Below are 55,558 nucleotides of genomic sequence, written 5' to 3'. Positions count from 1 at the left end.
TTTCGTCCTCATTGATACCGATGAAGGTACGCAGACACAGGTCCTTGACCCGGATGCGCGCCATGCCTGGTTGAAGTTGTGGCATTGCTACTTGCTCCGTCCAATCAGTTGCAGGAACTCCATGCGCGTGGTGTTCGACTCGCGGAACGCGCCGAGCATCACCGAGGTGTTCATGGTTGAATTCTGTTTTTCCACGCCGCGCATCATCATGCACATGTGCTTGGCCTCGATTACCACGGCCACGCCGGCGGCCTGGGTCACGTCCTGGATGGCGTCGGCGATCTGCCGCGTGAGGTTTTCCTGGATCTGCAGGCGCCGGGCGAACATGTCGACAATACGCGCCAGTTTCGACAGGCCGAGCACCTTGCCGGTCGGAATATAGGCCACGTGGGCCTTGCCGATAAAGGGCAGCAGGTGATGTTCGCACAGCGAGTACAGCTCGATGTCCTTGAGGATCACCATCTCGTCGTTGTCGGAGGCGAACAGTGCACCGTTGACGATTTCTTCGAGGTTCTGCTCATAGCCATGACACAGGTACTGCATGGCCTTGGCGGCGCGCTTGGGGGTGTCGAGCAAGCCCTCGCGTTCCGGGTCTTCGCCCAGGTTCTTGAGGATCTCGCGGTAATGGTGGGGCAGGGATAAGGTCATACAACATCCTCAAAACGGCTTACTTGATATGCCGCCCGCCGTTGACGGTCAGGGTGGTACCGGTGACATAGGGGTTGTCCAGCAGGTAGCGCACGCTCTGGTAAATCACCTCGGGTCCGGGCTCGATGCCCAGGGCTGATTTGGCCAACACCCGAGTGCGATAGGCCGCGTCGTCGTCTTCGTTGAACATCACCATCGCCGGGGCGATGCCATTGACTTTGATCAGCGGCGCGAACTGTGCGGCAAACGACAGCGTAAGGCTGTCGAGCCCGGCCTTGGTGGCGCAGTAGGCGATGTGCTGGCGGCTGCCCTTGCGCACCACGTCATCGCTGATATGCACGATATCGGCAGGTGAAGAGCGTTGCAGCAAGGTCGAACAATGCAGGTTGATCAGGTACGGCGCAAGCATGTGTACGCTGAACATATCGGTAAACGCGCGGCTTTCGTCGCCCGGCGTTTCCGCGACCCAGGCCGAGGCGTTGTGGATGATCGCGCGCAGGCTTTGGGTGTGGGTACTCAGTTCAGCGATAAACGCCAGGATCCCAGCTTCGTTGGAGAAGTCGGCAAACACACCGATCGCGCCACGCTCGCGCAGGGCCTGTACGCCGGGGCGTTCGCTGCGGTAGCTGAAAATCACCGGTTGGCCCTCGTCCAGCAGGCGCTGGGCGCAATGCAGGCCGACACGTTGGCCGGCGCCGGTGATCAGGATCGGGGCGTTCTTTGCAGTCATGGGAGGCTCGCGTCGCTGGCAGGCGCAAATCATACCAGCGACGGGTCGCCCCTGTACTCACGCCGCCGCTTCGGCGGCCTTGCGCGGTGCAGGCGTGGGATGCAGCCAGTTCGCCAGCAGGTGTGTGGACAGCGGAATGAACCAGTAAACCATCAGAGGCGTGAGTGCCATCGTGCTGACCAGTACGCGAGGCACCAGGTCGAGCCCATTGAGCAATGGCCCCAAGACAAAGTTGAACAGCAGCGACACCGGGAAAAACGCCAGCCAGATTGCCACGGCCTGCTTCCAGCGCGGCGGACGGGCACCCGCGGCGCCAAACCAGCCATCGATGCCGCGCACACGGTGCTCGGAGGGGTCGGCAAACAAATCGCTGCCGCGGCTAAGCCAGGCACAACGGGAGGCGGAGAATTCCCAGGCATGCAGTGTTTTTTCGTCGGCGAAGCGGAAAATGATCTGGAATTCGTCATCGTTGGGCGGCGGTGCAAGTACGCCGGAGCCCAGATAACCGGGGAAGTCGGTAGCCAATTGCTCGCCTTCGCGCAGCCAGGCCATCAGTTCTTCGTAGCGCCCTTTGGCGACGCGGCGCGCAACCATCAAGGTGACGGGAGAGGTAGACATTGTGTATCTCCAAATGTACGGGTGCGCTGATCCGGGTAGGTGGCGCACAAACGAAGCTGCGGGGTGTTGCAGCGACGTAGAAAAAACAGGCAAGGATTATTCCGGTTTTGCCGAAATACGCCAGCGACATTGGTCCGAAAAGTACACACCTTGAAAAAGAGGGGTCTATAGGCGTTAAATGACCACCCAATTACCGCTGGTTTGTTGGTCTTGAATGCCCGTGATTACTGCTCCTGCTGACAGCATTTCGCATCTGGATTCGCCTGATTGCGCTGAGCTTTTTCCAATTCGTGATGTATCAAGATTGACAGGCGTCAACCCGGTCACCTTGCGTGCATGGGAGCGTCGTTACGGCCTGATCCAGCCCATCCGCACTGAAAGTGGGCACCGCCTCTACTCCAAGGCCGATATTGAGACGGTCAATCGCATTCTTGGTTGGATTGAACGTGGCGTGGCGGTGAGCAAGGTCGGCAAGATTCTCGCCCGCGACGATCAGCAGGCCGAAGCGATTCGCGCTGAGCGCGACTCAGTCGAGGAAAGCGAATTGCCGCAATGGCGGGCGAGGCTGTTGCTGGCGGTCAAGGCCTTTGACGACCGTCAGTTGGAAAGCCTGTATGGCCAGATTCTCGCTACCTATCCCCTCAACGTGGCGTTCCAAGAGATCCTGATGCCTCTCTGGAACGAGCTGTTGCGCCACCAGGGGCGTTTTGGTCAAGCCAGCGAATGGCTGTTTTTCGACGCCTTCTTGCGTATCCATGCCTTTCAGCGCCTGCAAGCGGCGACACTGTCGCCTGCGCCTCGGGTATTGCTGTCAGCCATACCCGGCGAATGCCGCAAACTGGAGTTGCTGGTGGCGGCGCTGTTGATGAGCAGCGATGACCTGGTCGTGAAGGTGCTGGGGATGGGGCAGCCGTTTGATGAGCTGACCCTCATATGTGAAAAGACTCATCCCCAGGCGCTGATCATCTTCTCCAACCACTCCCATAACGTTGATCTGGCTGGCCGCCTCAACCGTTTGGCGTTGACCCTTGATTGCCCGTTATTTCTTGCTGGCGCAGTGTCGGACCTGGCGCAGAGCGCGCTGGCAGGTTCTTCCATCGGTTGTCTGGGCAGCGAAGGGCGCCAGATGCAACGCCGCTTGCAGCAGTTCCTCAGCGGTAACCTGGATACCTGAACTCAGGCGTGCATCTGCGGGTGCACCAGGCGGTGCTGATGCAGGATGAACTGGCGCAGGCGTTCGATTTCATCCGCATCGCTTTGACTGAGGCGATAGGCAAACAAACCCCGCGCGGTTTCCCTCTCAAAGGCGCCGCGCAGGGCAATGCGCTCATAGCCGGAAGGGCTGAACCAAAGGGAAAAGGTTTTGGGTGGTTTGATCCGGCCACGAATCTCCACCAGCACGCCCTTGAATGACACCTCATGCACCCACAGCGCACTTGCGGTGCCCTTGATGTTCTCCAGGGCCACCGGAGCTTCAAGTGCAAGGCGCCAGGCGCGGATCACCGGGCCGTCTTCAAAAATACTCGGCACACCCAGGCGCAGATGCACTGCATTGAACTCATCCTCCACCAATTGGAGGGGAAAGGTCAGTTGCTGGTTGTCGAACTGCGCTTGGATGGTGACATGGTCGTGGGCGGCCAGGCGGGTGAGCAAGTCGCGAATCTGCGCACCGCCGTTGACGGTCAGGCTCGACGACGCATCCCGCAGATTAAGTTGCGGGTTGTGTTGCATGTTCTGAATGAAATCCAGCTCATCCTTGGTCAGAAGCGCATCGCGTTGCATTGTGCTTGCTCAATAGAGGGGCATTAAAGTGCCATTATCCGCTCATATGGCCGTATTTTCTAAATTTTGTTCAATCCATTTGTCGACTTGAACGCGGCCAGTTCGGCTTTGACTTGGGCCAGTTCGCTTTCTAATTGCTCGACACGCTGCTGGGCCTTGACCTGGAGCGTGACGTCTTTTTGTACGCCGATAAAATAGGTTTGCTTATCAGCCGTGTTGAACACCGTTGAAAGCGACAGTTCGTTCCAGAAATGGCTGCCGTCCTTACGGTAATTGCGCAGGGTTTCTCGGCACGAACCACCCTTCGCCAAAGCATCCCGAATCACCGTCAGCGCTGGCTGATCACGGTCGCCCGACTGCAGGAAGCGGCAGTCCTGATAGAGGATTTCGTCCAGTGTGTAGCCGGTCATCCGTTCGAAGGCCGGGTTCACATAAATCAGGGGCTTTTCATCGCCTTCGCGTTCGGCGACCACGATGCCTTCGTTGGAAGCGTCGATCACCATCTGCATCAGCTTGGCGTTAATCATTGAGCGGTCCGTGGCGTGTTGTTTGAATGGGCAGTTTATGGCAAGTCGTGAATCTTGCACGGTGCGCCCCGAAATATTTGCGTCGCTGTTAATATCCCAGGCTTTCGCTCAACTACAGGATCAGATTGATGAAAGTCGCCATCCTTTCCGGCTCGGTCTACGGCACGGCTGAAGAAGTCGCCCGGCACGCCGCCGGCATCCTCAAAGACGCTGGTTTTGAAGCCTGGCACAACCCGCGCGCGACCCTGGCGGATGTGCAGGCGTTTGCCCCTGAGGCGTTTCTGGCGGTGACTTCGACCACCGGCATGGGTGAATTGCCCGATAACCTGCAACCGTTGTATTCGACGATTCGCGACCAACTGCCTTCGGCCTGGCGCGGTTTGCCCGGTGCGGTGATCGGTTTGGGCGACGCCAGCTATGGCGACACCTTTTGTGGTGGCGGTGAGCAAATGCGCGAGCTGTTTGGCGAATTGGGCGTGCGCGAAGTACTGCCCATGTTGCGCCTGGACGCCAGCGAGAGCGTGACGCCGGAAGCTGATGCCGAGCCGTGGTTGGCAGAATTGGTCACTGCACTGCGCGCTTGATTGAGCGGTTCCAGCGGTTTTCAGTCCCTTTATTGACGGCGTCTCTTTGACGCCGTTTGTATAGATCTAAACTATTCTCATAGCTGACTCGTACGGTCATCAAGCTGGCTGCGAAGGCAACTCCGTCCGCCAGGGCGTCTGACTAGACTGGCCCATCACTCGAAAAATAATAAGAAGTGCGCCAAGGAGGTCGTTACCGTGAGCCTAGCCCCTGTTGTGCCGCCACAGAATGTCAAAGATCAGGTCAGTGCTGCCGAGTGGCAAGCCCGTGTCGACCTGGCGGCCTGCTATCGCCTGGTGGCGTTGCATGGCTGGGACGACCTGATCTTCACCCACATCTCGGCCAAGGTGCCGGGCACCGATGATTTCCTGATCAATCCCTACGGACTGATGTTCCACGAGATCACTGCGTCGAGCCTGGTCAAGGTCGACCAGGCCGGCAACAAGCTGATGGACAGCCCCTACGAGATCAACCCGGCGGGCTACACGATCCACAGCGCCATTCATGAAGTTCGCCACGATGTCACCTGCGTGTTGCATACCCACACTGCCGCCGGTGTGGCGGTGGCGGCACAGAAACAGGGCGTGCTGCCGATCAGCCAGCAATCGATCTTCGTGCTGTCGAGCCTGGCCTATCACGCCTATGAAGGCGTCGCGCTGAACCACGAGGAAAAGGCCCGCCTGCAAGCCGACCTTGGCGACAATAATTTCTTGATGCTGCACAACCATGGCCTGCTCACCTGTGGCAGCACCATCGCCGACACGTTCCTGATGATGTTCACCTTTCAGCGCGCCTGCGATATCCAGGTGCTGGCGCAAAACGGCGGCGCTGAATTGATCGCCATTGGTCCGCAGATTCTTGCGGGCGCCAAAGCCATGGTCGCTGCTGTCACCAAGAGCGCTCAAGGTATGGGGGGCGCGCTGGCCTGGCCGGCGTTGCTGCGCAAATTGGATGCTCAAGATCCTGGGTATAGAAGCTGATGCCACTTGCCGAGATCCCGCTCAGAGCCTGGCGCAAACGCAGCCAGAGTTTCGAATTTCACGGACGCACCATCCGTTACTGGGTGTCGGGGCAGGGCGAACCGTTGCTGCTGATCCATGGCTTTCCCACCGCCAGTTGGGACTGGCATTACCTGTGGCAACCCCTGGCCCAGCACAACTTGGTCATCGCCTGCGACATGCTCGGTTTCGGCGATTCAGCCAAGCCTCTAGACCATGGCTACTGCCTGCTGGAACAGGCGGATTTGCAACAGGCTTTGCTGGAGCATCTGCGGGTGGATCAGCCGGTGCACGTGCTGGCCCACGACTACGGTGACAGCGTCGCTCAGGAACTGTTGGCCCGGCACTATGAAGGCCGATTCAAGATGGCCAGTTGTGTGTTTCTCAACGGCGGACTGTTCCCGGAAACCCATCGCCCGGCGCTGGTGCAAAAACTCCTGCTCAGCCCGCTGGGCTGGATGATCGGCCGCGCATTCGGGCGCAATGCCCTGGCCGACAGCTTCGGCCAGATCTTCGGCCCCAACACCCGCCCCAGCGAAAGCGCACTGGACGATTTCTGGAGCCTGATCGACTGCAACGATGGCACGCGCATCCTGCACAAGCTGATCGCCTACATTCCCCAGCGTCGGCGCCTGCGTGATCGCTGGGTGGCGGCGATGCAGCAGGGTGACGTGCCATTGCGAGTGATCGACGGCGAGATCGACCCGATCTCCGGTGTCCATATGGTGGAGCGTTACCACCAATTGGTGCCCCATGCCGACACGGTGTTACTGGCCAACATCGGCCACTACCCGCAGATTGAAGCGCCGGTGCAGGTGCTCAAGCATTACCAGGCGTTTCGTGATCGGATTGGGCAGGTTGAAACCCGCATGGCTTATTCCTGAGCCTTAGGATCATCCCCCTGCCTTATCGAGCACCATTCAGCCTTGGCTGTCTTTATTGTGACCGGCAGCCCTGTGCCTGACACTCGACCCATTCCCATTGTCGCCATTGGAGTTCGGTATGAGTGAGTCAGTGCAGTTCCAGGATAAGGTCGTGATCGTCACCGGTGCCGGCGGCGGATTGGGCCGGGCCCATGCGCTGTTGTTCGCTAAACATGGGGCCAAGGTGCTGGTCAACGATCTCGGCGGTTCCACTCAAGGCGAAGGCGCCAGTGCTTCGGCGGCCGACCGTGTAGTGGCCGAGATCCGCGAGGCGGGTGGTATTGCCGAAGCCAACCACGACTCTGTCACCGATGGTGACAGGATTGTGCAAAACGCCCTCGACGCTTTTGGCCGCATCGACGTAGTGGTCAATAACGCCGGCATCCTGCGCGACAAAACGTTCCACAAAATGGAAGACGCCGACTGGGACCTGGTTTACCGGGTGCATGTCGAAGGCGCCTACAAAGTCACCCGCGCCGCCTGGCCCCATCTGCGTGAGCAAGGCTATGGCCGAGTGATCTTTACCGCGTCCACTTCGGGCATCTACGGCAACTTCGGCCAGTCCAACTACGGCATGGCCAAGCTCGGCCTGTACGGCTTGACCCGTACCCTGGCGCTGGAGGGGCGCAAGAACAACATCCTGGTCAACGCCATCGCCCCCACTGGCGCCACGCGCATGACCGAAGGCCTGATCCCGCCGCAAGTGTTCGAGCGCCTCAAGCCGGAATTGGTCAGCCCGCTGGTGGTGTACCTGGGCAGCGAAGCGTGCCAGGAAACTTCGGGGTTGTTTGAAGTGGGCGGTGGCTGGATTGGCAAGACCCGCTGGGAGCGCAGCCTGGGTGTGGGCTTTGATCCCGAAGCCGGTTTTTCACCGGACGATGTGGCGGCGCACTGGCAGCAGATCTGCGACTTCGAAGGGGCGGCTCATCCCAAGGACAACATCGAGGCCTTGAAGGAGATGATGGCCAACTTGCAGAAGTACAGCCTGTGATCATTGCTTGAAAAAGTTTGAATCCTACGGGGCGCTGATGGCGCCCCGTTTTATTTCAGGCAAAAAAAAGCCGCTGCAAACGCAGCGGCTGAAGTAAGACGTTGGATCAAGGAGCGACAAATCAACGTCAGTGAACACCGGTAACAGATTGAATAAAGACATCAATCCATTTGAGTCTGGCTTTTCTCCCGTTTGGGGAAGCGGGCCGTTTGCCCTGAAAGCCCGGCAAGAATAGTCGTTTGCGACAAGATGAGTAATAGCGCTTCGGGACAAGGACTGTTGTAAAAACTGCAACAGTCTTGACGCTCGCCATCCATGGCCCTGATAACCCGCCATCCACACGGTTCATGCCCCCGCCCAGACCCAGGCCAGAGCGCCCGGTAATCCTTTCGAGCGACAACACGAATCCCTCCTTGGTGCGCTTATCGCTCCTGATGTGCGGCAGTAGGGTGGGGCCTTCTGTCACTCACCGGGGAAGACGCATGACAAAAACAACAATGCGCGCCATCTTCACGCCACAGGCGCTGGCCGCTGCGGTTGCCTTGGGTTGCTGTGCCCAGGCTCAGGCTGTTTCGTTCAATATTGGCGAGATCGAAGGGCAATTCGATTCGTCGTTGTCGGTGGGTTCGAGTTGGGGCATGCGTGATGCCGATAAAAAACTCGTGGGTACCGTCAATGGCGGCACGGGCCAGGCTTCCACGGGGGATGACGGACGGCTCAATTTCAAGAAGGGCGAGACCTTCTCGAAAATCTTCAAGGGCCTGCACGACCTTGAACTCAAGTACGGCGACACCGGTGTGTTCGTGCGCGGCAAGTACTGGTACGACTTTGAGCTCAAGGACGAAGACCGCGAGTTCAAGCAGATCAGCGACCACAACCGCAAGGAAGGCGCCAAGTCCAGCGGTGCGCAGATCCTCGATGCGTTCGTCTATCACAACTACTCCCTGGGCGACCTGCCGGGCACCGTACGCGCCGGTAAGCAGGTGGTCAGTTGGGGTGAAAGTACCTTCATCGGCAACTCCATCAACAGCATCAACCCGATTGACGTGTCGGCGTTCCGCCGTCCGGGTGCCGAGATCAAGGAAGGCCTGATCCCGGTGAACATGCTGTTTGCGTCCCAGAGCCTGACCAACCAACTGACCGTGGAAGGGTTTTATCAGTTGGAGTGGGACCAGACCGTGCTGGATAACTGCGGCACCTTCTTTGGCGGTGACGTGGCGGCGGATGGTTGCACCGGTAACTACACAGTAGGCAGCCCTGGTATCGCGCCGCTGCAATCGATTGCGGCAAACCGCGGCCAGGGTTTTGTGGTGACGCGCGAGGGTGTGGTGGTACAGCGTGCGGGCGACCGTGATGCGCGGGACTTCGGTCAGTTTGGGGCGGCTTTGCGTTGGCTGGGTGACGACACCGAGTACGGTTTGTATTTCATGAATTACCACAGCCGCACACCCACTGTAGGCACCATCACCAACAACACCACACTGCAAACCATCGGTGGCATCGCCGCCGCCGCTGGAGGTTTCGGTCAGGCCTTGGCCCAGAGCACCATGCTTGGTCGTGGCCAGTACTACCTCGACTACCCGGAAGACATCCGCCTGTTCGGCGCGAGTTTCTCCACTACCTTGCCCACCGGCACGGCGTGGACCGGGGAAATCAGCTACCGGCCCAATGCCCCGGTGCAGTTGAATACCACCGACCTGACATTGGCCTTGCTTAACCCAATCGCCGGCCAATTGGCCTCACCCATCCGCAGCAATTTCGGCAGCGACAACAAAGGCTACCGCCGCAAGGAAATCACCCAGATCCAAAGCACCATGACCCAGTTCTTTGACCAAGTCCTCGGCGCCGAACGCCTGACTTTGGTGGGCGAAGCGGCCGTGGTGCACGTGGCTGGCCTGGAGGACAAATCCAAACTGCGTTACGGCCGCGATTCGGTCTACGGCGCTTACGGTTTCGAGGGTGACACCGACGGTTTCGTCACCTCCACCTCTTGGGGCTACCGCGCGCGGGCGATCCTTGACTACAACAACGCCATTTTCGGGGTGAACCTCAAGCCCAACCTGTCCTGGTCCCATGACGTGGCCGGCTATGGGCCCAACGGGATCTTCAACAAGGGCGCCAAGGCGATCAGCGTCGGTGTGGATGCGGACTACCGCAGCACCTACACCGCCAGCCTCAGCTACACCGATTTCTTTGGTGGCGACTACAACACCCTGACCGACCGCGACTTCCTCGCCCTCAGCTTCGGCGTGAACTTCTGATTTGGCTTAAAGAAGGACAAGAACTTATGCGTAAGACAATTGCAGTGTTGGCCCTGAGTCTGTTGGCTGCTCACGTAATGGCGGCGGTGTCGCCGGAAGAAGCGGCCAAGCTGGGCACCACCCTCACGCCGGTCGGTGCCGAAAAAGCCGGCAACGCTGACGGCTCGATCCCGGCCTGGACTGGCGGTATCCCGAAAAACGCTGGCGCGGTGGACAGCAAAGGCTTCCTGGCCGACCCGTTCGCCAATGAAAAACCGCTGTTTGTCATCACCGCCGCCACCGTCGACAAGTACAAAGACAAACTCTCCGACGGCCAGGTGGCGATGTTCAAACGCTACCCCGAGACCTACAAGATTCCGGTATACCCGAGCCACCGTACGGTCAACTTACCGGCGGACATCTACGAATCGATCAAGCGCAGCGCACTGAACGTCAAGGCGATCAACGACGGCAACGGCCTGGAAAACTTCACCGGCAACCGCTACTACGCGTTCCCGATTCCCAAGAATGGCGTGGAGGTGCTGTGGAACCACATCACCCGTTACCACGGCGGTAACCTGCGCCGCATCATCACCCAGGCCACCCCGCAGACCAATGGCAGCTACACGCCGATCCGCTTCGAAGAAGAAGTGGCGGTGCCTCAAGCGATCCCGGATATCGACGCGGCCAAGGCGGCCAACGTATTGAGCTTCTTCAAGCAATCGGTCACCGCCCCAGCGCGCCTGGCGGGCAACGTGCTGCTGGTGCATGAAACCCTCGACCAGGTGAAAGAACCGCGCCTGGCCTGGATCTACAACGCCGGCCAGCGCCGTGTGCGCCGTGCTCCGCAAGTGTCCTATGACGGGCCGGGCACCGCGTCCGACGGCCTGCGTACCACCGACAACTTCGACATGTTCTCCGGGGCCCCCGACCGCTACGACTGGAAGCTGGTGGGCAAAAAAGAGATGTACATCCCCTATAACAGCTACAAGCTCGATTCGCCGAGCCTCAAGTACGACGACATCATCAAGGCTGGTCACATCAACCAGGACCTGACCCGCTACGAACTGCACCGCGTGTGGGAAGTGGTCGGCACGGTCAAACCGAGCGAGCGGCACATCTACGCCAAGCGCCACATGTACATCGACGAAGACAGCTGGCAAGTCGCGCTGGTGGATCACTACGACGGTCGTGGCCAACTGTGGCGCGTCGCCGAAGGTCATGCGCAGTTCTACTACGACCACCAGGTGCCGGCCTACACGGTCGAAACCCTGTACGACATCATTGCCGGGCGTTACATCGCACTGGGCATGAAGAACGAGGAGAAGAGCAGCTTCGTGTTCGGCTTCGCGGCCAAGGCAGCGGACTACACTCCGGCAGCCTTGAGGGCTGAAGGCGTGCGCTGATCCCGGATCGAAGCGGGGTCAAAATGTGGGAGGGGGCTTGCCCCCGATGAGGGAGTATCAGTCACTGGATTGGTTGACTGATACACCGCCATCGGGGGCAATCCCCCTCCCACATTGGGTTCTGTGCATGGCCTTCAATCACCCTGCTGAATACTTCTTCAACAACCCCCCGCCACAGGACTAGGGTACGCATCACGTTGCATAACAATAAAAAAGCAGGATGCAGCAATGACCGCCATGACACGCTGCCTGGACCGTCCTGGATTCATGCCCCGGCTGTCCGCCCATCATTTGCTGCGCCCCCGCCTGGCCGAGCCTTTGCTGGCAGCACCGGTCAGGGTCAAGTTGTTATGCGCCCCCGGCGGCAGCGGCAAGAGCGCGTTGCTCGCCGAATGTGCGTTGCAGGCACCCATCGGTTGCCAGGTGTACTGGTTGCCGCTCAATGGCGCGTCGCTCAGCCCCCTCGACCTGTGCCAACGGCTGGCGCAAAACCTTGGCCTGATGTTTACCGACGAAGCCACATTGCTGCTGGACCTCAGCCGCTGGCAGGCCCAGGCATGGGTGTTCCTCGATGATTTCTGCCGCTTACCCACTCAAGACACCGACGCCTTGCTCGATCGCCTGCTCACCGCCAGCAGCCCGGCCCTGACCTGGTGGCTGGGCGCTCGACGGCGTCCGGCCTGCAATTGGCCTCGGCTGCTGCTCGACGATGAGTTACTTGAGTGCGGCGCCGAACTGGCATTTACCCCTGTGGAAATCCAGGCACTGCTCAGCCATGCGCCGGCCCAGTCCGTCGACAGCGTGCTGCAGTTCAGCGCGGGTTGGTGCGCGGGTGTGCGCATCGCCTTGCTGGGTGATGGTCATCCCGATAAGACGTTGCTCGACTACCTGCAACACGAACTGTTCAGCACGCTGCCGCCGGAGTTGGCCGAGGCTTGGCGGGTGCTGGCCCATCTGCCGCGCTTCAATACTGGCCTGTGCGAACACTTGTTCGGCGCTGGCGACGGTGGCCAATACCTGAGGGATTTACACGCGCTGGGCGCATTTATCGAGCCGTGGGAAGACACCGACTGGTTGCAGGTTTTCCCGCCCCTGGCGCAACTGATGCACAACGAACCCTGGCCTGCCAGGCGCTCTTGGCATCGACGCGCTTGCCAGTGGTTTTGCACCGAGCAGGATTGGCAGGCCGCTTTTGAACAGGCTCTGCTGGCCGAAGAATATGAAATGGCGGTGAGCCTCTTGCAGCACTTCAGTTTTGAGGACCTGTTCCGCCAGCAGAACGCCGTCTTGCTGTTGCGCCTGCATGAGCAGCATGGCGATGAGCTGATGCTCGGCTCGGCGCAACTAGTGGGGTTGGTGACTGCTGCGCTCCTGTTCGCCGGGCGCTTCGAACAGGCGGCTGCGTGCATCGATCAGCTCGCTCGATTTGCCCCGCAACCCTCGGCGGCGCAACAGCGTTATTTACTGGCGCGCTGGCAGGCGCAGTGGGGCTGGTTGCTGCACCTGGGCGGCGATGCCGAGAGTTCCCGTCTGCATTTTCTCGAGGCCCTGCAAGCCTTGCCCGAGAGCGCCTGGACTTCGCGCCTGATGTGCCTGTCGGGGCTGACCCAGCAAGCCTTGCTGCGCGGTGAACTGGACGCCGCCCAAGGCCTGAACCGCGAAGCGCTGTGCCTGGCGCGCGCCCATGGTTCGTTGGTGCTGGAGGCGTTGCTGGAGTTGGATCACGCGCAATTGCTGGAACAGCGTGGCGCGCCGTATCGGGCGCAAAGCCTGCTGGAAACGGTGCAGGCGATGTTGCTCAAGCAGCGGCTCAAGGCCGGGCCACTGGTTGGGCGCATCGCCTTGCGGCGCGGGCACTTGGCGTTGCGCCAGGGCCAGGACAGCTTGGCCGCCGACTGTTTCGAGACTGGCCTGAAGATGTGCCTGCACAGCCAGGACAAACGCGTGCTCTACGGTTTTCTCGGTCTGGCCTTGCTGGCCGCCAACCGGGGTGATTACGCCCAGGCCTTTGTGCAACTGCGCGAGGCCGAACGGCTGATGCAGCAGCGCCAGGTGCCGGACACGGTATACCGGGCGGTGCTGTTGTTGGTCAGTGGGCATTTCTGGTTGCAGCAAGGCCGCGCCGAATTGACCGTGGAAGCGGTGCGTCGTGTGCTGCGCCACTTCCGTGGCCCCCAGGCCAAACAGGCGCCACCGGCCACCCTGGAACTGATTCCGCGCCTGGAATACCTGCTGGTGCTGGCGGAGGTGAAACTGGGCTGCGCCGATCAACCAGTGGCACGGCTCAACGCGTTGCTGGAAACCACCCATCAGCGCGGCATGCTCTGCCTGGAAACCGAGCTGCACCTGGTGCTGGGCGAAGTCGCTTGGCAACTGGGCGATGCTGCCTTGGCGCGCCGTTCGCTGCAAACCGGCCTGGAACTGGCCGGGCGTTGTCAGGTGCAACAAGCGATTCGCGAACTGCGTTTGCGCTCGCCGGGACTGTTGAGCGAGCTGGGCATGGAACCCCAGGCGTCAACCCCCGGCACGGTAGAAAACCCCTTGAGCCAGCGTGAATTGGAAGTGCTGCAACTGATCGCCCTGGGCAGCTCCAACCTGGAAATTGCCGACCGGCTGTTTATCTCCCTGCACACCGTCAAGACTCACGCGCGGCGCATCCACAGCAAGTTGGGCGTCGAGCGGCGAACTCAGGCGGTGGCCAAGGCCAAGACGTTGGGCTTGATGGTTTAAATGAACGCCTGACGGTAGTCGCCGGGCGTGGCGCCCATGGCCTGGCGGAAGCGATGAGTGAAGTGACTGGCACTGGAAAAACCGCACAGCAAGGCAATCTCGCCCAAGGGCAGGGCACCGCTGCGCAGCAGGTGTTGCGCGCGGGTCAGCCGACGCGCCAGTAAGTACTGATGGGGCGGCAGGCCGAAGCTTTGGCGGAACATCCGCGCAAAATGGTATTCCGACAGCGCGCACAGGCCAGCCAGTTGCCCAAGGCTGATGGGGTCTTCCAGGTGCTGGTCGATGTAGTCCACCAACAGCCGTCGCTGGTACGCCGCTAAACCACCTTTCAAACGCAGGCCTTCGCGGGCGCCTACCTGGCTGAGCAGGGTGTGGCTGAGCATTTCATGGGCCAGGCTGCTGGTCAGCAGGCGTTCGGCGGGCTCCTGCCAGTTGAGCGCGATCAACTGGTGGAAGCGTCTGGCCTGGCTGTCGTCTTGCAGAAAGGTGCTTTCGCGCAGTTCCAGGGTGCGCGGTTCGCGGTCGAGCAGGGTGACGCAGCCGAGGGCAAATTGCTCTGGGCTGAAATACACGTGGGCCAGGCGGATTTCACCGTTGATCACCCACGCCGACTGATGCTCGGCGGGCAGGATACACAGCTTGTCGGGGCCGCCCTTGGTGCCCGGCTGGTCACGCCGAAAGGTGCCAGTGCCACCGCCGATGTAGCAGGATAAGGTGTGATGGCTTGGCGCCTGGTAGTCCTGGGAATCGTGATGGTTGCTCCACAAAGCTGCCGACAAGCCGTCACCGAGCTCGGCGCAGGCTTCAAGGCGTGCGTTGGGCGAGCGGTTAAGGGCTTGAAAGACTTGTAGGGATTCCAGATCTGACATGGTGTGTTCTCCGACGCCTTGCATCCTACTCCGCGAGGTGGGCGCTGTGAGCCCACCGCCCGACAAAAGCGCAAGAATCTGCAAGAGCGCGGCGCCGGTTGAGGGCGACACTGTGGCTCAACCGATGGAGCCCGCTATGAACCTTTCCCTGTATTTACTCACCGTGCTGATCTGGGGCACCACCTGGATCGCCCTCAAATGGCAATTGGGCGTAGTGGCGATTCCTGTGTCCATCGTCTATCGCTTTGGCTTGGCGGCGCTGGTGTTGTTTGCGTTGTTGCTGCTCAGCCGCAAGTTGCAGGTGATGAACCGGCGCGGGCATCTGATCTGCCTGGCGCAGGGGCTGTGCCTGTTTTGCGTCAACTTCATGTGCTTCCTGACCGCCAGCCAGTGGATTCCCAGCGGCCTGGTGGCAGTGGTGTTTTCCACCGCCACGTTGTGGAACGCGCTGAATGCCCGGGTGTTTTTCGGCCAGCGCGTGGCACGTAACGTGTTGATGGGCGGTGGCCTCGGGTTGGCGGGCTTGGGCTTGCTGTTCTGGCCGGAACTGGTGGGGCACACCGCCAGTCCGCAGACCTTGTTCGGCTTGGGTCTGGCGTTACTGGGGACGATGTGTTTCTCGGCCGGCAATATGCTGTCGAGCCTGCAACAGAAGGCCGGCTTGCGGCCGCTGACCACCAATGCCTGGGGCATGTTGTACGGCTCCTTGATGCTGGCGACCTACTGTGTGGTGCGGGGTATTCCGTTTGAGATGGACTGGAGCGCACGGTACATCGGCGCGCTGTGGTACCTGGTGATTCCGGGTTCGGTGATCGGCTTTACGGCCTACCTGACCCTGGTTGGGCGCATGGGGCCGGAGCGGGCAGCGTATTGCACGGTGCTGTTCCCGGTGGTGGCGCTGAATGTGTCAGCGTTTGCCGAGGGCTACCAATGGACCGCGCCCGCGTTGGCGGGGTTGGTGCTGGTGATGTTGGGCAATGTGTTGGTGTTTCGTAAGCCTAAGTCTGCCAGTCCGGTCTTCCAGGCGAAGACAGTCTAATGGGGGAGGGGGCGTGCCCCCGAGGGCAGTGTGTCAGCCAGCCCCTCTATAGCTGGCCCACCGCAATCGGGGGCACGCCCCCTCCCACATTTCCTGCATTGCATGCATTTGGCCGAGCTGTCCTTGCTATTTCAGTCCGAGGCGCTTGGCCATGCGGCCCAGGTTGGCGCGGTCCAGGCCCAGTTCGCGGGCCGCGCTGGCCCAGTTGTGTTGGTGGCGTTCCAGGCAGGCGCTGATGATCTGGCGTTGATAGTCTTCGGTGGCCTGGCGCAGGTCGCCGGTGACCACGGGTGCGGCTTGAGCCTGTGCTTCGATGACCGGCGCATTCACCGTCGGCAAGTCCAGATCCAGGGCACTCAAGCTCAGAATCCTCGGCCGTTCGCGACAGTTGCCCAATGCCTTCAACGCGCTGCGTCCGATCAAGTGTTCCAGCTCCCGCACATTCCCCGGCCAGTTATAGGCCAAAAGCGCGGCCTGGGCATCGCTGGTCAGCCGCAGACTGCCCAGGCCCATGCGTGAGCGGTTCTGTTCGAGGAAGAAGCCCGCCAGCAGCAACACATCGCGCCCGCGCTCGCGCAGTGACGGCACCTGCAGCGGGTATACGCTCAGACGGTGGTAGAAGTCCGCGCGGTAGTGGCCGTTGCGGACTTCGTCGGCGAGGTCGCGGTTGGTGGCGGCGATCAGGCGTACGTCAACCTGATGCTCCTTGTCCGAACCGAGGCGCTGCAACTGACCGCTTTGCAGCACCCGCAGCAGCTTGGCTTGCACGGTCAGCGACAGTTCGCCTACTTCATCCAGGAACAAGGTGCCGCCGTTGGCCAGTTCGAACTTGCCGCGACGCTCATTGAGCGCGCCGGTAAAGGCTCCGCGTACGTGGCCGAACAACTCGCTCTCCACCAGTGTCTCCGGCAGGGCGGCGCAGTTGAGGCTGATGAGCGGTTTATCCGCACGATTGGATGCCGAGTGGATAGCCTGGGCCACCAATTCCTTGCCCACTCCGGTTTCGCCGGTGATCAGCACGGTGAGGTCGCTGCCGCCCACCAGTTTGATTTCCTCGACCAAGCGTTTGTGGCTTTTGCTCTGGCCGATCATTTCCTTGTGCTGCTGGCCGCTGGCTTGACGGTAGATCTCGGCACGTTGGTGTTCGTCTTCAGCGCGCAGCGCCAGGCGCTCGATGCGTTCGGCGACGTTGACGGTGGCGGCAGCGAGGCTGGCGAAGGCTTGCAGGGCGTCCAGTTCAACCCGTTCGAAACGTTCGGTGTCGAGGGCATCCAGGGTCAGCAGGCCCCAGGGCTGGTCGTCGACAAACAACGGGCAGCCCATGCAGTCGTGCACTTCCAAGTGTCCGTGCAGGCCATCGACCAGGCCGTCGTAGGGGTCGGGCAATTCACTGTCGCTGTCAAAGCGCGTCGGGCCGGGGCTGCCGAGCAGGACGGCGAAGCGCGGGTGCTCGCTCACCTTGAAGCGTCGGCCCAAGGTGTCGGCGCTCAACCCGTCTACTGCCAGCGGCACCAGCCATTCACCGTCCAGGCGCAGCAACGCTGCGGCGTCGCACGGCAGCAGGGCACGCATGGCTTGCAACAGGCGGCGATAGCGCTCGCCTTCGGGCAGGTCGCGGGACAGGTCGGCGACCAAGGGCAGGAGGGTGGTGAGCAATGATTGCGCAGTCATAATGACTCCTTGTAGTCCTTATGACTATAGAGTGTAGGAGGTCATACTGACTACACAATGTTTAAGGTATTGAAAATTAACGATTTATTAGTTGGCATGAATACTGAGTAGCTAAGGGTAATCAGTAAAGAAGCCCAGGAGGCTCCCATGCTTAGTGCCCAAGACCGTGCCATCGTCAAATCCACCGTGCCCCTGCTGGAAAGTGGCGGTGAGGCGCTGATCACCCATTTCTACCGCATGATGCTCTCCGAGTACCCTGAGGTGCGCCCGCTGTTCAACCAGACCCACCAAGCCAGCGGCGACCAGCCTCGCGCCTTGGCCAACGGCGTGTTGATGTACGCGCGGCATATCGACCAGCTCGACCAACTGGGCGACTTGGTGGCGAAGATCATCAACAAGCATGTGGCGTTGCAGATCCTGCCGGAGCACTACCCGATCGTGGGCGCCTGCCTGCTGCGGGCGATTTCCGAAGTGCTGGGTAGCGAGATTGCCACGCCTGAGGTGATGAAGGCCTGGGGCGCCGCCTATGGCCAGTTGGCCGACATTCTGATCGGTGCCGAAGCCGCCATCTACGAAGAGAAAGCCCAGGCCCCCGGCGGCTGGCGCGGTGCGCGGGCGTTTACGTTGGTCAAGCGAGTGGAGGAGAGTGCCGAGATCGTCTCTTTCTATTTCGCGCCTGTGGATAACGGTCCGATCCTTGCCGCTGCGCCAGGCCAATACATCGGTATGAAGCTGGTGCTCGACGGTGAAGAAGTGCGCCGCAACTATTCCCTGTCGGCCCTAAGCGATGCCGGACAGTATCGCATCAGCGTCAAGCGCGAAGCCGGTGGCCGGGTGTCCAGCTACCTGCATGACCAGTTGCACGTCGGCGCAACCATCGACCTGTTCCCGCCGTCGGGTGAGTTCATCCTGCAGGCCAGCGATAAACCGTTGGTGCTGATCAGCGGCGGCGTGGGCATCACGCCGACCCTGCCGATGCTTGAAGCCGCTCTGGCCACCCAGCGTCCGGTGCATTTTATCCACTGCGCGCGTAACGGCGGGGTGCACGCGTTTCGCGATTGGGTGGACGCGCTCGCCGCGAAGCACCCGCAACTCAAGCGCTTCTATTGCTATGCCGAGGATGACGGTGTAAGCCTTGCGGCGGATAACGTTGGGCTCTTGAGTCTGGAGCAGTTGCAGGCCTGGTTGCCGCAAGAGCGTGACCTGGACGCGTACTTCCTCGGACCTAAAGGTTTCATGGCCGCAATCAAGCGCCACCTCAAGGCCCTGGGTGTGCCCGAGAAGCAAAGCCGCTACGAGTTCTTCGGCCCGGCTGCTGCCTTGGAATAACACGGTCAAAATGTGGGAGGGGGCTTGTCCTCGATAGCGGTGTGTCAGCTGAAGATAAGCTGGCTGATCCACTGCTATGGAGGGCAAGCCCCTTCCCACATTTGGCTCTCTATTTCTTCAGATTAATCCCCCGTTAACCCCCCTCTGTTTAAACCACTCTCTGTGTGTAAACTTGCGGCCATTGGCATAACCAAACAAAGGGATACGGGGATGAGTGACGAATTGCGTTTAGGCAGGGAGCGGCGCTTTCTGGTGTTGCTGGGCATCATCTGCCTGGCGCTGATCGGTGGGGCGTTGTACATGCAGGTGGTGCTGGGCGAGGCGCCGTGCCCGCTGTGCATCCTGCAACGCTATGCCTTGTTGTTGATTGCGATCTTCGCGTTCATCGGCGCAGCCATGCGCACCAAGGGTGCCCTGACCTTTTTCGAAGGGCTGGTGATCCTCAGCGCCGTCGGCGGGGTGGCCGCAGCGGGTCACCACGTGTACACGCAGTTCTTCCCGCAGGTCAGCTGCGGCATCGATGTGCTGCAACCCATCGTCGATGACCTGCCCCTGGCCAAGGTCTTCCCGCTGGGCTTTCAGGTCGATGGCTTCTGCAGCACGCCGTACCCGCCGGTGCTAGGCCTGTCCCTGGCGCAGTGGGCCTTAGTGGCGTTCGTGCTGACGGTGATCCTGGTGCCGCTGGGCATCTATCGCAATCGCCAGCGCAAGGCCTGAACCCAACTGTCAAACGCCCCGGTCCTTCTTTGACGAAGGCCGGGGCGTTTTTGTTTGTAGGCTTTTGTGAATAGAGCGTGACACGGGACAACTGAGGGTGCGCGAAGCGTGCGACATGTTGTCACACAGAGGCCGCCGCAGGACGTTTCTGCTTCGCGAAGCCATCGCTTAAATTTGCAAAAAACGCCCAAGGTGTGCTGTCAGTTCGTGGTCTGGACGACGTTGCGCACCTCGCGGCGGACACACCTTTGCGTGATGTCCCAATGCCTTGTTTTCTGGGGGGTTAGATAGGTTTTGCACGCCCTTACGACGACTGAGGGCCGTGGCGGTTCAGCCTATAACACCGCAATTTTTGTGGTTTTTGTTGAGAATCGAACGCGATAAAATCGCGAACCGTTGCAATATCGGTGAAGGATTATTGCTGTAATCGATAAAAATTATTTCTTTATAAGACATGGTTTATACATCGCTAGCTAACTACAATCGCACGCACTGAATGTCCCGTGCTGTTCAATATTTGAGCACTGGAGCGGTCGAGGGGCAGATGGATGGCTCTGTGCGACCCCAAGGTTCCGGCAGCCTTTCAACTATCCGCACCAAACGGAATTGGTCTGTAACAAGGCCTTTAACCACGAAATCGAATAAGAACTCACCGCAGGTCCGTGAAACGCTCCGTTATGGCGTGCCGGGCAGGCTCTTATTCAATCGAAGAGAAATGCCAACCCTTGGCAGGGTGAAGTGTTGGCGATCAAAACCCAACTGCATTGCGCAAGCTGCTTTAGAGGTCGTGAGATGAGTAAAAACAGGTACCCCCGATTACTAGGCTTTTTGCCGCTGCTTGGCATGATGTTAATGCTGGGAGGCTGCAAGTGGACCTTGATGGACCCAAAAGGACAGATCGGTCTGGATCAACGAAACCTGATCATCACTGCCACCCTGCTGATGCTGTTGGTTGTGGTGCCTGTGATCATCATGACCTTCGCCTTCGCCTGGAAATACCGCGCGTCGAACACCAACGCGACCTACGCGCCTAAGTGGTCGCACTCCACCAAGATCGAAATCGCGGTGTGGCTGGTTCCGATCCTCATCATCATCGCCCTGGGTTACATCACCTATAAGTCGACCCACGAGTTGGACCCGTACCGTCCGCTGGAGTCCGACGTCAAGCCGATCAACATCGAAGTGGTCGCGCTGGACTGGAAGTGGCTGTTCATCTACCCGGACCTGGGTATCGCCACGGTTAACCAGATCCGGTTCCCGGAGAACACCCCGCTTAACTTCCGGATCACCTCCGACGCCGTGATGAACTCGTTCTTCATCCCAGCCCTGGGTGGCCAGATCTACGCGATGGCAGGCATGCAGACTCGTCTGCACCTGATCGCGAACGAAAAAGCTGAAATGGAAGGCATCTCCGCGAACTACAGCGGCGCTGGCTTCACCGGCATGAAATTCAAAGCGATCTCGACGAGCCAGGAAGATTTCAACGCCTGGGTAGCCGAAGTCAAGGCCGCACCTAAACAGCTTGATCAAGCTGAATACGACGCCCTGACCAAACCAAGCCAGAACAACCCAGTCGCTCTGTACTCCGCGTATGAGCCGAACCTGTTTCAGAAAATCGTCGACAAGTACGAAGGTATGAAGCCAGGCAAGCCGGTCAAGCACGAGAAGAAAGAAGTGGCCGCGGTTGAAGGTTCTGACACGGGCTCGCATTCAACTGCTGGGGCAGAGGAGTAAACGATGTTTGGTAAATTAAGTTGGGATGCGGTCCCGTTCCACGAGCCGATTGTGATGATTACCATCGCCATGATCGCGCTGGGTGGTCTGGCACTGTTTGCAGCAATCACTTATTTCAAGAAGTGGACCTACCTGTGGACCGAGTGGCTGACGTCGGTCGACCACAAGAAAATCGGCGTGATGTACATCATCGTTGCCATGGTCATGCTGCTGCGCGGTTTTGCCGACGCCATCATGATGCGTACCCAGTTGGCCATGGCCACCGAAGGTTCGCCTGGCTACCTGCCGCCTGAACACTATGACCAGATCTTCACCGCCCACGGTGTGATCATGATCATCTTCATGGCGATGCCTTTCTTCACCGGCCTGATGAACCTTGCGGTGCCGCTGCAGATCGGTGCCCGTGACGTTGCCTACCCGTTCCTGAACTCCCTGAGCTTCTGGCTGCTGGTATCCGGCGTTGTGCTGATCAACGTGTCCCTGGGCGTCGGCGAATTCGCCAAGACCGGTTGGGTTGCGTATCCGCCATTGTCGGGTATCCAGTACAGTCCTGGCGTGGGTGTGGACTACTACATCTGGGCGCTACAGTTATCAGGACTCGGGACGACGCTGACGGGGGTCAACTTCCTGGCCACCGTCCTGAAAATGCGCGCCCCTGGCATGAAACTGATGGACATGCCGATCTTCACCTGGACCTGCACCTGGGCCAACGTCCTGATCGTGGCTTCGTTCCCGATCCTGGCCGCTACCATGGCGCTGCTGTCGCTTGACCGTTACCTGGATTTCCACATTTTCACCAATGAACTTGGTGGCAATCCAATGATGTACGTGAACCTGTTCTGGGCATGGGGTCACCCTGAGGTGTACATCCTGATCCTGCCAGCGTTCGGTATCTTCTCCGAAGTGATCTCGACCTTTACCGGCAAGCGCCTGTTCGGTCACCACTCGATGGTTTATGCATCGGGCGCGATCTCGGTACTGGGCTTCATGGTTTGGCTGCACCACTTCTTCACCATGGGCTCGGGGGCCAGCGTCAACGCCTTCTTCGGCCTGGCGACGATGCTGATTTCCATCCCGACGGGGGTGAAGCTATTCAACTGGCTGTTCACCATCTATCACGGTCGTCTGCGCATGACCAGCCAGGTTCTGTGGACCCTGGGCTTCATGGTGACCTTCGCCATCGGCGGCATGACCGGCGTACTGCTGGCCATCCCGGGTGCTGACTTCGTACTGCACAACAGCCTGTTCGTGATCGCTCACTTCCACAACGTGATCATCGGTGGCGCTGTATTCGGTTACATCGCTGGTTTCAGCTTCTACTTCCCGAAAGCGTTCGGCTTCAAGCTGCACGAAGGTTGGGGCAAGGCTGCATTCTGGTTCTGGATCTCGGGCTTCTTCGTCGCGTTCATGCCGCTCTATGCACTGGGCTTCATGGGCATGACCCGTCGTCTGAACGCTACTACCAACCCTGAGTGGGTGCCGTACCTGTACGTTGCCATGTTCGGTGCAATCATGATCGCTGTGGGTATCGCCTGCCAGTTGATCCAACTGTACGTGAGCATCCGTGACCGTAAGCAGAACGCTTGCGACTCCGGCGACCCATGGAATGGCCACACCCTGGAATGGTCGACTTCGTCGCCGCCGCCGTTCTACAACTTCGCCGTGATCCCTACTGCGAACACCATTGATGCGTTCACCGAAGCCAAGGAAGACGGTACTGCGTACCAGCGTCCTAAGCACTACGAGCCGATCCACATGCCAAGCAACACCGCCACTGGCGTGGTGATGGGTGCGCTGTTGACCGTGTTCGGTTTCGCGATGATCTGGCACATCTGGTGGCTGGCAATCGTGAGCCTGGTGGGCACCATCGGCTACTTCATTGTCCACGCAGCACGTGATGATCAAGGCTACATGGTGCCGGTCGAAACGATCGAGCGCATCGAAGCCGAGCAGCACGCTCGCCTGGTCGCCGAGAAGAAAATCCCGGCCAACCGTGTAGAAACCTCGTTGGAACAGGCTTAAACCATGTCGAACTTAGTGACCAATGCTGGACACGCCCATGTCGATGACCATGGGCACGATGACCATCACCACGACTCGGGGCCGATGACCGTTTTCGGTTTCTGGCTCTACCTGATGACCGACTGCATCTTGTTTGCGTCGATCTTCGCGGTGTACGCGGTACTGGTAAACAACGTAGCGGGTGGCCCGTCGGGCCACGACATCTTCGAACTGCCTTACGTGCTTGGCGAAACCGCCTTGCTGTTGTTCAGTTCGATCACCTACGGCTTCGCCATGTTGGCCTTCTACAAGGGCAACAAGAAAGGCGTGCTGACCTGGCTGGGTATGACCTTCCTGTTCGGCCTGGGCTTCATCGGCATGGAGATCAACGAGTTCCACCTGTTGATCTCCGAAGGCTACGGCCCGCACCGTTCCGGTTTCCTGTCGGCGTTCTTCACGCTGGTCGGCACCCACGGTCTGCACGTTACTGCCGGCCTGCTGTGGATGGCGGTGATGATGTATCAGGTCAATAAACACGGCCTGACCAACACCAACAAGACTCGCCTGACTTGCCTGAGCCTGTTCTGGCACTTCCTGGACGTGGTCTGGATCTGCGTCTTCACCGTTGTTTACCTGATGGGGACTCTGTAATGGCTAATGCACACTCCCATGACCATGACAGCCATGATTCGAGCCACGGCAGCGTTAAGTCGTACGCCATTGGCTTCATCCTGTCGGTAATCCTGACGCTCATCCCGTTCGGTCTGGTGATGTACCCGACCCTGCCGAAGTCGATCACCTTGATGATCGTATTGGCATTCGCGGTGATTCAGGTCCTGGTTCACCTGGTGTACTTCCTGCACCTGGATCGTTCTAAAGAGCAGCGCGATAACGTGATTGCGTTCGTGTTCGCAGGCTTAGTAATCCTGCTGCTGGTTGGCTTGTCGATATGGATCATGTTCAGCATCCATACGTTCATGATGGCGAAGTGAGGTAAGACCCGATGTCGCTTAAGCACTTTATCCAAATCACCAAACCGGGGATCATTTTCGGTAACGTGCTTTCTGTGGCGGGCGGTTTCTTCCTGGCCTCCAAGGGACATGTCGATCTGGCCATCTTCCTGGCTGCGATGATCGGTACGTCCCTGGTGGTTGCTTCCGGTTGTGTCTTCAACAACTGCATCGACCGTGACATCGATATCAAGATGGAGCGCACCAAGAATCGCGTGCTGGTCCAGGGCCTTATCTCCCTGAAGCTGGCACTGATCTACGCGACCGTTTTGGGTGTTGCCGGTGTGGCACTGTTGTACAAGGTGGCCAACCCGTTGGCGGCGCTGTTTGCCGTGATCGGCTTTGTCATCTACGTCGGCCTCTACAGCCTGTACCTCAAGCGCAAGTCGGTTCACGGCACGCTGGTGGGCAGTCTGTCGGGGGCGATGCCGCCGGTGATTGGTTATGTGGCTGTAACCAATAGCTTCGACATGGCCGCGCTGGTGCTGCTGGTGATGTTCAGCCTGTGGCAGATGCCGCATTCCTACGCCATCGCGATCTTCCGTTTCAACGACTACCTGGCTGCATCGATTCCGGTTTTGCCGGTCAAGCGTGGCATCCAGGTTGCCAAGAAACACATCCTGCTCTACATCCTGGCTTTCCTTGTGGCGACCTTGATGTTGACCTTCAGTGGCTACGCCGGCATGAGCTACCTCGCCGTCGCGGCTGCCATGGGCATGTACTGGTTGTACATGGCCTGGACAGGCTACAAGGCGGTGGATGACACCGTCTGGGCGCGCAAGCTGTTCGTGTTCTCGATTTTCACCATCACCGCGCTCAGCGTGATGATGTCCCTGGATTTCCAAGTGCCGAAAGAGCTGTTGCTGACCTACGCACACTGAGTGTCTGAGTAGCAAAAGGCCCCGCCTTCGAAAGAAGCGCGGGGTTTTTTATTGAGTGACCTTTAAACTATGCCCACATCCTACCCATGCAGGACGCAGAACGATGAGTAAAAAAGCCGTAATCGTGTTCAGTGGCGGACAAGACTCCACCACCTGTTTAATCCACGCACTGCCGCACTACGATGAAGTGCACTGCATTACCTTCGACTACGGCCAACGCCATGTGGCGGAAGTCGAAGTCGCCCAGCAGCTTGCCAAGCAGTTGGGGGCGACCGTTCACAAAGTGATGGACGTGTCGTTGCTCAACGAGCTGGCCATCAGCAGCCTGACCCGCGACAACATTCCTGTGCCGACCGTGAATAGCTCAGGTGAAAGCCTGCCCAGCACCTTTGTGCCGGGGCGCAATATTCTGTTTCTGACCCTGGCGGCAATCTACGCCTACCAGGTGAAAGCCGAGACCGTCATTACAGGCGTATGCGAAACCGACTTCTCCGGTTATCCGGACTGCCGCGATGAATTCGTCAAGGCGCTGAATCAGGCACTCAAGCTGGGCATGGAATACGACGTGCGCCTGGAAACCCCGCTGATGTGGCTGAACAAGGCCGAGACCTGGGCCTTGGCCGATTACCACCAGCAACTGGACTTGGTCCGCCAGCAGACCCTGACCTGCTACAACGGCGTCCTAGGCAGTGGCTGTGGCGAGTGTGATGCGTGCAACCTGCGTGCTCGGGGCTTGAATGAGTACCTGCAGAACAAGACAGATGTCATGCAGAACCTGAAGCAGAAGTTGCAGCTGAACTAAGGTGATGAAGCCGATGGGCAAGGCCCATCGGCGTGTTTCAATCAGGCAGCGTTGCCGGTGATATAGCGCTTGAACAACGAACGCGCGCCATAGGCCGGCAGAATATTAAAGAACGCAAAGCCCACCTTAATTGCGATCTGCACATAGATCATGCTCAGGATATCGCTGGTCTGCATGGCGCCGTAGAACGCAATAAAGCAGAACAGGAAGCTGTCGATAATCACCGCAAAGAACGTACTGAGGAAGATGCGCAGGTATAGGTATTTGGAGTTAGTCAGCTCTTTGATCTTGCACAGCAAATACGAGTTGATGTTTTCCGACACCAGGAATGACACCGACGACGCGATCAACACCGACGACACCTGCACAATTACATCGTTATAGGGACCGTCGAGTTTCCAACCGGGCAAGCCAGGTAAGAAGGTGGAGCCGTAGAGCAAAATGATGATCATCGCGTTGCTGGCAAAGGCAAACAGGATGGCCTTCCTGGCGAGCCTCAGGCCAAAGTTTTCGTTGAGCAGATCCACGATCAGGAAGGTCAGCGGGTATAGGAAAGTGCCCGGCGTAACGATGATGTCGAGGGACTCGATGTAGATCGGTTTCGTCGCGGCAATGCTGGTGAAGATGTAAAAGGTGAAGAGCAGCAGGTTGAGGATGATGTAGATCATCCACGAACTTTCATTGCGATCGTTGAGGTCGTACGCCGTCACCGTGCCCGCTTGGGAGTAGTACTTCTTGTACAGGTTTTTAACTTCCATTTTATTCAAGTTATCCATGATTTCGCTGTTTAAGACTTCGCTCAACTTGACCCGAATGATCTTGCCCGTGGCGATGATCATGATCACCGCCAGGCGCTTGTCATTTTCGAAGCCCAGCAGTTTGTATTTGCTGTTTTCGATCTCGCTTTCATACGTGGTCATTGAAGCGCTCCTCAATGATATCCCCCAGAACACACAGACGTTCTGAGCTGGCGCAGGCTTCACGGCTGATAAACAGCGTGTGGGTAGCTCTGTCGAACACCAGTTTTTCCTTATCGTCGCTCGACGAACCCTTCTGGATGATCAACAGGTCACCCGGCTCATTCGCACCCGGTATAGGGCGCTCCAGTCGCACGCCGATCAGGTTGTGGGAGGTGCCGAAGTAGTACGTGAGCGGGAAGAGGGTAGCCAGTTCGCCAATGCGCTTATCCAAGTGCTGCATGACCTGGCTTTGCTTGAGCACCGGCACGGCTGCGGGGTTCATGTTGCCTTGGGGCGAGGCACTGCTCTCGATGATTTCCTTGGCTTCAAAATCGATGGTCTCGATTTCTTCGTAGGACACGCCGAAGAAGTCGGAAATCTTGCGCAGGGTCGACTGCTGAACATTGACGACCTTGCCTTCGAGGATGTTGTAGATCGTAGTGCGGGTCAGGCCGGCGGCGTTGCACAGCGACAGCTGGGTCTCGCCACGGCTCTTGATCAAGTACTTGATGTTGCTCTTCAAATGCTCGGTTTTTTCTCGTCTGTGCATCACGCGCTCACCACTTCCCTATAGTAAAAACCGTCGATCTTTGAAGGCGCCGTATAGATTGTTTCAACAGTGAAACGCCCATCCAGGGCGTTTCATACGTCGCGGCGGGCGCAAGTGTTGCACGCGTGCGACCTAACAATAAAGTCTCGGATGCGAGGGATCCGCATTGCGCAAGGCTAATGGCCATCCGCTCGGTAAGGGGGGACAAAAGAGAACATTTAATTTGGAAAATGTTTAATTTCCTGTTTAATTGAACGCCACGGTTCAGGACGAACTGATACGCAGCGACCAAGGAAAGGACACCCGCCATGGCATTCAATACCGTACACCTGCAGGATCAGGCTGACCTGTTGCGCCGAGGCATGGCGGACTTGCGCGCCGAGGACCTGGAACTGGCGATGTTGCTGGACGCCGAAGTGGCGCGCCAACATCGCACGCTGTCATTGGTCGCGTCCTCCTGTGCAGTCAAGCCTCGCACCCTGGCGGCTTCCGCGTCCGCACTCGTCAACGTTACTGCAGAGGGCGCGCCCGGCAAGCGTCATCGCGCCGGCTGCGAGAATGTCGATCTGGTTGAGTCCCTGGCGATCCGCAGGGCGCGTGAACTGTTCGACGCCCACTACGCCGGCGTGCAATCGCACTCGGGTTCCAACGCCAACGCCCAAGTGTTGTCCGCCCTGCTTGAGCCGGGTGATACCTTGCTGGGCATGGCCCACGATCACGGAGGTCACCTGACCCACGGCAGCCCCGCCGTGTTTACCGGGGCCTACTACAAAGCGATTCGCTACGGCACCACTGCCGAGGGCCTTATCGATTACGAGCAGGTGCGCAGCCTGGCGCTGGCCCATCGTCCACGGATCATCATTTGCGGCGCATCGGCTTATTCGCGTGTGCTGGATTTCGAGCGGTTTCGTGCGATTGCCGATGAAGCAGGCGCGATCCTGTTGGCCGATATTTCCCATATCGCAGGGCTGGTTGTGACCGGTCGCCACCCCAGCCCGATTAACGCGGCTCACGTCACGACCACTTGCACTCACAAACAGTTGGGTGGCCCGCGTGGTGGGCTGATCCTGTCCGGTCGCGACGCCCATACCAAGGTGCCTGGCTTGAAGGCGACTTTCAGCCGTGTGCTGGATCAAGCCGTCTTCCCGCGTATGCAGGGCGCGCCGGCGGTCAATATGATCGCCGCAAAAGCCGCGGCGCTCGGCTACGCAATGACGGCGGAATTCGACGTTTGCATGGGGCGGGTTCGCGCCCTGGCCGACGAAGCGGCCTACGCGTTTCAGGCCCATGACTATGACGTGGTCGGTGGACGCAGCGAAAACCATACGGTGTTGATTCGTTTGCGCGGGGACATGACCGGTGCTATCGCTGAGTCGGCGTTGGAATGCTGCGGAATCGTTGTGAATAAAAGTCGCGTCCCCGGCGAGACCCGTTCGTCTGCCGTTGCCAGTGGCCTGTGTATTGGCACAGGTTCCATGGCGCAACGCAATGTGGATGCCGATGGCTGTCGGCAAGTCGTCGATCTGGTGTGCCGGGTACTCAACCAGGTGACGCCGCTTGGTGAATACGAGTACCACTTCGAGCCCACTGCGCAGGCGCAATTGCGCTCTGAACTTGAGCATTTGTGTGCCAAATACCCCATCGCGGACTATTGGGAGCACTGAAAGCCCGCCCATGAAAAAGCCCCGTCGTCGAAAGTCGTACGGGGCTTTTTCATGGGCGCTCGGTTAAATCCGCCGCGTATTGTCTCGTCATACTCACTTGTACGAGCAGTGCGAATCCATCATCCGCCTACAAGGAGTAGTCACCATGGTCAGCGTTAGTCGTCGATCCCTTCTCGCCCTCGGCGCCGCCCTGCCTTTACTCGGGCGCCTGGATTGGGCGGTGGCCGCGTCGTCGGCAACCAAGACTGACAAGGTGCTGCTCAATTACAACGAAAGTCCCTACGGGCCCTCGGCAGCGGCCCGCGAAGCGATGCAGCGCGGCATCGACACTGCAGGGCGTTATCCGTACAAACACATGTACGCCCTGGCCGAGTTATTTGCACAGCAACAAGGGATTGCCGAAGATCAAGTGGCGGTGTTTTCCGGCTCCATGGCCGCACTGCGCTACGCGGTGCTGGCGTTTACCAGCGAAACCCGGGGCCTGGTGATGGCGACGCCGTCCTACGAGGTACCACGCCAGGCCGCCAAATCGCGCAAAGCGCCGGTGAAAGAAGTGAACCTCAACGCCGAGCATGCCCACGACGTCCAGGCCATGCTCGCGGCTGACCCCCAGGCCGGCATGCTCTACCTGTGCAACCCCAACAACCCGACGGGCACCGTGACGCCGACCGAGGCCATCCGCCAGGCTTTGGCGAACAAACCCAAAGGCTGTGTGCTGGTGGTGGATGAGGCTTACATCGACTTCGCCGATACCCCAAGCGTGGTGAGCTGGGTCAAGGACAACGACGATCTGCTGGTGCTGCGTACCTTCTCGAAAATCTACGGCATGGCCGGCGCTCGCCTGGGCCTGGCGATCGGCCATCCGGCGCTGCTGGAGCGCTTGGCGGTATTCGGCGGCGACAACGTCCCGGCCGGTTCGTCCTTGCTCGGCGGCCTCGCCAGCCTGGAAGCTGTGAAGGTGCTGCCCCAACGCAAGGCGCTCAACGCGCAACTGCGCGAAGAAACCGTCACCTGGCTTAAGGGCCGTGGCTTCACTTGCACGGCATCCCAGGCCAACTGCTTCATGATTGACGTGAAGCGCCCGGCAGAGCAGGTCATCGACACACTGGCCGCCCACGGCGTACTGATCGGACGAGTGTGGGAAAACTGGCCGCAGTGGGTGCGGGTCACGGTGGGGAATAAGCGGGAGATGGCGCGGTTTCGCGAAGTGTTTGCGGCGCAGATTCAGGGCGCCAGCTGACACCGCGCAAAAAAATGTGGGAGAGGACTCCCACATTGATCCGAGGGTGTTGGTTACTGCTGCGCGATGCTGTAACCCGCAAACGCCGTCTGCTGTTGCAGTGCAGTAATCACGCTCTTGCGGCTCAGCGGCTGCTCGACGCCGGCGTTGTCCACAAAGCTTTCGACTTGCAGCTCGGCTTCATCGCCTTCACCCACAAAGCTGAAGCCCAGGAACTCGAACGCCTCGCGGTCGACGTTCAACTTAGAACGTGGCGTGCGCAGCGGCAGCGTGACGCTGATGCCGTCCTTGCTGATCACAAACACTTCAGCTTCTTTCTTGGGGCGAGCCGCCTTGCCCTTGCCGGCGCTTGGGTTGCTGATTGCCTGGTGAGACTGGTTCAGCACCTTGAGGGCCAGGCCGTAGACCAGTTCCTGAAACTCGGGGTCGTCCTTGAAGCTGGACAGGATGCGGCTGATGGAGAATTTGCTGCTCAGGTCTTCCAGCGCGATGTTATCGGCGGCTTCGGCGTCCTTGAGCTGCTTGAGCTGGCCCATCAGGTCGTAGGCCTTGTCGTCGTCGAAGGCGTCGTGGGCCTGGCGGATGGCGACGCGCAGTTCGCGGATCTGGTCGCTTTCCTTGGAGGTGTGAAAGGCGTCCAGCACCATCTCGCTGATGATCTTGGCGGCTGGCACGTGCTGTGAAAGATTGATGGCGTTTTCGTATTCAGCTTTGGCGTGCAAGGCGACTACGGATTCTTCGGCGGAGTGTTCGGTGTAAGAATCGGACATTGAAATTTCACTACTTCAGTAAACGGGGAAGACAAAAAAGCGTCGCGCATTTTCAGGGTGGAGGGGGATCAGGTCAAGGCAGCACAATGCCCCTATCGCGGCGCAAGGCTGCCGACCGGCGGATACGGGCGTTAAACCAATTGCTTGAGGCACGCTTGAAGAATATCCAGTCCTTCTTCCAGCACCGCAGGCTCAATGGTCAGTGGCGCCAACAGGCGAATGATGTGCCGCGACTTGCCGCTGGGCATCAATAGCAACCCGGCGTCTCGCGCCAGGCTCAACAATTGGGTCAGTTGCTGAGGCGCTGGCGTGCCGTCGGTGCTGGTCAGCTCGATGCCGCGCATGGCGCCGACGCCGGTCAGGCGGCCCAGGTACGGCGACAGGCGCTGCGAACGCCAGGCTTCATAACGGCCGACGATCGCTTCTTCCTGCTGCGAGCCCCACTCCTGCAAATGCTCATCGGTCATTGCATCGAGGGTGGCCAGCGCCGCTGCGCAGGCAATGGGGTTGCCGGAGTACGTACCTCCCAACCCACCTTTGGGCAGGTTATCCATCAACGTCTTGCGCCCGACCACTGCGCCCAAGGGGACGCCGCCGGCGATGCTTTTGCCGAGCAGGATCAGGTCCGGTTCTATCCCCAGGCGCGAGAAGGCAAAACGCTGGCCGGTTCGGCCGAAGCCGGATTGGATTTCGTCAGCGATCAACAGGATGTCGTGTTCATCGCAAAAGCGCCGCAGCGCCTGAGCGAACTCGATATCCAAGGCGAGGAATCCGGCTTCGCCCTGCACCGGTTCGATGATGAAACAGGCTACGTCGCTGATATCGATTTCCACACTGAACAGTCGATCCATAGCCTTCAGTGCCTCAGCGCAGCTCACGCCGTTATCGGCGCTGGGGTAGGGCAGGTGATACACCGGGCCGGGCAGGACGCCGACCTTTTGTTTGTAGGGCGCCACTTTGCCATTGAGGTTGAGAGTGGCCAGGGTGCGGCCGTGGAAGGCACCGTCAAAGGCGATCACTGCAGTGCGGCCGGTGGCGCCGCGGACGATCTTCAAGGCATTTTCCGCGGCTTCCGCGCCGCTGTTGGTGAGCATGCCGCTGACGGGGTAGTTCACTGGGATAAACGCTGTCAGGCGATCCATGAGTTCGATGTACGGCGTGTGCGGCGCGGCGTTGAACGCAGAGTGGGTCAACTTCGTCGCTTGTTCACGAATAGCCTCCACCACACCGGGATGGCAATGGCCGAGGTTAAGCACGCCGATGCCGCCGACAAAATCGATATAGCGCTTGCCCGTGGTGTCCCAGACTTCGGCGTTCTTGCCGTGGCTGAGGCTGATGGGATGAACGATGGAAATCGACTGGCTGATGGTTTCGCGGCTCATGAATCTCGGACTCGGCAGTGGCGGGCGTCGTTTTATCTAAGCCGCAGGCCAGCCCTTGTCGCAAACGAAATAAAGTCGCCGGGTCATTCCAAATCGGAAGGAGCCGTTGCCAAAAGTCGTTTGTGGCAACGCGCTGAACCCGTCAAGCGCGGCCTCAATGCGCTGTGGAGCAGAGGCGGCATCCAGTACCCGGCGCCAGTACGTTGACGGGCTTGACCTACTCCGACACCCCATCTTTCCCCGCCGCTTTGGCGCGATACAGTGCCTGGTCGGCACGCGCCATCAGGGCGGCGGGAGATTCATCCATGCGCCGCTCGGCCACGCCCAGGCTCAGGGTGACGGTGAGATCTCCGCGCATCGGGATCTTGCGCATCGTTCGGCAGATGTTCTCAGCCAACGCCCTGGCGGTTTCCAGTGAGCTTTTGGGCAGCACCACCATAAACTCATCACCTCCCCACCGAGCCAGTAGGTCGCCTGGGCGAATGCACCTCTCCAGGCATTCCACGACGTGCACCAGGGTTTGATCGCCCACGCCGTGGCCGTGTTGGTCATTGATTGGTTTGAAGTCATCGATATCCACCGCGATCAATGCCAACGGCAGGCGAAAACGCTGTGCGCGGCCGCACTCTTCCAGCAGTACCTTTTCCAGGCGGTAGCGGTTGGCGACGAGAGTGAGGGCGTCCCGCTCGGCCAGGGAGCGGTTTTCGTTCAGCTGTAGTTGTAATTGCTGATTGACCCGCGACAGCTCGCGCGTCCGCTCGGCCACCAGTGCCTCAAGGGATTGATTGCGTCGCTCCAACTGTTCAACGGAGGATTTGCGCAGATCGATGTCGCGATGGGCGCCCACCATCCGTGCTACCGAGCCGTCCTCATTGCGCGCAATGACATAGCCGCGATCCTCGATCCATAGGTAGCTGCCATCTTTTTTGCGGCAACGGTATTCGGTTTGGTAGTGAGGGGTACGCTGGTGGACGTAGTCATCGAACACCGTCATCACACGGGGGTAATCGTCCGGATGGATAACGTTTTCCCAGGTAAACACGTTGTTTTCCAGGGAATGGCGAGGGTAGCCCAGCATTTCGTACCAGCCTGGGTTGCGGTAGACGAACCCGGTATTGGCGTTCCAGTCCCAGATGCCGTCGCTGACCAGCTCCAGCACGGCATGCAACATGTCGGCGTTAAGGTGGGAAAAATCATGGTCCAGCGGGTTGTTGCCGGAAGTATCGTCCATCTGCGCATTCCTTGCGTGGGCAGGCGCCTAGGCCTGCCAATGTTGTCGCCGATACTCCGTGGCTGGGGCTACTGTACAGCAGGGATTAAACGCTTTGAATAGAGTGGGTATGCTGCTTTTGGGTGATGGCTATTAGCTATGGTTGCGGCGCCACCATCCTCGTCCGAGGTTTGCCGTCCGCGTTGTGCTGGTAAATAGCCTCAGGCTGCCCCCGCTCGTTGAAAAACACTTGGCCAATTCCCGCCGAATTCCATAACCGTTCACCGGCTTCGGCATGTTCCGGGATATGGGGGACCACCTGCATGGTGCGGCGGCGAGTGAACCAGTTCAGGGGCGATCGCGGCGAATAAAGCCAGCGGTTGAGGCGGTCGAACCATTCCAGCAATCGGGGTGGGAATTCGTTCTTGATGCCGCTGCTGGTGATCTGCCAGATTCTGGGGCCGGCGTTGCGGTGGCGGATCAGCACTTCATAGACAAACGAGTAGTGCACGTCGCCCGAGAGGATCACGTAGTTACCCGGCGTGCGCGAGTGGCGGAAGATGTTGAGGATGACCTGAGCTGCGCCGCGATGAGCCATCCAGTTCTCGGCGTCCACCAATAAAGGATGGCCGCACCAACTGAAAATTTTTTGCACGGTCTCGATCAGCTTGACGCCAAAAATCGGCGCGGGAGAGACGATGATGGCTGAGGGATGATCGAGCAGCTCTTGTTGCAGTTCGCTCAAGGCTTCCCAGTCAAGGAGGCCTGATGGGTGCTTGAGCGTGAATTCGCTGCGCCAGCGCCGGGTGCGGGTGTCGAGCACCACCAAGGCCGGCGTTGTGGGCAGGACGTAATGCCACTGCTGGAACTTCAGCAGTGTCTCCACCAACTGGTCCTGCGCGAGCGCGTCCAAGTGATTGTCCTGCGTGTGGGTGACCAGTGTCTGCGTTTGGCCCACCAGCTCAACAAAGGCATCCGGGTTATTCCCCCAACCCTGGCACAGCAGGTAGGCGAGCAGCGCGTTACCTATGATGCGTTTGGAAAACGGATGGCCGTAGGCGGTTTCTTCCCATTGGGCGCTGAGGTTCCAGTCGTCGGTGATGTCGTGGTCGTCAAAGATCATCAGGGTGGAGAGGTGGGCAAATACCCGTGCTACGTCCGGCAAACCCTCACGGAATATATCCAGCGTCACTTGCTCACGCGCATAGCGCGATGACTCCTCGGCGCTCAGTTGCGGCGGTTGTGGGGTGATCAGGTTCCAAGGCGCAGGCGACCACACCAGCAAGTACATCGCCATGACTTCGGCGAAGGTCACCAGATGGTTGTCGGCGGTGCTGCTGGTGAAAATCGGTTTTTTCACGCCGCCAAAAAAACGTTCACGCAGGGTCTCGTTGCTGTCCAGCGCCGGGAGCAGATCGGCGCGGTTGTAGTAGCTGGCGTGATGCCCGTAGAGGCTGGCGCTATCGTCTACCACGGCGCCTTCCAGGTATTCGTCGAACAGGCCCAGGCGCGCAATCAGCCCATGGATCGCGCGCAGCATCGGCCCGGCGACATCGTCGGCATACACTTGGTCGCCGCTCATCATCAACAAGGCCGGGCGCTCGGTTGGGTTCTGCGCATTGGCCAGCAGGCGATCAACGCAAAGCAGGCCTTCGTCGGCACTGTGGTGAGGTTTGCGGCACGAGCCGTGCACCAGTTGATGGATACGGCTGTGCAGCACGAAGTTCGGGTATTGGGCGTTGGCGTACAGCAAGTGGGGTGCCCACTGGGCTATGCCGGTGCCGTCGACGAGCAAGTCATAGTCGATGATCACATCCTGCGGCAGCGCCTTTTCCAGCCGTATATCAATCAGATGGACAAACGCCTCGCGGCCCACCTGCACGACTTGGCATTGGTCCTGGCCCAGCGGGATATCCAGGTGCTGCTCGGCAGATTGCAGCCTCAGGGTCAGGGTTAATGCTCGGCTTCCCACCAGCCACAACACCAAGCGTTGGGGTTCCAGGCGCCGCAGCAGAGGGCCGGCGAGTACGGCGGGCAAGGTGTCGGGATGTGGCATGCAGTAAAAGGCTCCGGCCAGGGTTGAACCGGAAAGATTAGCGCAACGGATGTCAGTGTTTTGTTAAGACGCGACGACCTACAAAGACGAGGGGCAGTGCACTGCCCCTCGTACGACGGTTTAAGGCAAGTTGCCCTTGCCCAGGCTGTCTAGGCTGCCGGTATTCCTGTGTCGGCCATCGCGCGCCGAACCGTCAGCGTCCTGAGGTTCGAGCTGCGATTGAGGGCCGTCGATGCTGCGCTTATTGCGTTGAAGGGGGGCGTCGTCATGCGGTGCAGTGGGGTATTGAGCAGGCAGAGGGGGAGAATTTATAGGGCCGAGCATGGAAGTATCCTTCTATCAGTCGAGGGTGACTTCGCCCTGTTGAGCGAAGTGGCGACAAACTTATAGAGGACGAGGGGCGTCGAGCTATAAACGCCCTGCTGCAAGATATGACGGAGGTTGAGGCCCGCTCTCTAGAGCAAGCCATGCCTGGCTATTGCCAGAGACCCCTTGCCACAAGGTCGCTGGCGCTTAGGTCGGTGAGTTTTCAATTACGTTCGGCACCGTAAACCGGAACTCGCTGCCGCGCCCCACTTCACTTTCAGCAATGATCTTGCCGCCGTGGGCGTGGACGATGCCCTGGGTGATGTAGAGCCCCAAGCCACTGCCCGTTGGATTGTTTTCGGTCTGGGTCCAATAGCGGTCGAACACATGGGGCAATTGCTCCGGCGCAATGCCCTCGCCGGAGTCGCGCACCGAAAACACGGTCTCCTCACCATTGCTCATGGCACTGATGCCGATAGTGCCTTGGCGCGGCGTGAACTTGATGGCGTTGCCGATCAGGTTCGACAGCACCTGGAACATCCGCTCAGGGTCGCCGTTGATCACCAGATCAGGCTCGGCGCTGAACGACAGGTCGATGCCTTTTTCCATCGCCAGCGGTGCGAGCAACGAGTAAGCCTCTTCGAACATCTGGCTCACATCCAGCGCCACTGGCTTGACCACATAGCGCCCGGCCTCGATTTTCGAAGTGTCGAGCAAGTCTTCCAGCAGCACATTCATACGCCCGGCGGCTTGCTGCATGGTGTCGATGGCCGTGGAAATCCGCCGCGACGTGTGTGGGCCATCGGAGCTGAAGGCCTTTTGCATCATGCCGCACAACATCGAAATGACCGTCATCGGGTTGCGCAAGTCGTGGGATACCACCGCCACCAGTTCATCACGGGCGCGCACGGCTTGTTGCTCACGCGCTACCTGGCGTGCCAGGTCGTTTTCCAGGGCGGAGCGACGCAGGTCATTGGCGGCAAACAGGTCACCATGGCTCCACTTGGTGGAGATGCCGGCCATTTCCACTTTCCAGATTTCAAACGAAGTGCGTGGGCGAAGGCGCAAGCCAGCGTCGGAGTTTTCCAGATCCAGTGGCTTGTTCGGGTCGCCGCTCCAGTTGATGTTCTCCTTCACTTCCGGGCGGAACCACAGCACACCGTTATCCACCGGTTTAGGTAGGCTCATGGCCAGGACACCGCTGGCCATCTGCTGAAACTCAGCGGCCGGCGGGTAGACCGAGGCCAGGTTATGGCTTGAAAACACCGTATCGCCGCTCTCTTGAAGCCACTTGTGCAACGCGCGGATCTGCGCCGGTTCCGGGCAGTTGCCGTAGCGGTGCAGTTGCTTGTCTTCGATGATCGCCACACCGCCGGACAGGGTCAGGTCCATCAGCACTTGGCCTTGCAGGGCCAGGCCATCGAACACGTTGTCCGCCGAGGCTTTCATCGCCTGATCCAGCAACGCCAGGGCCTCGACTTTTTCCTCGCGCTGGCGGCTCAGGTCCAAGGCTTCCATGGCGCTGATCTGCAATGACAACACCTGGCCGATGGTCTGGCAGGCGGTGCGCAACTCGTTGGGCACCAGCAGCGGTTCACGGTTGCCGCAGCTGATCAGGCCCCAGAGTTTGTCGCCCTTCATCAGCGAGATGCTCATGGACGACAGCACGCCCATGTTCTGCATGTACTGACAGTGAATCGGCGACACACTGCGCAGGGTGGCGAAGCTGAGGTCCAGCGGCTCACCGTTGTCCGGGCGCAGTTTGGGCAGCAGTGGCACTGGCTCGTAGGCCGCGTTGGGAATGATGCGCAACCAGTTGGTGCGATACAGCTCGCGGGCCTGCTCGGGAATATCGGACGCGGGGAAGAACAGCCCGTTGAACAGTTCCATGGACGGCGCGGACGCTTCGGCGATCACTTGGCCGTGGCCTTCCTCTTCGAAGCGGTAGATCAGCACGCGGTCGTAGCCGGTCATGGCTTGGATTTCATGCACGCTGATTTCGTACAGCGCTTGCAGGGTTTTAGCCGCCTGCAAACGTTGCAGCATCTTGCCCAAATCACTGGTGCGACGATTCATTGCACGCGGCTGGAAATTCTCCAGCAACGGTTCGAATTCCAGTATCAGGACGCCCTGATGGCGATGCAGCAGGCCATCGAACTTGGTGCCGTTGAAAGTGACGTGCAGCGGCGGCGCGTCGATAAAGTTGTTGTGCTCGACCATGTGTTGCACAGCCTTAGCGTGCTCTGCGCCCAGCAACCGGTGCAGCGGCTGGTCCAGCAGCGTCTCCGGTGCATGATTGAACAGGCTGGCGACGTTGGCGCTGACTTGGATGATCTGCAAGCCGGGGTCAGACAGCGTCAGCAACACACCATGGGGCTGGATGGCCCCTGGAATGCGAATAGGCTCGTCCGCACAGTTGGCAAGCAGCTCTTCAAAATCATCGGGTTTCATAGCAATACCTCCTGGCTGTCGAGCCATTGCTCAAAGCAGCGGAATGTCGAACGGGCCGCGTCTACCGCGTGTTGTTTGGCTGGTGCGTCCAGCGGCTGGTGGCCCAGATAGTCGAGAAAGTCTTTCCAGCGCCGACCAGTCTCGGGGCCATACACATTGAGAAACGCACCGCCGTTATCGGCGTCCAGATCCAGGCGCTGAGCCATTTCCCTGCGCAGTACCTGGCCGCCCAGCGTAGCGCCTTCGAGCACATACAAGGCGCCCAGGCAGGCAGCAGGGGTATCGAGGAGCGGCAGTTGGGTGCAGCGGGGCAGGTCGTTGATAGCAATATCATTCAGGCCAAGGGCGAGAAGATCGCTCAACAGAGTGGGTGTTTTCACACGCAGTTCTGTGTCATAGCCATCAGGGATCAACTCACAATCGTACAGCGCTGCTTCCATTGGCCCATAAAACCCGTGATACGCCTGGAGCAAGCGTCGAAACCAGTCGGCATTCAGGTATTCGCTGAAAAACGGCAGGCGCTTTTCCAGCGCTACATGCAGCAGGGCCGTGCCTGTGCGCAACGCTTCCAACAACGAGGGCACACCACCGTCAGGGGCCTGTGAATGCATTCAATAAGCTCGAACTGTGGGCCTGCCGGCCATAAATGACGCATAGAATTGGGCAGTGATTCTACACACCTCATGGCCATTGGCTGTACGCACAAGGCGAAAAGCCTGACCAGCGGATCAGAAAAGTCTCTCCTTGCTCATTAATGACCGCAGTGTTTGTCCCAAAGTTCGGCTTCAGTGATGTTGCGATGCTATCAATGCAGGTGCGGGCTTTGCTGGGTCAGTGCCGTTTGCACGCACTCAATCAGGTGTTCGGCGCTCCACGGTTTCGGTAGAAACCGCACAGAGCTACCCAGTTCCGCCGCGATCTTAGTGTTGCCGGATGTCAGCACTACCTTTACCTCTGGCCAACGATGGGCCACTACCCGGCTCAAGTCATAGCCGTTGAGCAAACCTGGCATCTGAACATCACTGACAATCAGGTCGACCGGTTCATCATCCCGCTCCAGAAAAATCATCCCCTCATCCGCCGAAGGAAATGACGTCACATGAGCCCCAAAATCCTCAAGTACATCCACCATTAACGAGCGAATGATCTCGTCGTCTTCCAGTACTAAAATCGATGGCTGAGCCATGATCGTTACTCCACCATCAGGGTTCAGTAAGGTGGAGTGGAAGACCATCGGATAGGTTCGATTGGATATGTCCAAAACGATGGGTGGTTACTCAGAGGGGTCTATTTTGCTTGTTTGCGGGGAGGTGCGGCACGATCCCTGTGCTCTGCAATGCACGCAAAAGGCTGTCGACCCTGAATGCTCCCCTGATCGAGCGTGGACCGAAGCGCTGATCTGGATGGGCATGCGTTCCTGACAAACAGGCATAATCGCCCGCATTCGCCGATGTGGAGTTCCCATGAAGTACGTCCTGCTCACCCTCGCCCTGATCCTTAACGCCCACTCAGCCCTCGCGGCCGGCGACGCCGAGGCGGGTGGCAAGCTCTTTACCAAGACCTGCGGCGGCTGCCACAGCGTCGGCGAAGGGGCGCGCGGCGGGTTCGGCCCGGAACTCAACGGCATCATCGGCAGGCCTGCCGGCACCACCACCGACTATCAGTATTCTGACGCGATGAAAAACTCCGGCGTGGTCTGGACGCGGGACAAGCTCGCCGCCTATATCGAGGCACCGAAGAAGGTAGTGAGCGGTACGCGGATGATCTTTTGGGGCATCAGTGATCAGGAGAAAATCGACAACATCCTGGCCTACCTCGAAACCTTCCAACCCAAATAATCACTCCCGTACATTTCTGAACAGCATCAACCGCGCGCTCTCATGCAGCCCACGGGTCAGCGCCTGCAAACGCTGAAACTCTGCGGGATGTTGCGTTGCCACATCCTCTCGCGGTGTCTTTGAGGCCAGGTCATGCAGGGTCGGTGAGCTGCCGTCGTGTTGCATTTGCAACAGGAAGTGTTGGGTCACGCCGCCGATGATTGGGAACGTTCCCTCACGCAACACCAGCGGCACCACGCGTTCCCCTTCCGGAGCAGGCTGTTGGATATCCCGGCCCATGGCGCCATTGGTGAACGGCACGCCTGCCATGCCCGCAACGGTCGGCAACAAATCCGCCAGGCCCACCGCCTGTTCGATCACCCTAGGTGCCAGGCCCGGCGCGTGGATCAACAACGGCACGTTGTTGCTTTCCAGCCCCAGCTGTTCAAAGGCAGGCGGCATGTGCGGGATCTGGCTGATGCGCGTGTTGTGGTCGCCGAAGAACACAAAAATGCTGTTGTCGTAGTAACCACCGGCCTTGGCGATTTCCATCAAGCGGCCGATGTTGTAGTCGAGCAGGCGCACTGCGTTGTATTGCTCGACACTGCGCGAACCGGCTGCCTGGACTTGCTCCAGGGTCACGTTCGCCACCTGGAAACCGTCGTTGTCTTTGGGAATCGTGAAGGGTCGATGGTTGCCGGAGGTTTGCAGGTAGGCGAAGAACGGCTGGTCCTTGGGCATCCTGCTCAACAGTTCGTCACCTTCCTTGAACAGGTCCAAGTCTGAAATGCCCCACACATCCACCCGTGGCGATTGCCAGTCGCTCTCTTCAAACAGCTGCACGTCGTCGATGCTCTGGCGGATCAGCGCGTTGATGTTCGCCCAGCCGGCGTTGCCGCCGATCATGTAGAACTTCTGATAGCCCTCGAATGCGTTGATCAGCGTGTGTTGCCGGGTGATCAGCGGATTGCGCGTGGCAGTCTCCTGGCGGGTGACGTCGGGCACGCCGGTGATGCTGGCCCAGACAGTCTTGGCGGTGCCGGTGACCGGTACGTAGAAGTGCTTGAAGAACCAGCTTTGGCTGGCCAGTTTATCCAGGTTCGGCGTGGGATTGAGCGGGTTGCCGTAGGCCCCGACGGCGCTCGTGCCAAGGGATTCGAGCATCACGAAGATCACGTTCAGCGGGCGCTCGCCGGCCAGGCGATAGGGCTGCACACCCTGGTGGCGGGTGAAATTCAGTTGCTGGGCGTCCGGTTGATCCACCCCCAAGTACTGGGCGACTTGCGGGTAATGCTTACGCACCTGGGCTTCATCGAACTGCGATTGGCCGACCTTGAGGGTGTCGTACAAAAACAGCACCGGGTTCAGGCCCACGGCGGCCACCTGGCTGTTTCCGGAAAAGAACGCATCGCTCCAGCGCAGCGGCACCGGGTTTTCCAGGTTGAGGTTGGCCACGCGCCCCAGCAGGGCGAGCAGCACGGCGACCACGCCAACCACTGAGACTGACGTCACCGCCCATCGATTAATGGGGGTTGGCGCACGGTCCAGGGTCAGGCGCTCCAGGCAGATCAACGCCCATACCCACAACCCCACTGCCGCCAGCCAGCAGGCGGTTATCCACAGCACTGGATAGGTTTCCCACACCATCTGTTGTGAAATCTGTGCGTCTTGCAGGTAGCGCAGCACCGTCGCATTGATGCGTACGCCGAGGTAGGCGTAATGGCCGAAGTCGATGATGTACACCAGGCCGATCATCGCCAGTGCGACCACCAGGTAGGCACGTGCCAGCCAGCGCAGGACTGGCAGCGTGGTGAGGTTCCAGCGCGGCAGCCATGCCAGCACGGCCAGCGGCAGCAGCAGCAACACCGCCAGGCGCAGATCGAAACGCAGGCCGATGCCGAGGGTTTCCAGCAGCGCCGGGGTTGTCACATCAAGGCCGGAAAAACCCAGCACAAACACCAGTCGCAACGCAGCCAGCAGCACAAACACCAACCCGATCGCGCCCATGCCGTAGCGCAGGCGACGTGATTGCAACGCACTCATCAAATTTTCCATTCTTTAAAGCAGTACAGTTTGAGTTGCATTAATCCAGCGACGACGCAGTAGCCTGCCAAGAGCGGATCAACCAGATAATCCCAATAGTTCTCTGAGGCCTTGAGCCGCAATGCGAACGCCAACGTGCCGATCACCAACATCCACACCGCCAGCGCATTGCGCAGCCACAGCATCAACAGCGCCGCCACCGCGACCAGCACAATCATCGGTCGAGGGTTGAAGCCCAAGCGGTACGGGTCGAAATAGGTCAGGCCTAACGTGGCCGGGTATAGCACCAGGCTCAGTAGGCCAAACAGCAGCAACATCTGCACCTGATGTGGTCGAGCCAGCGGCTGCACCACGCCCAGACGGCTCAGTGCAACCCACCCCAACAACACCAGCGTGCTGATCGCCAAATCATCGGTAAAACTGCGGACATAGGCCGCCAATGGCAGCTCATTGATCGGGATAACGCTCACCACCACCAGGACTGGCAGCAACCACGGTCGCCATCGGGTGGTAAATCGAAACGTGCTTAACAGCACAAACCCCAACAGCACAAAACTCAAATGCGCCTGCCACAGCAACACCATCACAGACGCTCCGCCAGCCAGGCTTCGTTGAAGCTGACATGTTTGATAAACGTGTTATTCCACGAGTACACCAGGTGGTACATACCGTCCGGGCTGCGGCTGAAGTACGGGTACTCGTATTCGAAATCGCAGCCACGGGGTTTGCACACGCGGTAGTCGAGGCTGCTGAGAAAACGTTGCTCCAGCGGTAAACGCTGCGCGCCGCTGGAGGCGCGAAAGCCTTCGCCGATGATCTCTTTATAAGCTTCGGGGGCGAACGGTTGGCCGAGCGGGTCCGGTGATTCGTCCAGTTGCACCACAGTGCGCCACTGGCTGAGCTGGGCGTCGGTGCCATAGAGGCTGAGCTTGAAGCGGCCGTCCTGCAGGTCATTGAGCGCCACCAGCAACCCATCGTCCACCGTGCCCACCGCCGCCAGCGACGAGTTAGGGTTGGCCGGTTCCAGCGGGTACGGCTGGCTCCAGGTTTGCCCGGCGTCTTCAGTGCGGCTGGCCAGCACGCGGTGATGGGTGTCGCCCGCATAGCGCAACATCGCCACGGCGCGTTGGCCGTCGAGGGGCACGATGGTCGGTTGCAGGGAATTCTTGCCGCGGCTGATACGGAATTTGTCGATCACTGCTCCGTCTGCGCTCAGGTACAGGTACTCGGCAAATTTGCCCATGAACTCGTGGTACACCGGCAGGCCGATGGAGCCGTCGGCGTGGAACACCGGCGCGGCGCGCACCAGGGTGCTGATATTGAAGAACGGCGAGGTCACCAGTTGCCGAGGGGGCGTCCAACTGGCCCCCAGGTCATCCGACACCATCACGTTGATCGCACTGGTGGCCCAGCCGCCCACTGACACCGACACATAAAACATCCACAGGCGTTTATCCGGCGCCAGGGCAATCACCGGGTTGCCGAGCTTGCGGATATAACGCTGGGTTCCGTCGCGGGTGCTTTCCCGCGTGGCCAGCACCTGTTCGGCGCCCCATTCGCCGGTACGTGCATCAAAGCGCGCGGTGCGCACCTGCACATCAGCGGCACCTTCGCGTGAGCCGGCGAACCACACCGCCATCAAGTCGCCGCCGGGCAGGGCGGTCACGGATGAGGAGTGCACAAAGTCGGTGAGCTGGGTGGATACGAACCGGCTGCTGTACTGCGCCGGCGCCGCCACTTTTGCGGTGTTCGGGCTGGTCTGGGCAAACGGCGCCAGCACATGGGGCGGATGGCTTTGCCAGGCAGCGAAAAACACTGCCAGCAGGCTGCATATCAATAAGGCGGAGCGCATAGGGAACCTGTGGGTAAAAGGATTACTGCGCACGTTCATCCGGCAGGCGCTTCCTGCGACCGGTGAGCATGGATAACGGCAGGTTGTCCCGCACCTGAATACTTTCAAACACGGCAGCCAGCACATGCAGGCATACCAAGCCAAGCAGCGCATTGGCGGCGGTCTCGTGGACTTGCAGCGGCCAATCGGCGCCCCAGAGGGCATCGACCTCCTGCATCAAAAAGCCACTCACGCCGACGGTGAGTAACGCCAGCAACATCAACAGCATCACTAGCGCGCCAATCGGCGAATGCCCCAAGCGGTGTTGCGGCTTACCCTTGAGCAACGAGCGCGCGTGGGCATTCAACCTTTTTGGCGTAGGCCAAAAGTCTGCCCACCGTGCGCTGCGCGGTCCGACAAATCCCCACACCGTTCGCACCAGCAGCCAGGCCATGGCGTAATAACCCAGCCAGACATGCCAGTCGTCGCCGGCTTCGTTGAAGAAGTAATTGGCGACGAAGACCCCGGCGATGGAGGCGTGGAACAGCCTCACCAGTGGGTCCCACAGGCGCAGGGATTCGCCTGGCATCAGCCTTTGATCTCAGTCTTCACGGCCTTGCCGGTGACCGGGTCGTGGTAGATCTCAACTTTGCGCTTGTCCTTGTCGAACCCGTAGATCTCATAGCAGTTGCCATCAGTGACCTTGAACTTGCTGATGGTGTAGCCCTCGGCCTTGAGCTTGTCCTGGAAGGCTTTTTCGTCTTGCCATTGCGAGCGCTCAGCGGTGGTGCATTGAGGGCCGGCGAAGGCCAGGGGGCTGGCGAGGATCAGGGACAGCAGGAGAATTTTGCGCATGGAAAAGCTCTCAGCAAATGTGGGAGATTTCACAGTGCAAAACCAACCTTAGGGCAACCTTAGTTGGCAACGAGCCGTAACATCTTTGCTGAAATAGCCCCGGCCATAACCCGGCATGATGCCGCCGATTCCTACAGAGATTTTGCTATGCGCCTACTCCTTGTCGAAGATGACCGTGCCCTCGGCCAAGGGATTCGTGTGGCCTTGGGCGCCGAGGGCTACACCCTGGATTGGCTGCAGGATGGCGTTGCGGCGCTGCATGCGTTGCGCACGGAGAGCTTCGATCTACTGCTGCTGGACCTCGGCCTGCCCCGCCTCGACGGCCTCGACCTGTTGCAGCAACTGCGCGCCGAGCAACATGATCTTCCGGTGCTGATCCTCACCGCCCGCGACGGCACCGCCGAGCGCATCGCCGGATTGGACGCTGGCGCCGACGACTACTTGGTCAAACCCTTCGACGTCGAAGAGCTCAAGGCACGCGTGCGCGCGCTGTTGCGCCGCAGCCAGGGCCGTGCGCAACCGATGCTCGAACACGCCGGCGTCAACCTCGACCCCGCCACCCAGCAGGTGCGTTACCTGGATGAGGACATCATCGTCACCCCCATGGAATACCAACTGCTGCACCAACTGATGGTGCGCCCCGGCAAAGTGGTGACCCGCGAGCGCTTGTCTCGCGCGTTGTATGGCTGGCAGGACCGCGTCGAAAGCAACACCTTGGAAGTGTTGATCCACAACCTGCGTAAAAAGTTATCCACCGAGCTCATACGCACCGTGCGCGGCGTTGGCTATGTGCTGGTGCTCAAGCCATGACCTCCGTGCGTGCGCGCATCCTCGTGCCGGTGCTGGTGTTGATCCTGCTCGGCGATGCCCTGATCAGTTGGCTGGTGCTGCGCGACAGTCACCACGAAATCGAAGAAGTCTACGACGCCCAACTCGCCCAAAGCGCGCGCCTGCTGCAAGGCGTACTGCGCCAGCGCGACCCCGGCGAGGCGGATTGGGACCGCTTGTACCAGGCGTTTGATCAGGCCATGAGCCGCGTGGGCGAAGAGGGCGTGGCTCATCCCTATGAAACTCGCCTGACCTTCCAGGTGTGGCGCAGCGACGGCCAGCTACTTGTACGCTCAGCCGAAGCGCCGGTGCTGGCAGCACCGCCCGCGACCCTTGGTTCCCACGACATCATGGACAACGGCAACGACTGGTGCGCCTTCCTCCTCGCCGACCCGCAACAGGGCCTGTTGATTTGGGTGGGCGAGCGCGACGACATCCGCCAAGACGTGATCCAACGCATCATGCGTCACACTCTCTGGCCGACCCTCATCGGCGTGCCGCTGCTGACGGTGTTGATCTGGCTGTTAATCGGTTGGGGTCTCAAACCCCTGCGCGCCATGGCACTGTCGATTCGTGGACGCAATTCCGACACCTTGCAACCGCTGCACCTCAAACCGCTGCCCTCCGACCTGGAACCCATGCAAACCGCGCTCAACCGGCTGTTGGTGCAGGTGGACGAGTTGTTGGAACGCGAACGCCGGTTCATCGCCGACGCCGCCCACGAACTGCGCACCCCCCTGGCGATCCTGCGTATCCATGCGCAAAACGCCCAAAGCGCGGAGACAGTGGAGCAACGACGCGAGGCATTGGAATTTCTGGTAAGCGGTGTCGACCGCGCCACCCGCATCGGCAGCCAGTTATTGACCATGGCGCGCATCGAGCCGCAGTTGAACAACCCTGTGCGCAGCCGTGTGCAATTGACAGAGTTAGTACGCGAAGAATTGGCAGAACTTACCCCGCTGGCCATGGAGAAAGGTGTGGAGTTGGTGCTGGAGGGTGACGAAGAATGCTGGGTTGAAACCGAGCCCGTGGCACTGGCCATCGCCCTGCAAAATCTGGTGACCAACGCTCTCAACTTTTCCCCGCCGGGCAGCGAGGTGAAGGTGGTGATTGGTGCTTTTTGCCTGAGCGTGCAGGACCAGGGGCCGGGGATTGATGAAGCGGAAATCGGGCGTTTGTTTGAGCGGTTTTATAGCCGTGACAATGCCAATGGTGCCGGGTTGGGGCTGGCGATTGTCGAGATGATCGTCGGCAAGATCGGCAGCCGGCTGGCCTTGCACAACCTGGAGCGTGGTGGGTTGTGCGCGCGGTTGGTATTTAACGAAGAAATCCAGAACAGCAGCCCTTCAACTGCCTGAGCTGAAAGGGCATGTGTAGTGAGCGGGCTTGCCCCGCGCTGGTCTGCGAAGCTGCCCCAACTCGGCCACCGAGATTTTCCATAGGAACCGCAGGGCTTGGTTTCAGGGCCGCTTCGCGCCCCAGCGCGGGGCAAGCCCGCTCACCACAAAAAAAGCCCGCTCACCAGGGAGATCCTCGTCAGCCTTTAGTCGGCGAATGGAGTTTGAATGCCCCTTGGTTCACTTAGTCGTGTGAGGTAAGGAATAAGTCAAAGTGAGTGGGCAGCTTTAGAGCAATCGCTTTTTCTATCTTGAGTACTTGTTCTTCCGTCAATAGATAGTCAAATACGCAATCCTCCAGTTTCTCCCACCCCATAATGTCCATCAGGTCTTGAGTGGACAGAGGTAGCGCCTGTTCAAAGGATGCAAAGTCCTCGTTAGGCAAAACGCCCATAATTGAGTGGTTCATGGTTCTACCGTCTTTTCAGGCTTGGCTGGCTTACGTTGGTTACCGGTCAAATGATCGAACTCGCCGAGATGAATTCCGCGCTTGCAGTACTTTTCCACAGCGCCATGTTGAGCGTCCCATTCATAGATCGTCCCGTCGGGATCTTTCCATCTTGGGCGTTGGCCACCCCCCGTCATTGGAGTTTTCGAGCGAGCCCACTTGGCTTTCGGAAATGCAGCTAGGAGTTTTGGTTTGGGGTGATAGGTATGATCCCCAGCCCGAACACTGACCACCACATACAACGGCCGAACCCCCCACTCCACCGGAAACATCAGAATAAAATCCCGATATTCCGGCGGATAAACCGGGTTCACCAAAATCTGCGCAGCCTTCTGGTTTGGCGGGTAAATCCACATTACCGGCGCCTGCGGTGCAGCCTCCAACGCTGGGATTCCCAGGGCGTCCCCCGGATTCAACCGCAGGCGTCCAGATCAGATCCACACCTTGGCCAAAATCCGCCACACACTGATCGCCACGGCTTTGCAACTGCACCACATCGATCATCTGACAGTCGGCGTTGTTGCCGGTGTAAAACCCATAGCCCTTGAGCGTGCCGTCCTCCAACTGCTCAACATGCAAACGCATCTGTGAGCGCGCCCGTTGCATCGAGCGCAATTGCTCATCGCTGTACAGCGCGCTATCACCCAGCGCCGATGGCCAGGCCAACGCCACTAACCCCGTCAACAACGCCCCGGCTACAGAGCCGACAGCAGTCGCTGCCGACTCCAACACCGCTGCACGCAACGCCAACTGCCCCAAGCCAGCGGGCAATGCGCTTCCGCTGATCTTGCGCAGCGAGACCGTTCCCCGAGCGTCCACTTCACGCCCGCCCAGCAGGCTGAAATGTCCGTATTCCTTGACCAACTCCAGCGGTACGAAACCGCCGGGATCGGCGTAGTGGGTGATGCCGTCGGGCAGTTGGCAGGGTTTGGTGAATACGCAGCCGGGAGGCTTGGTGGGGGAGGGGGCTGGCGCGGGAGGACGGTCGAGTAGATGGAGCGGTGGCGAAAAAGGCCGTGCCGGTTGCGGTGTCAGGATTCGCTGTTTGAGTTGTTGTTCTTCGGTGAGAGGGTATGCGCGCTCTGACATGACAGGCTCACTTCCTTGTGTGGGGACGTGAGCCTAAGAGGGGGTATGAGCGGACTAAATCGGATTTGTTCGATGATGGGTGTGGGAAAACGAGACAGGGGTCAGAAGGGCGCTATCGTTTCGAATATTTTGATTTTTACCTGCTGATCAGGTCAGCAGGTGCTTGGAAATCAACCGCGAAATCTCAACAATCGACGTCTTCCCCGTAAATTCAAACTTCACCTTCCCCAGCGAAGAAAAGTAAATCTCCAACTCCGAATCCAGATCAAACGTGCCGGACGTTTCCACCGAGTACGCCACGATATTTTTATACGGCAGCGACGTGAAGTCCTTCTTGCTCCCGGTAATCCCCTGCACGTTCACGGCGATGATGCGCTTGGTGGTAAACACTACGCCGTCGCGCATGGCTTTGTAGGCGTCGACCACTTCCTCGCCGTCCAGCAGCAGGGCGGCTACGCGTTCGGCGTATTCGTTGTTTTGTTTGAGCTTGAAGAAACCTTTGTTGTTGAAGTCGATCATGGGCCTGCCTCGTGGGTGTATGCCGATTTGCTCGTGGATCTGTATCTAACGCGGGCATTTTGAACGCCCTACCATGGCGACCAACCTTACAACCTTGCCCAGATGTTTCAACAACCGGAGCCGCACCATGCCTGAACTATCCAGCTGGCTTGCCTATGCGCTGATCTCCCTCGGCATGGTGCTGACGCCCGGACCGAACATGATTTACCTCATATCCCGCTCGATCTGTCAGGGCCGTACAGCTGGATTGATTTCCCTGGGCGGCGTGGCGTTGGGTTTTTTGGTTTATATGCTTTGTGCGGCGTTGGGAATTACCGCGTTGGTCATGGCGGTGCCGTTTGCCTACGACGCGCTGCGGTTTGGTGGGGCGTTGTACCTGGCCTATATGGCGTGGCAAGCGATCAAGCCGGGCGGGCGTTCACCGTTTCAGGTGCGCGATTTACCCAAGGACAGCCCACGCAAGCTGTTCACAATGGGGCTTGTGACCAACCTGCTGAACCCCAAGGTGGCGGTGATGTATTTGTCGTTGCTGCCCCAGTTCATCGACCCGAACGGCCATGGCAGTGTGCTGACACAATCACTGGTGTTGGGCTTTACGCAGATTTTTATCAGCGTGGGTGTCAACGCGGTGATTGCCACCCTGGCGGGCTCCATCGCGGTGTTTTTCGTCACCCGGCCCGGCTGGCAAGTGGTGCAGCGCTGGCTGATGGGCTCAGTGCTGATGGGGTTGGCGGTGCGCATGGCGGTGGAAGGGCGGCGGTAGGTCGCCTCACTGGATGTCTTTCAGATAATCCTTGAGGGTGGTTAACGGCTCGGGCAGTTGATCAAGTTGATGGGCATTTTGCACAGCCGCCGCCAGCCGTTGCAGTTCACGTCCCAGTACTGTGTCGGCACCGCCCACCGCCATCAAAGCCTGGCCCGCACACTCATCAATCTTCACCAAGATTTCAGCCAAATCCCCCTGCCGCACCAACAGCGCAAACACCTCCCTGTCATAGCCAACCATCACCGGATCATCCCGCAAAACCGGGCTGCCACCGTCCACCTCATGCACCAACTTGAGTGCAAAAAGCGCCACAGCTTCCAGCGTCAATTCCATGGTCTTGGTTCCTCAACATACGGGGGGAGGGGGATGATCACTGTTCTGTGTGTGAAAAAAAAGACCTGGCCCACTTTGCGGCGTGCATCACATTAAGGCCTCTGCACAAGGAACGATACTAATTGGCCATGTTCCAACTCGCCGTGCCAAGCGCACCCAAGCAGCCCGCTTTATCTACTTACAAGGACGCAAGCCCCCATGCCCTCATCCCCTTTTCAATCGCCTTCCAATACTGGTGAGCTGATCGCCAGCTTCCGTCATGGCAAAGCCTTTCTTGTGGTCAGTTTGATCTTTGGTTCTGTGATGCTGGGGATGGCCGGGTTTGTGCTGTACCTGAGCACCATCCTGCCGCAGGGCAACAATGGCCCCGTCACTCTCCAGACGTCACGCGGCATGACCTTGAATTTCAGCGATCCGCTTATGGTGTTTTATGCCACCAGCGCCTTGCTGGCGGTGATCGGCCTGAGCATGTTTGCGGTCTACGCCTGGCACAAAAAGCTGCGTGCGCCCCGTTATGACGTGTATGAGCATGGCATCGAGCGCTTCGTGAACGATGAGCGCGAATACACGGCCTTTGCCGATATCGAGGACCTGTATCTGTTCGGCTCCGGCCAAACCGTGTTGACCGGTATGGTTACCAACGTTGCCTATCGCCGCAATGCTTCGGAACCGTTTCACCGGGTGATCGAGACCCTCAAGGGCTTTCACGATTTCCAGCAACTGGTGCGTGAACTGCACGTACGCGCACGCCTGCCGGCGGTGGCGGCGACGCTGGAGGCGGGCGGGGCAGTAACGTTCAATTGCATCAGCACTGCGCAGGTCTGGGGCAAGCGGGTCAGCGGCAACTTCCTCAAGATCACCACGACGCCAATTCTGGTCAGCGCCGCCTTCCTTGAGTACCAGGGCCGCAAAGTGCCGATGGCATCGTTGCGCACCGTCGACCTCAACGCCTGGACCGAGAACGTGGTGATCAAGGACGACAGCGGCAAGCCCGTGCTGTCGACCATCGCCACCGGCATCCTCAGCCATGACCTGTTCCTCAACACCCTGGATGTGGTGTTTGCGGTTGAAGAACAAGCCCGTGAGTTGGCCTAAGCCCAGGAGTATCAAACGATGATTTATCGCGGCGCAGGCTGGCTCACGCTGTTCACTCCGGTGGCCATGGTGCTGTTGTTGATGGGGTTGTGGCCTGATCCCAGCGTCAAGCCAGGCAATGTCTCGCTGATGCAGTTCCTGATAGGCGCGGGTGTTGGCTCGGCGATCAACGTGGTGCTGGGCTTCGTGCTCAATCGGCATCCGCACGCTGATGGGGTGCGCCATCACTTCTTTTTCATGCCGATGCAGTGGCCGGCGCTGGTGATCACCGTGGTCTGTGCGCTGATCGCCCTGTTGAAATAAACCTACCGGCCGCTCGGCAAGGGCGGCCGCGTGTCGCGTTGTTCCAGATTGACGCGGAACGTGGTGTACGTGTCGCCATCGGCCAGGTAGAGGTTGCTTCGGTACACCTCGACTGCACCATCGAGTTTGATGTACAGGCCATTGGCGACCCGTTCGATCACTACATTCTGCAAGTCGGTGTCCGAAACCAGGAACGGTGGCTTCTTGCCCAGGCGCACCTTCATCACCTCGTCGCTGCTTTCGTAATCGTCTGCGTAGAACCGCAGGCTTTTGGGCTCCCCTGCGTTCCTCGCGCCTTGCACGATGTACACCCACTGCCCGGGTATGAACGCTTGCTTGAGGACTATTTGCGACGGGAATTGCGGTTTATGTACGAGCGCGTAAGCCAACAGCACTGCCAGGCAGGTTAGAAAGGCCCAACCGAGAAGCGTTTTGGTCCGTTGAGTCATCACTTTGCTCAGCTGTAGTCGAAGGTAAATAACACCAGGCCTTCAATCGGCTCGTAGAACATCACGATCAAGTCGGCCCCCGCGGTGCGGTAATGCCAGCCGGGCACGCTGGCGACGTGGAAAAACCGGTTGCCGGCCGGGCTCAAGGGATACACGTTCGAATCGCCACGGTCGGGGTCCAGTTCAATGATCTGCATCGGAAACTCCACCGACTCCACCCAGTTAGCCAAGCCGTCGACTTCGCCGCCCAGTTGGGTGACAAACTCCACCGCATCCAGTGGCTCGCCGTCTTCGCGCGCCAGTACCCCGTGGGTGTTGAACCGCTCGACCGTACGGGCAAATGCGCGGTGTTGCTCAGCACAGTGACGCTCCAGGTCCGCCCGCGCGCCGGGGTGAGGGTCGGCCAGTTGCGCGTTGCCTGCATGGAGAAAGAAGTAGCGCGGGTCGCCGCATAGGCGGTATCGCCCCTGCTCAAGCTGAAATCCGATCCAGTTGGTTTTCAGCAGGTCACCGTGAAAGCCGTCCCATTCGGTCAGCTCGCCGACAAGACTCTCATAGGGCTCCAACGGGCTCAGCATGTGCACGACGCCCGACCATTCGGGATTCACCTGGCCCAGGTCAAGGCTGAAGAGCGGATGCAGATGCTTGGCCAGTTCCAGTTGATCGGCGACGAACACGTCTTCAATCGCCGGAAAGGGCTGCATGCCTGTGGGGATTTGGGTGAAGTCTTGGGAGAGCGTATTGGTCATGGGGTGTCTTCCTTGATCGTGGATATCAACGCAAAAAATCAGGTAACGGGCATGTTAACGCCATGCCCCTCGGGTAAGCGCGGTGCCGGGCAATTCCAACTGTATATACGCAATCACCGCGACCATTACTGCGCAAAACAGCCATTGGAGCGCACTCAGCCCGGCAATCCGATAGATCGCCTGCAACGGTCGCCGCCAGCGGTACTCATACTCGGCAGGCGCCCAGCGTGCCGGCTGGAGCACGCCGATCAAACCGGTCACTGCGTAGGTAGCAAGCCCCAACCACCCAAGCCATTGCCACACGACAAAACCCAGCGCTACTAATGGGCCGCCGTTGCGGATCACCCGATAGCGGCGGTCGGGGATCCATTTGCGGAGCACACACCAGCGGCTGACGCGTTGGTCGAGGTCTTGCAGGCTCTCGGCCATGACGGTCCAGTAGGTCAGCAGCCACTGGCCGACGCGGGCCATCAACCAGCCGCCCAGTAGGTATAGCGGCAGCATCAATAAGGTCGGGCCGAGTGCGAATCGGCTGGAGAGACTACCCAACGCCAGGCAGGTTGCAAGGACGGCGGTGGCTCGTTTCAGGCCGTGGCGGGTGGGGCGATAGCCGACGAGGGCGTGCCAGAACCACGGGTTGTGATTGGGGAACAAGCCCAGCAGGTCGGGGAACCGTGTGGAAAACGCTGCGGACAGTTGCTCGCAGGCCTGCCAATCGGCTTCTCCGAACGTGGCGGCCAATTGCGCTTGCTGCGCGGGTTTTGCACACATCAAAAACAACGCCGCCGCACCCGGTTGTTGCGCCTGATCTCGCAACGCGTTCAGCCAGACGTGTTGCTCGCTGCGCCGGACCAGGGCCTGCCACTGGGCTTGATCGATAGGCACCGCAGCGCCAGCGTCCCAGGCGAACAGCTGGCAGACCTGTTGGAAAAGAGTCGGCGACCAGCTTTCTTGCACCGTGAACAGGTGCAACACCTGCACCTGCAACGCCTGGTGATGGGGCAGGTCAACCAGCCAGCCCTGGCGGCATGCCCGCTCCAGTCGTTCGAAGAACGCCTGAGGCTGGGCGTCTGCCAGGTATTTTTCAAGGTCGTCGTACAGCGCGCCCTTGAGTGCGTGGACCAGACGTTGATGGGGAAAACCGCCGCTGTTTATTTGCTGCCATGGCGTGAGCCATTGGCGTTTCTCAACGCCCCAGGTCAACAGCGGTAGATGCCGGTCGGGTGCGTTGACGCAACGCTGGAACAGCAGTTGTTCAAAGTCGGCGGCACACCCTTGTGCCACGGCGCGGGCCCAGCATTCGTCGACTTTCCAGTCATCGAATTCGGCCAGCAGCGCCATTGCTTGTTCATACGCAGCAGGGGGGAGGGCGTGGGCGACGAGGCTGTCGCCGGCACGCAGTCGCTGCAACGCCCGCTCGTACGCTTCCCGCAGACGCTGGAAGGCGACGGGATCATCGTCCGGCCGCGTTACCTTGAGCAGCTTGGCGTACTGGCGTTTGAGGGTGCGCTCGTCAGGGCTGGCCAGCAGATCGTCCATGTTCAGCATCGCCAACCGTTCTTTCAGGGGGAGGGCGATGATCACTGTTCCTGCGCGCTAAAAACAACCCCGCTGCTCACCGCTCCAATATCCATTCCACCCGGCGGTTATGCGCTCGCCCTTGCGTCAGGCGATTGATAGCGGGACTTATCAGGTCTGCGCGGATTCAGTGTGAGGGGAGCTAAGTCTGTGCGCCGGGCGGGCATTGCTGGGGTGGGGCTGCTGGATATATTTTGGATCGTGCGGGGTGATCACAGGAGTGGGCTATCTATGCATCTATCTATAGCTGCGCTGCTGCTGGTGTTGCGTGTACCGCCGGTGATGCGCCGAATCCCACGGCTTATTGCGAAAAAAGCACCTTCTGCAACAAAAGCGTAATTAGCGCTTGACCGCAGATTCTGGGAGCCTATAATTCGCCCCACTTCCGGCGCAGTCGAAACGGAAAACTCCTTGGTAAACAATGAGTTGCGCAGTTTTTGGCAGTAAGTTGCTTCAGTTCATCGAAGCCAAAAGGAAGTTGAAAAAGAGGTGTTGACAGCAGCGTGTAACGCTGTAGAATTCGCCTCCCGCTGATGAGAGATCAGAAGCGCAAGTGGTTGAAGTTGTTGAAGAAATCTTCGAAAGCTTCTGAAAATAATCACTTGACAGCAAATGAGGCTGCTGTAGAATGCGCGCCTC

General features: G+C 59.4%; 53 protein-coding genes and 4 pseudogenes (1 of these 57 cut by a window edge). 26 read left to right on the top strand and 31 right to left on the bottom strand.

Annotation, left to right across the window (positions count from 1 at the left end):
* The 4 genes in view from folX to AOA61_RS16985 are tightly spaced (at most 57 nt apart) and all read right to left on the bottom strand, a layout consistent with a single transcriptional unit that may run on beyond the window.
* Window positions 1-85, bottom strand: partial view of a dihydroneopterin triphosphate 2'-epimerase gene (gene folX / locus AOA61_RS17000; protein ID WP_032857710.1) — the start only. 287 nt of this gene lie to the left of the window's left edge; 85 of the gene's 372 nt are visible here — the first part of the coding sequence; it begins with the start codon at window positions 83-85; its stop codon lies off the left edge, out of view.
* Between the two features lie 2 nt (window positions 86-87).
* Window positions 88-648: a GTP cyclohydrolase I FolE gene (gene folE / locus AOA61_RS16995; RefSeq protein ID WP_032885602.1), complete on the bottom strand. Its 561-nt coding sequence runs from the start codon at window positions 646-648 to the stop codon at window positions 88-90.
* Between the two features lie 19 nt (window positions 649-667).
* A complete protein-coding gene (gene folM, locus AOA61_RS16990) occupies window positions 668-1,378 on the bottom strand; it encodes a dihydromonapterin reductase (RefSeq protein WP_032885603.1) in 711 nt (236 codons plus the stop codon).
* 57 nt (window positions 1,379-1,435) lie between these two features.
* A complete protein-coding gene (locus AOA61_RS16985; protein WP_095186373.1) occupies window positions 1,436-1,996 on the bottom strand; it encodes an antibiotic biosynthesis monooxygenase in 561 nt (186 codons plus the stop codon).
* Window positions 1,997-2,210: 214 nt separating this feature from the next.
* On the opposite strand from AOA61_RS16985, the gene AOA61_RS16980 reads away from it, so the two are divergent.
* On the top strand, window positions 2,211-3,170 hold the full coding sequence (locus AOA61_RS16980; protein WP_099602205.1) for a MerR family transcriptional regulator: 960 nt from the start codon (window positions 2,211-2,213) through the stop codon (window positions 3,168-3,170).
* A gap of 2 nt (window positions 3,171-3,172) precedes the next feature.
* Here the strand turns inward: AOA61_RS16980 and AOA61_RS16975 are convergent, their stop codons facing one another.
* On the bottom strand, window positions 3,173-3,778 hold the full coding sequence (locus AOA61_RS16975; protein WP_032885606.1) for a hypothetical protein: 606 nt from the start codon (window positions 3,776-3,778) through the stop codon (window positions 3,173-3,175).
* 59 nt (window positions 3,779-3,837) lie between these two features.
* Window positions 3,838-4,305: a PAS domain-containing protein gene (locus tag AOA61_RS16970; RefSeq protein WP_032885607.1), complete on the bottom strand. Its 468-nt coding sequence runs from the start codon at window positions 4,303-4,305 to the stop codon at window positions 3,838-3,840.
* A 128-nt stretch (window positions 4,306-4,433) separates the two neighbouring features.
* Here AOA61_RS16970 and AOA61_RS16965 point away from each other — a divergent pair, with 128 nt between their 5' ends.
* The 7 genes from AOA61_RS16965 to AOA61_RS16935 all read left to right on the top strand — a co-directional run bounded on the left by AOA61_RS16965 (window position 4,434) and on the right by AOA61_RS16935 (window position 14,178).
* Window positions 4,434-4,889 carry a flavodoxin gene (locus tag AOA61_RS16965; RefSeq protein ID WP_095186375.1) on the top strand — a complete coding sequence of 152 codons (456 nt, stop codon included), beginning with the start codon at window positions 4,434-4,436 and terminating at the stop codon, window positions 4,887-4,889.
* A 198-nt stretch (window positions 4,890-5,087) separates the two neighbouring features.
* Complete coding sequence (locus AOA61_RS16960; RefSeq protein WP_032885609.1) at window positions 5,088-5,870, top strand: class II aldolase/adducin family protein; 783 nt, start codon at window positions 5,088-5,090, stop codon at window positions 5,868-5,870.
* Window positions 5,870-6,772 (top strand): alpha/beta fold hydrolase, encoded by a 903-nt coding sequence (locus AOA61_RS16955; RefSeq protein ID WP_032885610.1) that lies wholly within the window; start codon window positions 5,870-5,872, stop codon window positions 6,770-6,772. The genes AOA61_RS16960 and AOA61_RS16955 overlap by 1 nt, the downstream gene beginning before the upstream one ends.
* 118 nt (window positions 6,773-6,890) lie before the next feature.
* Window positions 6,891-7,802, top strand: a complete 912-nt coding sequence (locus AOA61_RS16950) for an SDR family oxidoreductase (RefSeq protein WP_099602204.1) — start codon at window positions 6,891-6,893, stop codon at window positions 7,800-7,802.
* Between the two features lie 482 nt (window positions 7,803-8,284).
* A complete protein-coding gene (locus AOA61_RS16945; protein ID WP_099602203.1) occupies window positions 8,285-10,063 on the top strand; it encodes a DUF1302 domain-containing protein in 1,779 nt (592 codons plus the stop codon).
* Between the two features lie 26 nt (window positions 10,064-10,089).
* Complete coding sequence (locus AOA61_RS16940) at window positions 10,090-11,448, top strand: DUF1329 domain-containing protein (protein ID WP_032885613.1); 1,359 nt, start codon at window positions 10,090-10,092, stop codon at window positions 11,446-11,448.
* 228 nt (window positions 11,449-11,676) lie between these two features.
* Entirely contained in the window at window positions 11,677-14,178 is a 2,502-nt protein-coding gene (locus AOA61_RS16935; protein WP_099602202.1) for a LuxR C-terminal-related transcriptional regulator, read from the top strand.
* Here the strand turns inward: AOA61_RS16935 and AOA61_RS16930 are convergent.
* Window positions 14,175-15,047, bottom strand: a complete 873-nt coding sequence (locus AOA61_RS16930) for a helix-turn-helix domain-containing protein (protein ID WP_032885615.1) — start codon at window positions 15,045-15,047, stop codon at window positions 14,175-14,177. The two genes, AOA61_RS16935 and AOA61_RS16930, sit on opposite strands and share 4 nt — an antisense overlap.
* A 136-nt stretch (window positions 15,048-15,183) precedes the next feature.
* On the opposite strand from AOA61_RS16930, the gene AOA61_RS16925 reads away from it, so the two are divergent.
* Entirely contained in the window at window positions 15,184-16,086 is a 903-nt protein-coding gene (locus AOA61_RS16925) for a DMT family transporter (protein WP_095186380.1), read from the top strand.
* Window positions 16,087-16,212: 126 nt separating this feature from the next.
* Here the strand turns inward: AOA61_RS16925 and norR are convergent, their stop codons facing one another.
* On the bottom strand, window positions 16,213-17,757 hold the full coding sequence (norR, locus tag AOA61_RS16920) for a nitric oxide reductase transcriptional regulator NorR (RefSeq protein WP_099602201.1): 1,545 nt from the start codon (window positions 17,755-17,757) through the stop codon (window positions 16,213-16,215).
* Window positions 17,758-17,904: 147 nt separating this feature from the next.
* Here norR and hmpA point away from each other — a divergent pair, with 147 nt between their 5' ends.
* Entirely contained in the window at window positions 17,905-19,086 is a 1,182-nt protein-coding gene (hmpA, locus tag AOA61_RS16915) for an NO-inducible flavohemoprotein (protein WP_099602200.1), read from the top strand.
* A gap of 210 nt (window positions 19,087-19,296) precedes the next feature.
* The gene (locus AOA61_RS16910) at window positions 19,297-19,803 is read left to right on the top strand and encodes a disulfide bond formation protein B (RefSeq protein ID WP_032885619.1); all 507 of its coding nucleotides are present in this window, start codon (window positions 19,297-19,299) and stop codon (window positions 19,801-19,803) included.
* A gap of 473 nt (window positions 19,804-20,276) precedes the next feature.
* On the opposite strand, the pseudogene AOA61_RS32535 reads toward AOA61_RS16910, so the two are convergent.
* Window positions 20,277-20,568, bottom strand: a pseudogene (locus AOA61_RS32535) (hypothetical protein).
* Between the two features lie 27 nt (window positions 20,569-20,595).
* On the opposite strand from AOA61_RS32535, the gene cyoA reads away from it, so the two are divergent.
* From cyoA to queC, 6 genes are all read left to right on the top strand, one after another.
* Window positions 20,596-21,537, top strand: coding sequence for a ubiquinol oxidase subunit II (gene cyoA / locus AOA61_RS16900; RefSeq protein ID WP_032885620.1), 942 nt, complete (start codon window positions 20,596-20,598; stop codon window positions 21,535-21,537).
* Between the two features lie 3 nt (window positions 21,538-21,540).
* Window positions 21,541-23,559: a cytochrome o ubiquinol oxidase subunit I gene (gene cyoB / locus AOA61_RS16895; RefSeq protein WP_032885621.1), complete on the top strand. Its 2,019-nt coding sequence runs from the start codon at window positions 21,541-21,543 to the stop codon at window positions 23,557-23,559.
* 3 nt (window positions 23,560-23,562) lie between these two features.
* The gene (locus AOA61_RS16890) at window positions 23,563-24,189 is read left to right on the top strand and encodes a cytochrome o ubiquinol oxidase subunit III (protein WP_032885622.1); all 627 of its coding nucleotides are present in this window, start codon (window positions 23,563-23,565) and stop codon (window positions 24,187-24,189) included.
* A complete protein-coding gene (gene cyoD, locus AOA61_RS16885; protein WP_017734785.1) occupies window positions 24,189-24,530 on the top strand; it encodes a cytochrome o ubiquinol oxidase subunit IV in 342 nt (113 codons plus the stop codon). The genes AOA61_RS16890 and cyoD overlap by 1 nt, the downstream gene beginning before the upstream one ends.
* 11 nt (window positions 24,531-24,541) lie before the next feature.
* Entirely contained in the window at window positions 24,542-25,429 is an 888-nt protein-coding gene (cyoE, locus tag AOA61_RS16880) for a heme o synthase (RefSeq protein WP_014719864.1), read from the top strand.
* A gap of 103 nt (window positions 25,430-25,532) precedes the next feature.
* Window positions 25,533-26,231 carry a 7-cyano-7-deazaguanine synthase QueC gene (gene queC / locus AOA61_RS16875; protein ID WP_032885623.1) on the top strand — a complete coding sequence of 233 codons (699 nt, stop codon included), beginning with the start codon at window positions 25,533-25,535 and terminating at the stop codon, window positions 26,229-26,231.
* 41 nt (window positions 26,232-26,272) lie between these two features.
* Here queC and AOA61_RS16870 read toward each other — a convergent pair whose 3' ends face one another.
* Window positions 26,273-27,151: a queuosine precursor transporter gene (locus AOA61_RS16870; RefSeq protein WP_032885624.1), complete on the bottom strand. Its 879-nt coding sequence runs from the start codon at window positions 27,149-27,151 to the stop codon at window positions 26,273-26,275.
* Window positions 27,138-27,740 carry a helix-turn-helix transcriptional regulator gene (locus AOA61_RS16865; protein WP_095186382.1) on the bottom strand — a complete coding sequence of 201 codons (603 nt, stop codon included), beginning with the start codon at window positions 27,738-27,740 and terminating at the stop codon, window positions 27,138-27,140. Before AOA61_RS16865 ends, AOA61_RS16870 begins: the two co-directional genes overlap by 14 nt.
* A 308-nt stretch (window positions 27,741-28,048) precedes the next feature.
* On the opposite strand from AOA61_RS16865, the gene glyA reads away from it, so the two are divergent.
* Together glyA and AOA61_RS16855 are read left to right on the top strand one after the other, a co-directional pair.
* A complete protein-coding gene (glyA, locus tag AOA61_RS16860; protein ID WP_099602199.1) occupies window positions 28,049-29,404 on the top strand; it encodes a serine hydroxymethyltransferase in 1,356 nt (451 codons plus the stop codon).
* 145 nt (window positions 29,405-29,549) lie between these two features.
* The gene (locus AOA61_RS16855) at window positions 29,550-30,644 is read left to right on the top strand and encodes a pyridoxal phosphate-dependent aminotransferase (protein WP_099602198.1); all 1,095 of its coding nucleotides are present in this window, start codon (window positions 29,550-29,552) and stop codon (window positions 30,642-30,644) included.
* Between the two features lie 53 nt (window positions 30,645-30,697).
* Here the strand turns inward: AOA61_RS16855 and AOA61_RS16850 are convergent, their stop codons facing one another.
* From AOA61_RS16850 to AOA61_RS16815, 7 genes are all read right to left on the bottom strand, one after another.
* A complete protein-coding gene (locus AOA61_RS16850; RefSeq protein ID WP_095186385.1) occupies window positions 30,698-31,414 on the bottom strand; it encodes a hypothetical protein in 717 nt (238 codons plus the stop codon).
* Window positions 31,415-31,545: 131 nt separating this feature from the next.
* Window positions 31,546-32,796: an aspartate aminotransferase family protein gene (locus AOA61_RS16845; protein WP_099602197.1), complete on the bottom strand. Its 1,251-nt coding sequence runs from the start codon at window positions 32,794-32,796 to the stop codon at window positions 31,546-31,548.
* Window positions 32,797-33,013: 217 nt separating this feature from the next.
* Window positions 33,014-34,027, bottom strand: coding sequence for a diguanylate cyclase (locus AOA61_RS16840; protein WP_099602196.1), 1,014 nt, complete (start codon window positions 34,025-34,027; stop codon window positions 33,014-33,016).
* Between the two features lie 136 nt (window positions 34,028-34,163).
* Complete coding sequence (locus AOA61_RS16835; protein ID WP_099602195.1) at window positions 34,164-36,062, bottom strand: alkaline phosphatase D family protein; 1,899 nt, start codon at window positions 36,060-36,062, stop codon at window positions 34,164-34,166.
* A 513-nt stretch (window positions 36,063-36,575) separates the two neighbouring features.
* The gene (locus AOA61_RS16825) at window positions 36,576-38,819 is read right to left on the bottom strand and encodes an ATP-binding protein (RefSeq protein ID WP_099602194.1); all 2,244 of its coding nucleotides are present in this window, start codon (window positions 38,817-38,819) and stop codon (window positions 36,576-36,578) included.
* On the bottom strand, window positions 38,816-39,430 hold the full coding sequence (locus tag AOA61_RS16820; RefSeq protein ID WP_099602193.1) for a biliverdin-producing heme oxygenase: 615 nt from the start codon (window positions 39,428-39,430) through the stop codon (window positions 38,816-38,818). Before AOA61_RS16820 ends, AOA61_RS16825 begins: the two co-directional genes overlap by 4 nt.
* Before the next feature lie 194 nt (window positions 39,431-39,624).
* Window positions 39,625-40,005 carry a response regulator gene (locus AOA61_RS16815; protein WP_032885635.1) on the bottom strand — a complete coding sequence of 127 codons (381 nt, stop codon included), beginning with the start codon at window positions 40,003-40,005 and terminating at the stop codon, window positions 39,625-39,627.
* 277 nt (window positions 40,006-40,282) lie between these two features.
* Here AOA61_RS16815 and AOA61_RS16810 point away from each other — a divergent pair, with 277 nt between their 5' ends.
* On the top strand, window positions 40,283-40,657 hold the full coding sequence (locus AOA61_RS16810) for a cytochrome c family protein (RefSeq protein WP_099602192.1): 375 nt from the start codon (window positions 40,283-40,285) through the stop codon (window positions 40,655-40,657).
* Here the strand turns inward: AOA61_RS16810 and AOA61_RS16805 are convergent, their stop codons facing one another.
* From AOA61_RS16805 to AOA61_RS16785, 5 genes are read right to left on the bottom strand one after another with little or no spacing between them, the layout of a single operon-like run.
* On the bottom strand, window positions 40,658-42,679 hold the full coding sequence (locus AOA61_RS16805; protein ID WP_099602191.1) for an LTA synthase family protein: 2,022 nt from the start codon (window positions 42,677-42,679) through the stop codon (window positions 40,658-40,660). It abuts the gene before it with no gap.
* Complete coding sequence (locus tag AOA61_RS16800; RefSeq protein WP_099602190.1) at window positions 42,679-43,263, bottom strand: hypothetical protein; 585 nt, start codon at window positions 43,261-43,263, stop codon at window positions 42,679-42,681. Before AOA61_RS16800 ends, AOA61_RS16805 begins: the two co-directional genes overlap by 1 nt.
* Complete coding sequence (locus tag AOA61_RS16795; RefSeq protein WP_099602189.1) at window positions 43,263-44,531, bottom strand: exo-alpha-sialidase; 1,269 nt, start codon at window positions 44,529-44,531, stop codon at window positions 43,263-43,265. The genes AOA61_RS16800 and AOA61_RS16795 overlap by 1 nt, the downstream gene beginning before the upstream one ends.
* A gap of 22 nt (window positions 44,532-44,553) precedes the next feature.
* On the bottom strand, window positions 44,554-45,099 hold the full coding sequence (locus AOA61_RS16790) for a cytochrome b/b6 domain-containing protein (RefSeq protein WP_099602188.1): 546 nt from the start codon (window positions 45,097-45,099) through the stop codon (window positions 44,554-44,556).
* Entirely contained in the window at window positions 45,099-45,365 is a 267-nt protein-coding gene (locus AOA61_RS16785; RefSeq protein ID WP_032885640.1) for a PepSY domain-containing protein, read from the bottom strand. Before AOA61_RS16785 ends, AOA61_RS16790 begins: the two co-directional genes overlap by 1 nt.
* A gap of 147 nt (window positions 45,366-45,512) precedes the next feature.
* On the opposite strand from AOA61_RS16785, the gene AOA61_RS16780 reads away from it, so the two are divergent.
* Complete coding sequence (locus AOA61_RS16780) at window positions 45,513-46,175, top strand: response regulator (protein WP_032885641.1); 663 nt, start codon at window positions 45,513-45,515, stop codon at window positions 46,173-46,175.
* Complete coding sequence (locus AOA61_RS16775) at window positions 46,172-47,551, top strand: sensor histidine kinase (protein WP_095186396.1); 1,380 nt, start codon at window positions 46,172-46,174, stop codon at window positions 47,549-47,551. The genes AOA61_RS16780 and AOA61_RS16775 overlap by 4 nt, the downstream gene beginning before the upstream one ends.
* 223 nt (window positions 47,552-47,774) lie before the next feature.
* Here the strand turns inward: AOA61_RS16775 and AOA61_RS16770 are convergent, their stop codons facing one another.
* The 3 genes and pseudogenes from AOA61_RS16770 to AOA61_RS16760 form a co-directional block, all read right to left on the bottom strand.
* Complete coding sequence (locus AOA61_RS16770) at window positions 47,775-47,999, bottom strand: pyocin S6 family toxin immunity protein (protein ID WP_099602187.1); 225 nt, start codon at window positions 47,997-47,999, stop codon at window positions 47,775-47,777.
* Window positions 47,996-49,127: pseudogene (locus AOA61_RS16765) on the bottom strand (colicin E3/pyocin S6 family cytotoxin). The gene AOA61_RS16770 and the pseudogene AOA61_RS16765 overlap by 4 nt, the downstream one beginning before the upstream one ends.
* Before the next feature lie 147 nt (window positions 49,128-49,274).
* A complete protein-coding gene (locus tag AOA61_RS16760; RefSeq protein WP_032885644.1) occupies window positions 49,275-49,646 on the bottom strand; it encodes a PH domain-containing protein in 372 nt (123 codons plus the stop codon).
* Between the two features lie 127 nt (window positions 49,647-49,773).
* On the opposite strand from AOA61_RS16760, the gene AOA61_RS16755 reads away from it, so the two are divergent.
* Window positions 49,774-50,409: a LysE family translocator gene (locus AOA61_RS16755; RefSeq protein ID WP_099602186.1), complete on the top strand. Its 636-nt coding sequence runs from the start codon at window positions 49,774-49,776 to the stop codon at window positions 50,407-50,409.
* Between the two features lie 6 nt (window positions 50,410-50,415).
* Here the strand turns inward: AOA61_RS16755 and AOA61_RS16750 are convergent, their stop codons facing one another.
* The gene (locus AOA61_RS16750; protein WP_099602185.1) at window positions 50,416-50,745 is read right to left on the bottom strand and encodes a hypothetical protein; all 330 of its coding nucleotides are present in this window, start codon (window positions 50,743-50,745) and stop codon (window positions 50,416-50,418) included.
* 198 nt (window positions 50,746-50,943) lie between these two features.
* Here AOA61_RS16750 and AOA61_RS16745 point away from each other — a divergent pair, with 198 nt between their 5' ends.
* Together AOA61_RS16745 and AOA61_RS16740 are read left to right on the top strand one after the other, a co-directional pair.
* A complete protein-coding gene (locus tag AOA61_RS16745) occupies window positions 50,944-51,840 on the top strand; it encodes a hypothetical protein (protein WP_032885647.1) in 897 nt (298 codons plus the stop codon).
* Between the two features lie 18 nt (window positions 51,841-51,858).
* Window positions 51,859-52,143: a hypothetical protein gene (locus AOA61_RS16740; RefSeq protein ID WP_032885648.1), complete on the top strand. Its 285-nt coding sequence runs from the start codon at window positions 51,859-51,861 to the stop codon at window positions 52,141-52,143.
* 2 nt (window positions 52,144-52,145) lie between these two features.
* Here AOA61_RS16740 and AOA61_RS16735 read toward each other — a convergent pair whose 3' ends face one another.
* Genes AOA61_RS16735 through AOA61_RS16725 form a run of 3 tightly spaced genes read right to left on the bottom strand, consistent with a single transcriptional unit; the run spans window position 52,146 to window position 54,925 of the window.
* On the bottom strand, window positions 52,146-52,592 hold the full coding sequence (locus AOA61_RS16735; protein ID WP_099602184.1) for a hypothetical protein: 447 nt from the start codon (window positions 52,590-52,592) through the stop codon (window positions 52,146-52,148).
* Between the two features lie 8 nt (window positions 52,593-52,600).
* Complete coding sequence (locus tag AOA61_RS16730; RefSeq protein WP_099602183.1) at window positions 52,601-53,341, bottom strand: hypothetical protein; 741 nt, start codon at window positions 53,339-53,341, stop codon at window positions 52,601-52,603.
* Window positions 53,342-53,395: 54 nt separating this feature from the next.
* The gene (locus tag AOA61_RS16725; protein WP_099602182.1) at window positions 53,396-54,925 is read right to left on the bottom strand and encodes a hypothetical protein; all 1,530 of its coding nucleotides are present in this window, start codon (window positions 54,923-54,925) and stop codon (window positions 53,396-53,398) included.
* Between the two features lie 159 nt (window positions 54,926-55,084).
* On the opposite strand from AOA61_RS16725, the pseudogene AOA61_RS32245 reads away from it, so the two are divergent.
* A pseudogene (locus AOA61_RS32245) lies at window positions 55,085-55,258 on the top strand (sulfoxide reductase heme-binding subunit YedZ); the annotation flags it as partial.
* A 114-nt stretch (window positions 55,259-55,372) separates the two neighbouring features.
* Here the strand turns inward: AOA61_RS32245 and AOA61_RS31850 are convergent.
* A pseudogene (locus AOA61_RS31850) lies at window positions 55,373-55,558 on the bottom strand (hypothetical protein); the annotation flags it as partial.

Origin of the sequence: Pseudomonas sp. 2995-1 (genome assembly GCF_002742505.1) — a bacterium.
Lineage (GTDB): Bacteria > Pseudomonadota > Gammaproteobacteria > Pseudomonadales > Pseudomonadaceae > Aquipseudomonas > Aquipseudomonas sivasensis.
This window is presented reverse-complemented; position numbering and strand designations above follow the sequence as displayed.

Excerpts from the sequence above, each read along its gene's own strand:
- AOA61_RS16910 (WP_032885619.1), top strand. The coding sequence starts at position 19,297 with ATGAGTGACGAATTGCGTTTAGGCAGGGAGCGGCGCTTTCTGGTGTTG.
- AOA61_RS16945 (WP_099602203.1), top strand. The coding sequence starts at position 8,285 with ATGACAAAAACAACAATGCGCGCCATCTTCACGCCACAGGCGCTGGCC.
- glyA (WP_099602199.1), top strand. The coding sequence starts at position 28,049 with ATGGCATTCAATACCGTACACCTGCAGGATCAGGCTGACCTGTTGCGC.
- AOA61_RS16740 (WP_032885648.1), top strand. The coding sequence starts at position 51,859 with ATGATTTATCGCGGCGCAGGCTGGCTCACGCTGTTCACTCCGGTGGCC.
- AOA61_RS16785 (WP_032885640.1), bottom strand. The coding sequence starts at position 45,365 with ATGCGCAAAATTCTCCTGCTGTCCCTGATCCTCGCCAGCCCCCTGGCC.
- AOA61_RS16820 (WP_099602193.1), bottom strand. The coding sequence starts at position 39,430 with ATGCATTCACAGGCCCCTGACGGTGGTGTGCCCTCGTTGTTGGAAGCG.
- AOA61_RS16985 (WP_095186373.1), bottom strand. The coding sequence starts at position 1,996 with ATGTCTACCTCTCCCGTCACCTTGATGGTTGCGCGCCGCGTCGCCAAA.
- AOA61_RS16745 (WP_032885647.1), top strand. The coding sequence starts at position 50,944 with ATGCCCTCATCCCCTTTTCAATCGCCTTCCAATACTGGTGAGCTGATC.
- AOA61_RS16815 (WP_032885635.1), bottom strand. The coding sequence starts at position 40,005 with ATGGCTCAGCCATCGATTTTAGTACTGGAAGACGACGAGATCATTCGC.
- AOA61_RS16775 (WP_095186396.1), top strand. The coding sequence starts at position 46,172 with ATGACCTCCGTGCGTGCGCGCATCCTCGTGCCGGTGCTGGTGTTGATC.
- AOA61_RS16950 (WP_099602204.1), top strand. The coding sequence starts at position 6,891 with ATGAGTGAGTCAGTGCAGTTCCAGGATAAGGTCGTGATCGTCACCGGT.
- AOA61_RS16975 (WP_032885606.1), bottom strand. The coding sequence starts at position 3,778 with ATGCAACGCGATGCGCTTCTGACCAAGGATGAGCTGGATTTCATTCAG.
- norR (WP_099602201.1), bottom strand. The coding sequence starts at position 17,757 with ATGACTGCGCAATCATTGCTCACCACCCTCCTGCCCTTGGTCGCCGAC.
- cyoB (WP_032885621.1), top strand. The coding sequence starts at position 21,541 with ATGTTTGGTAAATTAAGTTGGGATGCGGTCCCGTTCCACGAGCCGATT.
- AOA61_RS16870 (WP_032885624.1), bottom strand. The coding sequence starts at position 27,151 with ATGACCACGTATGAAAGCGAGATCGAAAACAGCAAATACAAACTGCTG.
- AOA61_RS16835 (WP_099602195.1), bottom strand. The coding sequence starts at position 36,062 with ATGCCACATCCCGACACCTTGCCCGCCGTACTCGCCGGCCCTCTGCTG.
- queC (WP_032885623.1), top strand. The coding sequence starts at position 25,533 with ATGAGTAAAAAAGCCGTAATCGTGTTCAGTGGCGGACAAGACTCCACC.
- AOA61_RS16755 (WP_099602186.1), top strand. The coding sequence starts at position 49,774 with ATGCCTGAACTATCCAGCTGGCTTGCCTATGCGCTGATCTCCCTCGGC.
- folM (WP_032885603.1), bottom strand. The coding sequence starts at position 1,378 with ATGACTGCAAAGAACGCCCCGATCCTGATCACCGGCGCCGGCCAACGT.
- AOA61_RS16925 (WP_095186380.1), top strand. The coding sequence starts at position 15,184 with ATGAACCTTTCCCTGTATTTACTCACCGTGCTGATCTGGGGCACCACC.
- hmpA (WP_099602200.1), top strand. The coding sequence starts at position 17,905 with ATGCTTAGTGCCCAAGACCGTGCCATCGTCAAATCCACCGTGCCCCTG.
- cyoE (WP_014719864.1), top strand. The coding sequence starts at position 24,542 with ATGTCGCTTAAGCACTTTATCCAAATCACCAAACCGGGGATCATTTTC.
- AOA61_RS16730 (WP_099602183.1), bottom strand. The coding sequence starts at position 53,341 with ATGACCAATACGCTCTCCCAAGACTTCACCCAAATCCCCACAGGCATG.
- AOA61_RS16735 (WP_099602184.1), bottom strand. The coding sequence starts at position 52,592 with ATGACTCAACGGACCAAAACGCTTCTCGGTTGGGCCTTTCTAACCTGC.
- AOA61_RS16825 (WP_099602194.1), bottom strand. The coding sequence starts at position 38,819 with ATGAAACCCGATGATTTTGAAGAGCTGCTTGCCAACTGTGCGGACGAG.
- AOA61_RS16965 (WP_095186375.1), top strand. The coding sequence starts at position 4,434 with ATGAAAGTCGCCATCCTTTCCGGCTCGGTCTACGGCACGGCTGAAGAA.
- AOA61_RS16935 (WP_099602202.1), top strand. The coding sequence starts at position 11,677 with ATGACCGCCATGACACGCTGCCTGGACCGTCCTGGATTCATGCCCCGG.
- AOA61_RS16770 (WP_099602187.1), bottom strand. The coding sequence starts at position 47,999 with ATGAACCACTCAATTATGGGCGTTTTGCCTAACGAGGACTTTGCATCC.
- cyoD (WP_017734785.1), top strand. The coding sequence starts at position 24,189 with ATGGCTAATGCACACTCCCATGACCATGACAGCCATGATTCGAGCCAC.
- AOA61_RS16760 (WP_032885644.1), bottom strand. The coding sequence starts at position 49,646 with ATGATCGACTTCAACAACAAAGGTTTCTTCAAGCTCAAACAAAACAAC.
- AOA61_RS16780 (WP_032885641.1), top strand. The coding sequence starts at position 45,513 with ATGCGCCTACTCCTTGTCGAAGATGACCGTGCCCTCGGCCAAGGGATT.
- AOA61_RS16865 (WP_095186382.1), bottom strand. The coding sequence starts at position 27,740 with ATGCACAGACGAGAAAAAACCGAGCATTTGAAGAGCAACATCAAGTAC.
- AOA61_RS16855 (WP_099602198.1), top strand. The coding sequence starts at position 29,550 with ATGGTCAGCGTTAGTCGTCGATCCCTTCTCGCCCTCGGCGCCGCCCTG.
- AOA61_RS16810 (WP_099602192.1), top strand. The coding sequence starts at position 40,283 with ATGAAGTACGTCCTGCTCACCCTCGCCCTGATCCTTAACGCCCACTCA.
- AOA61_RS16850 (WP_095186385.1), bottom strand. The coding sequence starts at position 31,414 with ATGTCCGATTCTTACACCGAACACTCCGCCGAAGAATCCGTAGTCGCC.
- AOA61_RS16750 (WP_099602185.1), bottom strand. The coding sequence starts at position 50,745 with ATGGAATTGACGCTGGAAGCTGTGGCGCTTTTTGCACTCAAGTTGGTG.
- AOA61_RS16890 (WP_032885622.1), top strand. The coding sequence starts at position 23,563 with ATGTCGAACTTAGTGACCAATGCTGGACACGCCCATGTCGATGACCAT.
- AOA61_RS16930 (WP_032885615.1), bottom strand. The coding sequence starts at position 15,047 with ATGTCAGATCTGGAATCCCTACAAGTCTTTCAAGCCCTTAACCGCTCG.
- AOA61_RS16970 (WP_032885607.1), bottom strand. The coding sequence starts at position 4,305 with ATGATTAACGCCAAGCTGATGCAGATGGTGATCGACGCTTCCAACGAA.
- AOA61_RS16940 (WP_032885613.1), top strand. The coding sequence starts at position 10,090 with ATGCGTAAGACAATTGCAGTGTTGGCCCTGAGTCTGTTGGCTGCTCAC.
- AOA61_RS16805 (WP_099602191.1), bottom strand. The coding sequence starts at position 42,679 with ATGAGTGCGTTGCAATCACGTCGCCTGCGCTACGGCATGGGCGCGATC.
- AOA61_RS16790 (WP_099602188.1), bottom strand. The coding sequence starts at position 45,099 with ATGCCAGGCGAATCCCTGCGCCTGTGGGACCCACTGGTGAGGCTGTTC.
- AOA61_RS16800 (WP_099602190.1), bottom strand. The coding sequence starts at position 43,263 with ATGGTGTTGCTGTGGCAGGCGCATTTGAGTTTTGTGCTGTTGGGGTTT.
- AOA61_RS16845 (WP_099602197.1), bottom strand. The coding sequence starts at position 32,796 with ATGAGCCGCGAAACCATCAGCCAGTCGATTTCCATCGTTCATCCCATC.
- AOA61_RS16795 (WP_099602189.1), bottom strand. The coding sequence starts at position 44,531 with ATGCGCTCCGCCTTATTGATATGCAGCCTGCTGGCAGTGTTTTTCGCT.
- AOA61_RS16955 (WP_032885610.1), top strand. The coding sequence starts at position 5,870 with ATGCCACTTGCCGAGATCCCGCTCAGAGCCTGGCGCAAACGCAGCCAG.
- folE (WP_032885602.1), bottom strand. The coding sequence starts at position 648 with ATGACCTTATCCCTGCCCCACCATTACCGCGAGATCCTCAAGAACCTG.
- AOA61_RS16840 (WP_099602196.1), bottom strand. The coding sequence starts at position 34,027 with ATGGACGATACTTCCGGCAACAACCCGCTGGACCATGATTTTTCCCAC.
- AOA61_RS16980 (WP_099602205.1), top strand. The coding sequence starts at position 2,211 with ATGCCCGTGATTACTGCTCCTGCTGACAGCATTTCGCATCTGGATTCG.
- cyoA (WP_032885620.1), top strand. The coding sequence starts at position 20,596 with ATGAGTAAAAACAGGTACCCCCGATTACTAGGCTTTTTGCCGCTGCTT.